Annotated in this window: 47 protein-coding genes and 1 pseudogene (1 of these 48 running past the window's edge); 18 read left to right on the top strand and 30 right to left on the bottom strand. The window is 72.1% G+C overall.

The features are described from left to right. Positions 1-109 precede the first annotated feature (109 nt). From AB0F88_RS17670 to AB0F88_RS17680, 3 genes are all read right to left on the bottom strand, one after another. Entirely contained in the window at positions 110-1087 is a 978-nt protein-coding gene (locus tag AB0F88_RS17670; protein ID WP_362684386.1) for an NAD-dependent epimerase/dehydratase family protein, read from the bottom strand. Positions 1088-1322: 235 nt separating this feature from the next. Continuing rightward, positions 1323-1793, bottom strand: a complete 471-nt coding sequence (locus AB0F88_RS17675; RefSeq protein ID WP_362684389.1) for a MarR family winged helix-turn-helix transcriptional regulator — start codon at positions 1791-1793, stop codon at positions 1323-1325. An 86-nt stretch (positions 1794-1879) separates the two neighbouring features. Next, positions 1880-2335, bottom strand: a complete 456-nt coding sequence (locus tag AB0F88_RS17680) for a hypothetical protein (protein WP_350969827.1) — start codon at positions 2333-2335, stop codon at positions 1880-1882. A gap of 376 nt (positions 2336-2711) precedes the next feature. Between AB0F88_RS17680 and AB0F88_RS17685 the strand changes: the two genes are divergently transcribed. Continuing rightward, complete coding sequence (locus AB0F88_RS17685) at positions 2712-8225, top strand: amino acid adenylation domain-containing protein (protein ID WP_362684392.1); 5514 nt, start codon at positions 2712-2714, stop codon at positions 8223-8225. A 29-nt stretch (positions 8226-8254) separates the two neighbouring features. On the opposite strand, the gene AB0F88_RS17690 is transcribed toward AB0F88_RS17685, so the two are convergent. Beyond that, positions 8255-9316, bottom strand: a complete 1062-nt coding sequence (locus tag AB0F88_RS17690) for a GAF domain-containing protein (protein WP_362684395.1) — start codon at positions 9314-9316, stop codon at positions 8255-8257. A 678-nt stretch (positions 9317-9994) separates the two neighbouring features. Here AB0F88_RS17690 and AB0F88_RS17695 point away from each other — a divergent pair. Next, complete coding sequence (locus tag AB0F88_RS17695; protein ID WP_362684398.1) at positions 9995-11005, top strand: iron-containing redox enzyme family protein; 1011 nt, start codon at positions 9995-9997, stop codon at positions 11003-11005. Positions 11006-11171: 166 nt separating this feature from the next. Here AB0F88_RS17695 and AB0F88_RS17700 read toward each other — a convergent pair whose 3' ends face one another. The 4 genes from AB0F88_RS17700 to AB0F88_RS17715 all read right to left on the bottom strand — a co-directional run bounded on the left by AB0F88_RS17700 (position 11172) and on the right by AB0F88_RS17715 (position 14447). Then, positions 11172-11762 carry a hemerythrin domain-containing protein gene (locus AB0F88_RS17700; protein ID WP_362684401.1) on the bottom strand — a complete coding sequence of 197 codons (591 nt, stop codon included), beginning with the start codon at positions 11760-11762 and terminating at the stop codon, positions 11172-11174. Between the two features lie 127 nt (positions 11763-11889). Continuing rightward, positions 11890-12324 carry a hypothetical protein gene (locus AB0F88_RS17705; RefSeq protein ID WP_362684404.1) on the bottom strand — a complete coding sequence of 145 codons (435 nt, stop codon included), beginning with the start codon at positions 12322-12324 and terminating at the stop codon, positions 11890-11892. A 23-nt stretch (positions 12325-12347) separates the two neighbouring features. Further along, positions 12348-12926, bottom strand: a complete 579-nt coding sequence (locus tag AB0F88_RS17710; protein WP_362684407.1) for a sigma-70 family RNA polymerase sigma factor — start codon at positions 12924-12926, stop codon at positions 12348-12350. A 66-nt stretch (positions 12927-12992) separates the two neighbouring features. Further along, positions 12993-14447 carry a S8/S53 family peptidase gene (locus AB0F88_RS17715; protein ID WP_362684410.1) on the bottom strand — a complete coding sequence of 485 codons (1455 nt, stop codon included), beginning with the start codon at positions 14445-14447 and terminating at the stop codon, positions 12993-12995. A gap of 183 nt (positions 14448-14630) precedes the next feature. Here AB0F88_RS17715 and AB0F88_RS17720 point away from each other — a divergent pair, with 183 nt between their 5' ends. Next, positions 14631-17294 (top strand): CHAT domain-containing protein, encoded by a 2664-nt coding sequence (locus AB0F88_RS17720; RefSeq protein WP_362684413.1) that lies wholly within the window; start codon positions 14631-14633, stop codon positions 17292-17294. Between the two features lie 158 nt (positions 17295-17452). On the opposite strand, the gene AB0F88_RS17725 is transcribed toward AB0F88_RS17720, so the two are convergent. Then, a complete protein-coding gene (locus AB0F88_RS17725) occupies positions 17453-19726 on the bottom strand; it encodes a LuxR C-terminal-related transcriptional regulator (RefSeq protein ID WP_362684416.1) in 2274 nt (757 codons plus the stop codon). Between the two features lie 88 nt (positions 19727-19814). Here AB0F88_RS17725 and AB0F88_RS17730 point away from each other — a divergent pair, with 88 nt between their 5' ends. Both AB0F88_RS17730 and AB0F88_RS17735 read left to right on the top strand, forming a co-directional pair. Next, positions 19815-20948 (top strand): M12 family metallopeptidase, encoded by a 1134-nt coding sequence (locus AB0F88_RS17730; RefSeq protein WP_362684419.1) that lies wholly within the window; start codon positions 19815-19817, stop codon positions 20946-20948. Between the two features lie 348 nt (positions 20949-21296). Further along, entirely contained in the window at positions 21297-21635 is a 339-nt protein-coding gene (locus AB0F88_RS17735) for a hypothetical protein (RefSeq protein WP_362684422.1), read from the top strand. A gap of 30 nt (positions 21636-21665) precedes the next feature. Here AB0F88_RS17735 and AB0F88_RS17740 read toward each other — a convergent pair whose 3' ends face one another. The 6 genes from AB0F88_RS17740 to AB0F88_RS17765 all read right to left on the bottom strand — a co-directional run bounded on the left by AB0F88_RS17740 (position 21666) and on the right by AB0F88_RS17765 (position 28319). Next, on the bottom strand, positions 21666-22544 hold the full coding sequence (locus AB0F88_RS17740; protein WP_362684425.1) for an SRPBCC domain-containing protein: 879 nt from the start codon (positions 22542-22544) through the stop codon (positions 21666-21668). Beyond that, positions 22537-23094, bottom strand: a complete 558-nt coding sequence (locus AB0F88_RS17745) for a helix-turn-helix domain-containing protein (protein WP_362684428.1) — start codon at positions 23092-23094, stop codon at positions 22537-22539. The genes AB0F88_RS17740 and AB0F88_RS17745 overlap by 8 nt, the downstream gene beginning before the upstream one ends. Positions 23095-23259: 165 nt before the next feature. After that, a complete protein-coding gene (locus tag AB0F88_RS17750; protein ID WP_362684431.1) occupies positions 23260-24744 on the bottom strand; it encodes a glycoside hydrolase family 130 protein in 1485 nt (494 codons plus the stop codon). Between the two features lie 177 nt (positions 24745-24921). Beyond that, positions 24922-25977, bottom strand: a complete 1056-nt coding sequence (locus AB0F88_RS17755; protein ID WP_362684434.1) for a glycosyltransferase — start codon at positions 25975-25977, stop codon at positions 24922-24924. Beyond that, positions 25974-27113 carry a glycosyltransferase gene (locus AB0F88_RS17760; RefSeq protein WP_362684437.1) on the bottom strand — a complete coding sequence of 380 codons (1140 nt, stop codon included), beginning with the start codon at positions 27111-27113 and terminating at the stop codon, positions 25974-25976. Before AB0F88_RS17760 ends, AB0F88_RS17755 begins: the two co-directional genes overlap by 4 nt. A 189-nt stretch (positions 27114-27302) precedes the next feature. Further along, positions 27303-28319, bottom strand: a complete 1017-nt coding sequence (locus AB0F88_RS17765; protein WP_362684440.1) for a glycosyltransferase family 4 protein — start codon at positions 28317-28319, stop codon at positions 27303-27305. Positions 28320-28332: 13 nt separating this feature from the next. Between AB0F88_RS17765 and AB0F88_RS17770 the strand changes: the two are divergent. Continuing rightward, positions 28333-28461, top strand: a pseudogene (locus tag AB0F88_RS17770) (pentapeptide repeat-containing protein); the annotation flags it as partial. Positions 28462-28518: 57 nt separating this feature from the next. Here AB0F88_RS17770 and AB0F88_RS17775 read toward each other — a convergent pair. Beyond that, a complete protein-coding gene (locus AB0F88_RS17775; protein ID WP_362684443.1) occupies positions 28519-28770 on the bottom strand; it encodes a hypothetical protein in 252 nt (83 codons plus the stop codon). Between the two features lie 761 nt (positions 28771-29531). Here AB0F88_RS17775 and AB0F88_RS17780 point away from each other — a divergent pair. The 7 genes from AB0F88_RS17780 to AB0F88_RS17810 all read left to right on the top strand — a co-directional run bounded on the left by AB0F88_RS17780 (position 29532) and on the right by AB0F88_RS17810 (position 36558). Continuing rightward, positions 29532-30737 (top strand): esterase-like activity of phytase family protein, encoded by a 1206-nt coding sequence (locus AB0F88_RS17780; protein ID WP_362684446.1) that lies wholly within the window; start codon positions 29532-29534, stop codon positions 30735-30737. Between the two features lie 262 nt (positions 30738-30999). Beyond that, positions 31000-31773: a GyrI-like domain-containing protein gene (locus AB0F88_RS17785; RefSeq protein WP_362684449.1), complete on the top strand. Its 774-nt coding sequence runs from the start codon at positions 31000-31002 to the stop codon at positions 31771-31773. 457 nt (positions 31774-32230) lie between these two features. Continuing rightward, complete coding sequence (locus AB0F88_RS17790) at positions 32231-32836, top strand: GPP34 family phosphoprotein (protein ID WP_362684452.1); 606 nt, start codon at positions 32231-32233, stop codon at positions 32834-32836. 31 nt (positions 32837-32867) lie between these two features. Beyond that, positions 32868-34340: an APC family permease gene (locus tag AB0F88_RS17795; protein WP_362684455.1), complete on the top strand. Its 1473-nt coding sequence runs from the start codon at positions 32868-32870 to the stop codon at positions 34338-34340. Continuing rightward, positions 34337-34930 carry a GNAT family N-acetyltransferase gene (locus AB0F88_RS17800; protein WP_362684458.1) on the top strand — a complete coding sequence of 198 codons (594 nt, stop codon included), beginning with the start codon at positions 34337-34339 and terminating at the stop codon, positions 34928-34930. Before AB0F88_RS17795 ends, AB0F88_RS17800 begins: the two co-directional genes overlap by 4 nt. 202 nt (positions 34931-35132) lie before the next feature. Continuing rightward, complete coding sequence (locus AB0F88_RS17805) at positions 35133-35504, top strand: STAS domain-containing protein (protein ID WP_362684461.1); 372 nt, start codon at positions 35133-35135, stop codon at positions 35502-35504. Between the two features lie 730 nt (positions 35505-36234). Then, entirely contained in the window at positions 36235-36558 is a 324-nt protein-coding gene (locus AB0F88_RS17810) for a MerR family transcriptional regulator (RefSeq protein ID WP_362684464.1), read from the top strand. 6 nt (positions 36559-36564) lie between these two features. Here AB0F88_RS17810 and AB0F88_RS17815 read toward each other — a convergent pair whose 3' ends face one another. Beyond that, a complete protein-coding gene (locus tag AB0F88_RS17815) occupies positions 36565-37710 on the bottom strand; it encodes a lytic transglycosylase domain-containing protein (RefSeq protein ID WP_362684467.1) in 1146 nt (381 codons plus the stop codon). A 417-nt stretch (positions 37711-38127) separates the two neighbouring features. On the opposite strand from AB0F88_RS17815, the gene AB0F88_RS17820 reads away from it, so the two are divergent. Beyond that, positions 38128-38718: a DUF305 domain-containing protein gene (locus tag AB0F88_RS17820; RefSeq protein ID WP_362684470.1), complete on the top strand. Its 591-nt coding sequence runs from the start codon at positions 38128-38130 to the stop codon at positions 38716-38718. Between the two features lie 114 nt (positions 38719-38832). Here AB0F88_RS17820 and AB0F88_RS17825 read toward each other — a convergent pair whose 3' ends face one another. The 5 genes from AB0F88_RS17825 to AB0F88_RS17845 form a co-directional block, all read right to left on the bottom strand. Further along, positions 38833-39459: a dihydrofolate reductase family protein gene (locus tag AB0F88_RS17825; protein WP_362684473.1), complete on the bottom strand. Its 627-nt coding sequence runs from the start codon at positions 39457-39459 to the stop codon at positions 38833-38835. After that, positions 39456-39932, bottom strand: coding sequence for an SRPBCC domain-containing protein (locus tag AB0F88_RS17830; protein WP_362684476.1), 477 nt, complete (start codon positions 39930-39932; stop codon positions 39456-39458). The genes AB0F88_RS17825 and AB0F88_RS17830 overlap by 4 nt, the downstream gene beginning before the upstream one ends. Further along, entirely contained in the window at positions 39922-40266 is a 345-nt protein-coding gene (locus AB0F88_RS17835) for a metalloregulator ArsR/SmtB family transcription factor (protein ID WP_362684478.1), read from the bottom strand. The genes AB0F88_RS17830 and AB0F88_RS17835 overlap by 11 nt, the downstream gene beginning before the upstream one ends. Positions 40267-40498: 232 nt before the next feature. After that, positions 40499-41341, bottom strand: a complete 843-nt coding sequence (locus AB0F88_RS17840) for a hypothetical protein (RefSeq protein WP_362684480.1) — start codon at positions 41339-41341, stop codon at positions 40499-40501. A 47-nt stretch (positions 41342-41388) separates the two neighbouring features. Continuing rightward, positions 41389-42120 carry an SDR family oxidoreductase gene (locus tag AB0F88_RS17845; RefSeq protein WP_362684483.1) on the bottom strand — a complete coding sequence of 244 codons (732 nt, stop codon included), beginning with the start codon at positions 42118-42120 and terminating at the stop codon, positions 41389-41391. A gap of 200 nt (positions 42121-42320) precedes the next feature. On the opposite strand from AB0F88_RS17845, the gene AB0F88_RS17850 reads away from it, so the two are divergent. Next, positions 42321-43184, top strand: coding sequence for a helix-turn-helix domain-containing protein (locus tag AB0F88_RS17850; protein WP_362684486.1), 864 nt, complete (start codon positions 42321-42323; stop codon positions 43182-43184). A gap of 153 nt (positions 43185-43337) precedes the next feature. On the opposite strand, the gene AB0F88_RS17855 is transcribed toward AB0F88_RS17850, so the two are convergent. From AB0F88_RS17855 to AB0F88_RS17885, 7 genes are all read right to left on the bottom strand, one after another. Next, the gene (locus tag AB0F88_RS17855) at positions 43338-45506 is read right to left on the bottom strand and encodes an alpha-galactosidase (protein WP_362684489.1); all 2169 of its coding nucleotides are present in this window, start codon (positions 45504-45506) and stop codon (positions 43338-43340) included. A 26-nt stretch (positions 45507-45532) separates the two neighbouring features. Then, positions 45533-46432, bottom strand: coding sequence for a carbohydrate ABC transporter permease (locus AB0F88_RS17860; RefSeq protein WP_362684492.1), 900 nt, complete (start codon positions 46430-46432; stop codon positions 45533-45535). Further along, a complete protein-coding gene (locus AB0F88_RS17865) occupies positions 46425-47363 on the bottom strand; it encodes a sugar ABC transporter permease (RefSeq protein WP_362684495.1) in 939 nt (312 codons plus the stop codon). Before AB0F88_RS17865 ends, AB0F88_RS17860 begins: the two co-directional genes overlap by 8 nt. A 5-nt stretch (positions 47364-47368) precedes the next feature. Further along, on the bottom strand, positions 47369-48637 hold the full coding sequence (locus AB0F88_RS17870; protein WP_362684498.1) for a sugar ABC transporter substrate-binding protein: 1269 nt from the start codon (positions 48635-48637) through the stop codon (positions 47369-47371). A 74-nt stretch (positions 48638-48711) separates the two neighbouring features. Next, positions 48712-51249, bottom strand: a complete 2538-nt coding sequence (locus AB0F88_RS17875; protein WP_362684502.1) for a glycoside hydrolase family 97 catalytic domain-containing protein — start codon at positions 51247-51249, stop codon at positions 48712-48714. Positions 51250-51534: 285 nt separating this feature from the next. Then, on the bottom strand, positions 51535-54156 hold the full coding sequence (locus AB0F88_RS17880) for a glycoside hydrolase family 97 catalytic domain-containing protein (protein WP_362684505.1): 2622 nt from the start codon (positions 54154-54156) through the stop codon (positions 51535-51537). Positions 54157-54611: 455 nt separating this feature from the next. Continuing rightward, positions 54612-55700: a hypothetical protein gene (locus tag AB0F88_RS17885; RefSeq protein WP_362684508.1), complete on the bottom strand. Its 1089-nt coding sequence runs from the start codon at positions 55698-55700 to the stop codon at positions 54612-54614. A gap of 192 nt (positions 55701-55892) precedes the next feature. On the opposite strand from AB0F88_RS17885, the gene AB0F88_RS17890 reads away from it, so the two are divergent. From AB0F88_RS17890 to AB0F88_RS17900, 3 genes are all read left to right on the top strand, one after another. Then, positions 55893-56267: a metalloregulator ArsR/SmtB family transcription factor gene (locus AB0F88_RS17890; RefSeq protein ID WP_362684511.1), complete on the top strand. Its 375-nt coding sequence runs from the start codon at positions 55893-55895 to the stop codon at positions 56265-56267. After that, a complete protein-coding gene (locus AB0F88_RS17895) occupies positions 56267-56770 on the top strand; it encodes an SRPBCC family protein (protein ID WP_362685575.1) in 504 nt (167 codons plus the stop codon). Before AB0F88_RS17890 ends, AB0F88_RS17895 begins: the two co-directional genes overlap by 1 nt. Before the next feature lie 147 nt (positions 56771-56917). Continuing rightward, positions 56918-57382, top strand: a complete 465-nt coding sequence (locus AB0F88_RS17900; RefSeq protein WP_362684514.1) for a VOC family protein — start codon at positions 56918-56920, stop codon at positions 57380-57382. Between the two features lie 59 nt (positions 57383-57441). Here AB0F88_RS17900 and prfH read toward each other — a convergent pair whose 3' ends face one another. After that, on the bottom strand, positions 57442-57671 hold the final stretch of the coding sequence (prfH, locus tag AB0F88_RS17905; protein ID WP_362684517.1) for a peptide chain release factor H. 403 nt of this gene lie beyond the right edge of the window; only the last 230 of its 633 coding nucleotides appear in the window; its start codon lies off the right edge, out of view — the gene reads right to left on this strand; it ends in the stop codon at positions 57442-57444.

Below are 57671 nucleotides of genomic sequence, written 5' to 3' on the forward strand. Positions count from 1 at the left end.
GGCTGACCCCGGGCCGTGATCGAAAGCCGCTGATTTCCGGCCGCCGGACGATGGCCATCGTCCGGCGGCCGGAAATCAGCGGCCGGTGGCCGGTGGCCGGAGTTCGGTTCTAGGCGCCGCGCGCGGACCAGCGGGACAGCAGCTCGGCCTCCCTGGCGGGAGCGATGGCGGCGTCCGTCGAGAAGGACGACTCAGCCTCGCGGATCTCGCGGATCGATCGTCCCAGGGGCCGCGGGTCGAGTCCCGCGGCGCGGGCCGCGGCGGGGTCGGCGGTGTTGACCGACATCCAGGGATCACCCTCGGACCACAGGGGCAGCGACCGGCCGGTCTCGCCCTCGGCGAGCAGGAAGTCCTGCCCGACCCAGGTCAGGGTCGTTCCCGGCGGCCCGACCTCGGCCGCGATCGCCTCCAGCATGTCGCCGAAGGAGAACGGCGGGGGAGGGCTGACCGTGTGGAAGGTGCCCGGACGCGTCCCCTCGACCATGGAGACGATCCAGGCGGCCAGGTCGCGGGCGTCGATGACCTGGATGGGGTCGCCGGGGTCGCCGGGCGCGAGGACCTCGCCGCCCCGCGCGATCCGGTTGACCCAGTAGGTGAAGCGGCCGGTGTGGTCGTGCGGGCCGATGACGTACGTGGGCCGCACGATCAGCGTCGGGAAGCCGAACGCCTCCGCCGCGGCCCGCTCGCACAGCACCTTCAGCGCCCCGTACGTCTCGCTCGTCACCGTCTCGGGGACCGGCCCGTCGATCTCCGCCAGCGGCGAGTCCTCGGTGAAGCCCCGCGTCTCGGGCGTCCGGTAGACCGCGGTGCTGGAGACGAAGGCGTACTGGCCGGTGGAGAGCGCGCCGGCGAGCGAGGTCACCTGCGACGGGAAGTACGCGCTGACGTCGATCGTCGCGTCCCACTGCCGGTCGTGCAGTACGGACAGGTCGGCGTCGCGGTCGGCCGTCAGGTGCTCGGCCTCGGGGAACAGCCCGGGACCGGACCGGCCGCGGTGCAGCAGGGAGACCTCGTGCCCGGCCGCGAGCGCGGCCCCGGTGATGTGCCGGCCGACGAACCGGGTGCCGCCGACGATCAGGATTCGCATACCCGCCATTGTCCCCAACCGGGCGGGGGCGCCCGCGTCGCGGTACGCGCTCCCGCTAGCCGGGGCTCTCCATCCGCCGCCGCCCGGACGAGGGAGGTCCCGCCCGGTGACGTCCCCTCCGGCGAGGTCCCGCTCGCCGGGCTTCCGCCAGGACCTCGCCGGGCTCCCGTCAGGACCTCGCCGGGCTCCCGTTCGGACGGAGTGCTTCGCGCACGCCGGCCGCTCCCGCGAACGTTCAGTGGCCGCCGAACCAGCCGGGGGCGTCCAGGCGGAAGACGTCCTGCGGGGTCACGGCGCGCAGGTCGGACTCCAGGGCGCGCAGACGGTCCTCGCCGAGGGTCCTCGCCCAGCCCGCGCGCAGGTCCTCGAAGATGCGCGCCGACCGGACGAGGCTGTCGACGCCCCGCTCGGTGAGCCGCACGATCTTGCGGCGGGCGTCGCCGGGGTCGGAGCCGCGCTCGACGTAGCCCAGCTGCTCCAGGGTGTCGACAGTCTTGCCCGCCGCCTGCTTGGAGACGCCCAGCCGCCGGCCGAGTTCCACGGCCGTGGTGCCCTCGGGGCCGATCGCCTGCATCACGAAGCCGTGCATCGGCCGCACGTCAGGGTGCCCCTGGCGGGCGAGCTCCGCGTGGAGCTCGTCGATGAGCACCCGGAAGCCGAGGAAGAGCCGGAGCGGCAGCTCGAAGCCCGGAGGGTCCGCCGTCACGATCGCCTCCCGGCTCGCTGTCCCGACAATGGTGTTGTCGAGCTTAGGGACCGCCGCCGTACCCTGTCATCCGCGGCGCGGAGCTCTCACCGCGCGCGGCCGTCGGGGCGGCGCTGGTCCTGGAGCCACTTGTCGGTCTGGCGGGTCGCGTTGGGCTTGCTGGGCGTGCCGGGCGAGCGGCGGGTGGCGCGGGTCTCGGTCACGGTGAAGTCGGCCACCACGTGCCGGTTGTGCAGCAGGAAGCCGACGACGCCCGCGATCGCCTGCACGCTGTCGCCCGCGCGGGCGCGGCCGGTGAGGAGGTAGACCAGCGGCGTGGACGGCTGGTCGAGGGCGAAATGGCGGCCGTGGTGGTGCGCGTCCTGGAGCGTTCTGATCGGGATCGGCCGCGAGGTGGTGAACCACGCGGCGACCTCCCAGAAGGGATTCGACGTGTCGGGGTCACCGGATTCCTCGTAGCAGGTCGTGCAACCCCGGCGAGCGTCCTGCCCGTGGGGGCACGCCCAGGCGGCGAGGTCATGCGGCATGCTGCGCTCGGACATGAACCGACCGTACCTTCCCGTACCGGGAGACCGGTGCTTCCCCCGCCCCCACGCGCCGGGTGCCGTGTTTTCCCGGGCGTTTCCCCGGCACCTCCCGGCGTTTCCCCGCCGCCTCCCGGTGTTTCTCCGGCGCCTCCCCGGTGGTTCCGCCGGTTCGCGGCGAGGAGCGCCGCGCCTTTCCTGCTGCCGGAAGTGGCCAGTGGACCTTGATGGAGTCGCGGATCTTTTTAGGATACCTTCTTTCCTATTCTGCGCACACTGGGGTGCGCATCCGATGGTTTCCGTGGATTCATCGTGAGCGCGCCGCGCCCCCCGCAGCCAGGTGCCGCGCTGTCCCGGCGTACCCGTGGAGACGTCGTCACAGGGGGATGAGGCCATGTCCGTCGCCGATCTGTCCGATGCCAGGCGGGATCTGCTCAGGCGCAGGCTCCGGGGCGGGGCCGTCGACACCGAGCGTCCCGAGATCCCGCGCAGGCCCGAGGGCACGCCTCCCCCGCTCTCCCCGGCCCAGGAGCCCCTGTGGTTCATGGAGCACTTCACCCCGGGCACCTCCACGTACACCCTTCCGGTCGCGGTGCGGCTGCGCGGCCCGCTCGACGTCGACCGGCTGCGCGACCTGCTGGCCACGCTGACGGACCGGCACGAGAGCCTGCGCCACCGCTTCCCCGCGACGGAGGACGGGCGGCCCGCGGTCCACGTCGTCCCCGCCGCGCCGGTGCCGCTGCGCCTGGCCGAGGCCGCCACGGACGCGGAGGCCGCCGAGCTGATCGGCGCGGAGAGCGCCGAGCCGCTGGACCTGGCCGAGGGGCCGCTGCTGCGCGCCACCCTGATCAGGATCGCCGACGACGAGCACGTCCTGGCGCTGTTCGTGCACCACATCGCCGCCGACGGGCGGTCGACCCAGCTGCTCTTCGCCGACCTCCTCGCGCTGTACCGGGGAGACGCCCCCGCCGCGCCCGCCGTCCGGTACGGGGACTTCGCGCTCTGGCAGGGTGAGCGGTCGTTCGAGCGCGAGCTGGCGTTCTGGCGCGGGGAACTGGCCGGGCTGCCCCGCGCCGAGCTGCCCTCGGACCGGCCGCGCCCGCCTCGGCTGACCTTCGACGGCGCCTCCCACGTCCACCGGCTCGACCCCGAGCTGGTCACCGCCCTGACCGGGCTGGGCGCGGAGCGCGGCGCGACCCGCTTCATGACCCTGCTCGCCGCCTTCCAGGTGCTGCTCGCCCGCTACAGCGGCCGGGACGACCTCGCCGTCGGCACGCCGGTCGCCGGGCGGACCAGGGACGGGCTGGACGACGTGGTCGGCATGTTCGTCAACACCCTCGTGCTCCGCGCCCGCCTCGACGGCGACCCCGGCTTCGCCGAGCTCGTCACCCGCACCCGCGACGTGGTCATCGACGCCCTCGACCACCAGGAACTGCCCTTCACGCGGCTGGTCGACGCGCTCGACGTGCCCCGCGACCCGAGCAGGCAGCCGCTGGCCGACGCGCTGTTCTCCATGCACGACTTCGCCGTCGCCGCGGGCGCCGCCGGTGACCTGGCGGCCGAGGACTTCGCGATGGCGCCGGGCTCGGCGCGCTACGACATCGAGCTCTACCTGGTTCCCGCCGCCGACGGCGGCATGACCGCCACCTTCACCTACCGGACCGCGCTGTTCGACGCCGCGACCGTCGAGCGGATGGCCGGGCACCTGGAGAACCTCCTGCGGGACGCCGTCGCCCGCCCCGGCGTCCCGGTGAGCGAGCTGGAGCTGCTCGGGGAGGCCGAGCACCGCCTCCTCACCGAGAAGTGGAACGACACGGCGGCCGACTTCCCCTCCGGCGCGACGCTGCACGGCCTCGTCGAGGCCCAGGTGGCGCGGAGCCCCGACGCCCCCGCGGTCACTTTCAGGGGTGAGTCGCTGACCTACCGGGAGCTCGACGAGCGGGCCGCCGGGGTGGCCCGCGTGCTGCGCGGCTCGGGGGCAGGGCCGGGATCGCTGGTCGCGGTCTGCGCGGAACGGTCGGCGGAGCTGGTGGCCGGGCTGCTGGGCGTGCTCAAGACGGGGGCGGCCTACGTGCCGCTCGACCCCGACTATCCCGCCGACCGGCTCGCCTTCATGCTCTCCGACGCGGGCGCCGCGGTGGTGCTGACCCAGCGGCACCTGGCGGACCGGCTGGCCGGGCACGGCGCCACCGTCCTCGCTTTGGACGATCCCGCCGTCTGGGCCGCCACCGGGGACGCCGGGGAAGCCGGGGACACCGGGGACACCTGGGGCGTCGAAGACGCCGGCACCGCTCCGGGTGGGGTGGGCGAGCCGGGCACGGGAGGCGCGGCGGGCGCGGAGGGCGCGGAGGGTCCTGGCGCGGGTGGCGCGGGTGGCGCGGTGGAACCGGGCGCGGCGGCGTACATGATCTACACCTCCGGCTCGACGGGCAGGCCGAAGGGCGTGCCGAACAGCCACCGCGGCATCGTCAACCGCCTCGACTGGATGCAGAGGCGCTACGGCCTGACGCCGGACGACGTCGTCCTGCAGAAGACGCCCGCCGGCTTCGACGTGTCGGTCTGGGAGTTCTTCTGGCCGCTCATGACGGGCGCCAGGATGGTGCTGGCCGAGCCGGGCGGGCACCGCGACCCGGCCTACCTGCGCGAGCTGGTGGCCTCGGAGGGCGTCACCACGACGCACTTCGTCCCCTCGATGCTCGGGATCTTCCTGTCGGAGGACGGTGTACGGGACCTGACCTCGCTGCGGCGCGTCATCTGCAGCGGGGAGGAACTCCCGGTCGACCTGGCCCTGCGCTGCCTCGCGACGCTGCCGGGCGCCGAGCTGCACAACCTCTACGGCCCCACCGAGGCCGCCATCGACGTCTCCTCCTGGCACTGCACCGCCGAGGCGCTCGCGGGCAGGACGAGCGTGCCGATCGGCGCGCCGATCCAGAACATCGCGCTGCACGTACTGGACCCGCACCGCCGCCCGGTGCCGGTGGGCGTGCCCGGCGAGCTGCACATCGGCGGGGTCGGCGTCGCCCTCGGCTACCACCGGCGGCCCGAGCTCACCGCCGAGCGGTTCTTCCCCCTCGGCGACGACCGCGTCTACCGGACCGGCGACGCGGCCCGGTGGCTGCCCGACGGCACGATCGAGTTCCTCGGCCGCCTGGACGACCAGGTCAAGCTGCACGGCCTGCGGATCGAGCTGGGAGAGATCGAGGCGGCGCTGCGGGAGCGCGCGGGGGTGCGCGACGCCGCGGTGATCGTGAGGGAGGACGTGCCGGGGGACCGGCGGCTCGTCGCCTACCTCGTCGCGGACGAGCCGCCGGAGACCGCCCGGGTGCGGGTCGCCCTCGGCGGCACCCTGCCCGACTACATGGTCCCCTCGATGTTCGTCACCCTGGACGCGCTGCCGCTGACGCCGAACGGCAAGCTGGACCGCAAGGCCCTGCCCGCCCCGGAGAAGCCCGGGGCCGCCGAGTACGTCGAGCCGGAGAACGACGCCGAGCGGGCGATCGCCGCCGTCTGGGAGCAGGTGCTCTCGGTGGAGCGCGTCGGCGCGGGCGACGACTTCTTCGACCTGGGCGGCAACTCCCTGCTGGCCATCCAGGTCGTGGCCAAGCTGCGCAGGGCCCTGCCCGAGGGCAGCCTGCAGGTCGGACTGGTGGACCTGTTCTCCTTCCGCACCGTGCGGGAGCTGGCCGGGTTCGTCGGCGGTCCCGGCGGCGGAGGGGTCCGCCCGCTGCTCCAGCGGCTCACTCCCCGCCGTACCGTGACGCGCAGCTACGTCTGCGTCCCGTACGGCTCGGGCAGCGCGATCGTCTACCAGCCGCTCGCCGACGCGCTCCCCGAGGACCAGGCGCTCTACGCCGTCGCGATCCCGGGCAACGACGTCGGGCTGGACGAGGAGCCCGAGGACTTCGACGAGGTCGCCAGGCGCTGCACCGAGGAGATCCTGCGGACCGTCGAGGGGCCGGTCGTGATCTACGGTCACTGCGGGGTCGGCGCGGGCCTCGCCACCGAGCTGGCCAGGCGCGTGGAGGCGGCCGGACGCGAGGTCGAGGCCGTCTACATCGGGGCGATCTTCCCCTTCGCCCGTCCCCGGGGCCTGATGCGGACCCTGTCGCGCATCGGGGAGTTCGAGAGCCTGCGCCGCAGCCAGGGCGACATCAACTGGCTCAAGGCGCGGGGCGTCGACCTGGAGGAGCTCGACCCGGGGGTGGCCGACCGGATCGTCCGCACGATGCGTCACGACGGCAAGGCGGCCGAGAAGTACTTCACCGACCTGTTCGACACCCCCGACCGCGTCCGGCTGCGCGCCCCGGTCGTCTCGGTGATCGGCGAGCGCGACCCGGCGACCGACTTCTACGAGGAGCGGTTCAGGGAGTGGCACTTCATCGCCGACACCGCGGCCTTGGTCGTCCTCGACGAGGGCGGGCACTTCTTCCTGCGCTACCGGGCCGAGGAACTGGCCGGGATCCTGCAGATCCACGACCGGCTGGACGCGCCACCGGAACGCGGGCCCGACGACACCTGGTGGGTCCACGGGGTCGCCAGGACGTCTGATCCGAAGGCCGAGAAGGACGCCGTACAGCCGAGCATGGGGCGTTTCCTCACCTTCTCCGCGGGCCAGCAGATATCCATGATCGGTTCCGCGCTCGTCGGGTGGGCGCTGCCGCTCACGGTGCTGGTCGACTCGGGCTCGGTGACGCAGTTCTCGATCCTGGCCGTGCTCAACCTCGCGGGGCTGCTGATCTCGCCGCTGGCCGGCGCGATCGTGGACCGGGGGGACCGGCGCAGGGTGATCCTGCTGGCCGACTGCGCCTCGGCCGCCATCCAGGCGGTACTCGCCGGGATCATCCTGTTCGGCGATCTCCAGCTCTGGCACATCTACCTGCTGGTCATCTCGCTGTCGGTCGCGAGCGGCTTCCAGCGGCTGGCCTACAACTCCGCCGTCCCGCAGCTCGTGCCCAAGCACTACCTCGGCCACGCGATCGGGGTCACCCAGATGACGGGTGGCGTGGCGCAGCTGGTCGTACCGCTGATCGCCGCCGGTCTGCTGGCCTGGATCGGGCTGGGCGGCATCGTCGCCATCGACGTGGCCAGCTACGTCTTCGCGATCGTCGTCGTGCTCCTCGTCCGCTTCCCCTCCACGCTGCCGTGGCGGCCCAGGGAGCCGCTGACCACCGAGATCGCCAAGGGGTTCGGCTACACCTGGAACGAGCGGGGCCTGCGCTCGATGCTCGCCTTCTTCGCGGTGCTCAACATCTTCCTGTCGCCGCTCATGCTGCTGGTGTCCCCGCTGGTGCTCTCCTTCGCGACCCTCGCCGACGTCAGCCGCGTCTCGGTGGTGAGCGGTCTCGGCGTGCTGCTCGGCGGGCTCACCATGGCGCTGTGGGGCGGGCCGCCCAAGCGGCGCTTCCGCGGTGTCCTGGCCGCCACGCTGGCCATGGCCGCGGGAAGCGTGATCGTCGGCCTCAGCCCGTCGCTGGTGACGATCGGGATCGGCGCGTTCGCGCTGACCTTCTTCCTCACCGTGATGAACTCGATCTACACCACGATCGTCCAGATCAAGGTGCCGTACCGCTACCACGGCAGGGTGTTCGCGCTGAACACCCTGGTCGCCTGGTCGACTCTGCCGATCGGCATGGGGCTGGTGGCCCCCCTGGGCACCGCCCTGCTCGACCCGCTGCTCGTCCCCGGCGGCCCGCTCGCCTCGACGGTCGGCGCGGTGATCGGGGTGGGACCCGGCCGGGGCATCGGGCTGCTCTACCTGGTCTGCGCTCTCGGGATGGTGCTGGTCGTCGCAGGGTCGCTGCGGGTCAGGAGGCTGGTGGGGCTCGACACCGAGATGCCCGACGCCCTCCCCGACGACCAGGTGGGACTGGAGGCGATCGAGGCCCGCCGCGCCAGGGTGAACGCCTGACCACTCTCCCCGGAGCGTCGCCGGGCGGGTCAGGGACGGTCGAGATAGGCGTTCAGGCCGCCGAGGTCCTTGTTGGCGATGAACACCGCGGCCACGAAGAGGGCCTCCTCCGCGTGCGCGGTGCAGGCCCACGCCGAGTCGCCCCAGCCGTCGGCGATCTTGAGCTCGGCGGGTTCGGCGCACTGCCGTCCCGAGCCGCCGAGCTGGCACAGCGTGGGGTGGCCCGTCTCGCGTTCCTCGGCGGCGACCTGGCGCAGCCGCTCGGCGAGCGCGGCGGTCACGGCGCCGCGCTCGTCGGCCTCCTCGCGGAGCAGCCGCTCGGCGCGTATGGCGTGGATGGTCTCCAGGCGCAGGTCCAGATGCCGGGCGACCAGCGCGGCGAGTCCGGTCAGCGCCGCCGTCTGCGTGGCGGTGACCTCCCTCGGGCGGCGGTCGATGACGTTCACGGTGCCCAGCCGATGTCCCTCGGCGGTGACGATCGGGGCGGCCGCGTAGAACCGCAGCCCCAGCTCCCCGCGGACCAGCGGGTGATCGCGGGTACGCGGGTCGACCGCCGCGTCCTCCACGACGTACGGGCCGTCCGCCAGCACCGCCGAGGCGCACAGGCCGGGCTCGACGCCGACCTGTTCCACCCCGTCCAGCCCGTGGGCGGCGGCGAACCACACCCCGTCGGTGTCGACGACGCCGATCGTGGCGATGGGGGCGTCGAACACGGTCGCGGCCAGCTCGGCGATCTGGTCGAGGGTTCCGTCCGAGGACGCGCCGAGGATCTCGTACCGCCGCAGCGCGGCCAGCCGCCCGGTTTCGGCGTCGTCACCGTGAGCGGGGCGTGCGGTTCCGGTGCCGTCCGTGCGGGCCGCTCGCGCGGTGCCGGTGTCGTCACCGTGGGCCGGTCGTTCGGTTCCGGTGTCACCCGCGGGAGCCGGTCGCACGGTCTCGGCCTCGTCTCCGGGGACGGGCGCGGCCGGGGGCGGTCCGCCGTTCGCGACGGTGGACGGGTCGGCGGACGCCGACGCGGATGGAGAGGCAGACACCAGGACCGCTTCCGGTAGGGGGACGGGCGGGAACCGCGGGATGTCGAGGTTCTCCATGGCATGACCGTAAACGGTCATGCCAAACATCCCGAATCGATGACGCGTCCCGCCGGGCGCGGGCCCGTCCCGAGGAGCGCGGTACCGGCTCGATCCGGACGGCGGAAGTGCGGCCCGGGCTACCGGAGTACCCGCATATTTCGTTGTTTCTGCAGTTCATCGTAAGGAAGCAGCGATCTTGGGGGCGTTTCGCGGGCTCGGGGGCGGGCATCGGACCGGTCTGGGGGTCATCGAACGGGGGGACGCATGGCGCGCGGGTTCGACGCGTCCGCTCACTACGGGCGGCGTATCGCCGACGTCCACGACGACGGCACCACGGTGAAGGATCCCCCCGGGGTCGCGAGCGGATCCCTGACGGCTCCCGGTCTTCCCGCGCCCCCGGGCCTCCCGGGCCTCCCTGCCCTCCCGGAGTCTCCGTTACGACCGCGCACGCCGGGGCGCTCCGAGACCTCCGGACCGTCGCGCCTCCCGGAGCTCTCGGAGGCCCCGATCCGGGCGCGCACGCCGAGGCTCCCGAGGCCCCCCGGCCCGTCACGTTCTCCGGCGCCCGCGAAGTTCCCGCCGTCCCCGCCGTCCCCGCCCGCCCCGCCGTCCCCGTCGCCTTCGTCGCGCTCGAAGCGGAACCTCCCGAACCCGCGGGATCCGCGGGTTCCCGGCAGGGCTCCGGCGCTGCCCGCCGTGCGGGGCCCGATCACCTCCCTGCTCTTCGAACGGCTGGTACGCCCGCCGCACCGCTTCGGTCTCCTCTCGCTCCCGCTCCTGTCGTTCCCGGCGCGTTTCGCGGGCCCGGTCCTCGCGGACGAGGACGTGCAGCTGGCCCTCTTCGTCTGCTACGAGCTGCACTACCAGGGCTTCGACGGTGTGGACGACCGGTGGGAGTGGAACCCCTCCCTGCTGGAGGTGCGGGAGATCCTGGAGGCGCGGTTCGAGGAGGGGCTGGCGCGGGCCGTCCAGTACCCGCCGGGCTCGCGGCCCGAGCAGACGCGCCAGGCCCTGGCCGAGCTGGTGGCCGCCGCCGACGACGGGCCCGACCTGGCGGGGTTCCTCCAGCGGCAGGCCGGCCTGGAGCAGTTCCGCGAGTTCGTCGCGCACCGGTCGATCCACCATCTCAAGGAGGCCGACCCGCACACCCTGGCGATTCCCCGGCTGAGCGGCCGTCCCAAGGCCGCGCTGGTGGAGATCCAGGCGGACGCGTACGGCGGCGGGAGGGCGGAGCGGATGCGCTCGGAGCTGTTCAGGACCACCATGCGCGGGCTGGGCATGGACGACTCCTACGGCGCCCACCTCGACCGGGTCCCGGCGATCACGCTGGCCGTCTCCAACGCCATGTCGCTGTTCGGCTTGCACCGGCGCCACCTCGGAGCGCTGCTGGGCCACCTGGCGGCGGTCGAGATGACCTCCTCGGCGCTCAATCACCGCTACTCCCTGGGCCTGCGCAGGCTGGGCGGCGACGAGGCGGCGCGGCGTTTCTACGACGAGCACGTGCGCGCCGACGCCGTCCACGAGCAGATCGCCGCCGACGACATGTGCGGCGGGTTCGCGACGCAGCATCCCTCGCGGGCCGGTGACGTCCTGTACGGCGCGGCCTGCGCCCTGACCCTGGACCGGCTCTTCGCCGAGCACGTCATGAGCCACTGGCGCCGCGGCACCTCCTCGCTGCGGGAGGCGGGCGCTGCGACGAGGCCGTGACCGGCCCCGCCCCCGCCTCGGCCCCCCGGGCCACCAGGCCCACCCCCGGGCCCCGTGACCGGCCACCACCGACGCGGACCCCGTGACACCGACGCGGGCCCCGTGACACCGACGCGGGCCCCGTGATCGGCCACCACCGACGAGAGCGGCGGGCGGGCGCCGTACCTCAGCCGCCGTGCCCCCGCATGGCCTGGCGGATCACGTCGCGCGTCCGGTCCACGATCGCCAGAGGCGGTCCGAACAGCAGGTTCATGACCATCGACTCCGTACCCGGGTGCGGGTGGGTCGGGGCCAGCGCCTCGGCCGCCTTCACCCCGGCCGCCATCGCCCGGCGCTCGGCCACGCTCGTCCGGTCGCGCAACCGGGCGAACTCGTAGCGCTCCTCGGCCTGGGCGTGGGCCAGCACCGCCGCCCGCAGCACCTGGAGGTGCCCGGAGAAGTCGGGATGGTCGGCGCCCAGCTTCTCCAGGTCGGCGAGCAGCTGCTTCGCCTCCCTCTCCTCCGCGAGGCGGTCGCCGACCACCTCTTCCCCATCCTCGATCTTGAGACGCGCGTAGGGGTGCACGATCTCCTCCTCGGCGGTCTCGTGCACCGCCAGCATCCGCACGAGGCGCTCGAAGGCCTCGGTCCGCCGTGCCCCCACGGGGGATTCCTCGACCTCGTCGAACAGATCCCTGATCATCGCGTGCTGGCGCACCAGCAGGTCCACGACGTCGTTCTCGCCCATCAACTCGGGCACGGTCCGGTGGTCACTCATGAGTCCCCCTGTGTCGTCTACCAGGTCGATTACCCCCACCTGGGCACCGAAACCCGGGGGCCGTCGCGGGACGCGGACGGGCGCGCGCCGCAAACCGCGCCCGCCGAGGCCGCCGCGCGGGCCGTCGTCAGACGGTGATCCACTCGGTGACGACCGTCGCGTCCCCGAGACGGCAGCGGAGGCTGAACGGGCCGGCGGGAACATCGTCGTAGATGAACCTGCCCAGGTCGTCGGACGTCAGCGTGACCGGCCGGCCTCCGAGGACCTCGACCTCCACGTGGCGCGGGGGCATCAGCTGGCCCACCACCCGCCCGCCGGTGGCGGTCACGGTGACTTCCAGGTCGACGGTGAGCCCCGCGCCCTGGAAGGTCAGCACGCGCGGCCGCCGCTCACCCCGCACCTGCGAGGATCCGCTCAGCGAGTCGAAGACCAGCTCGGCCAGCTCCGCGTCGAGCGTGCGCAGCGTGTACGCCTCGACCGCGATCTGCAGGAGATGCGAGGGCACGGGATCGAACAGCTCGACGGCGCGACGCAGCTCCGCCTCCAGCTCGTCGTCGCCCATCGGAAACCCCGCCTGCCCAGAAGTCATCGGAAACCCCGCCTGCCCAGGAGGACGCGCAGCCGGCGCAGGCAGCGCTGCCTGATCGGCCCGATGCTCCCGACGGCGATGCCGAGCGTCGCCGACACCTCCTGGTAGCTGGACGGCGGTGACGCCGTGAGCAGGCGCAGCAACCGCTGGCAGCTCTCGCCGAGCTCCTGGAAGGCCTGCCAGGTCGCCCGCGCCCGCTCCCGCTCCCTCGCGGCGTCCTCCGAGTCGATCACCGCCTGTTCCGGAGTGCGGTCGTCGGCGGCGCGGTCGAACACCTCCGGGTCGCCGCTCGGCGAGACCCGCCGGGCGGCCCTGATCACCTTGATGCACTCGTTGCGCGCAGTGCTGGCCAGCCACGCGCCGACCCTGTCCGGCTCGCGGATCCGCGTGAGGTTCTGCGCGAGCCGGAACCAGGTCGTCTGGTAGACCTCCTGCGCGTCCGCGTCTCTCAGCCCGTGAGCGCGCACGACGGACCACACGAGGGGGCTGAGACCTTCCACCAGGGATTTCCACGCCGCGGCGTCGTCGGTGTCCACCGCGGCGCGGAAGAGGATGCCGATCGAGTCTCGATCCACGGTGAGGTCCCCTTGCTTTCGGGACTGTCATCGTACGCCGGAGGACCGATCCGCCCGCAGTGGTTTTCAGCGCGTGGCCGGAACACTTCGCACGCTCGCCGATTTCCAGGTGGAAGGGATGAGAGCCGGGGTGGGGACGTTCTGCAGGATGCCGGCGGGGGTCTCGTCCAGAAGCCTTCTGGCGGCCTCCCGGGAACCGGTCCCCTTCCGCATCATGTAGTCGGCGATCATGCCCACCACCAGGGGCGTGGAGAAGGAGGTGCCGCTCCACTCCGCCAGGCCGTCGAACACGACGCGCTCGGGGGCCGCGGCCGGCGACGCCTTCGTGCTCTCGCTGAGCTCGCCACGGTGCGCGGGGAACTGGCAGGTGCAGTCGTACTGATGGCCGTACCGGCAGTGGGGGAAGGTGGAGTGCTGGTAGTCGTACACCGCGGGGGTGGAGTCCACCGCGGTGAAGGCGCTCACCAGGCGCTCACCGGGCGCGTACGCCGTCACCCACGGCCCGTGGTTGCTGAAGCAGGCGCGGTCCGCGCCGTCCTTCCTCAGCGCCCCCACCGACACGACGGCACCGGCGTAGCCGGGGCGGTCGGCGTAGGCCGCGGGCCAGAACCTCACGTCGTTGCCGTTGTTGCCCGCGGCCGCCACGAGCAGCGTCTCGGGGTGCTCCATCAGCGCGTCCATGAAGCGTTCGAGCCCCAGGAGCGTTTCCGAGCACGTGCTCGGCGTTCCCGCGGACAGGTTGATGATGTCGGGCCACCTCCCCTGGGGCAGCATCCCGCCGAGCAGCTTGTCGCCCAGGACTTTCTCGCTGATGGCGCCCGCGTTGACGAGCGTCCCGTGCACCGTGACGTCGGTGCCGGGCGCGACGGCGCTGACCAGCCCGGCGATGAAGGTGCCGTGCCCGACGTACTGCTTGAGGACGCCCTCCTTGTCGAGCTCGACCTCCTTGCCCACGCCCTCGACGCGGTGCATCCACGGGTGCGACCTGTAGTTCTCCACCAGCCCGGTGTCGACCACGAGGACGGACACCGGAACCTCCCCCCGGCCGGAGAACTCGGCCACCGCCGGGTTGGGCGGCCTGTCCCGGGGCACCGGAACCGGCTCGTCGCCGGGGCAGCAGTTCACCGCGATGGACACGATGTGGTTCCTGGACACCATGCGACGGCTGTTGTCACGCTCCAGGCCCTCGACGGCCCTCAGCGCGTCCGACACGTCCCGGTCGCTGGAGCGTTCGCTCCGGTCCGGTTCCCCGACCCGGATCCTGAGCACGCCGCCCGGGCTGTCGTCCCGCTCCACCCGCACGTTGTCGGCCTGGTCGCCGCCGCGATCCCGGACGAACGCGTCCCTGACCACCGAGGCGACCTCGTCGGCGTCGTCGGCGCGGGCGAGCACGTAGCCCTTCTCGTAGAGGAACATGCGCTCCGGACCCTCGAAACCCGCCGCGAGCACGATCTCGTCCCCCATGGCGTCCTGGATCTGGTCGAACTGTTCCTGGAATCTGTCCGGTGCCGCATTCGCCATATTCGCCGTCCTTGTTTCAGAGATGTCCTGACGTCGCCACGGGTTAAGAGCCGCCGGGTGCCTCGTTGATACACCCCCCGAGCGGATTTCCGGGCGCGAACGGGAGTCCGGAGCCGGACAGGGGCGTCCTGGGAGGGGTCCGCGGCATGGACGCCCTGAACACACCACGTCTAACATCGATCCGTGACCGGGGGAAGCTCGCGGATCCCGCCGCCCGCGGGAGACCCGCTCTCCCTGCTGCCCCTGGTGTTCGCCCGCCCGGCGGACGCGCTGGCCGGAGCGCGGGCTGTGCTGTCAGGGCTGCCGGGGCTGCCGGGGTTGCCGGGACCGCCGGGCGCCCCCTCCCCGCACGACGCCTCCGTCGCCCACCAGGTGATCGGCATCTGGCATCGCGACTTCGGCGACCTCATGGTGGCGATCGGCCACCTCCGGCAGGCCCGCGCCCTCGCCGCCAGGTCCGGTTCCCCGAACCGCGAGGCCGACGTGCTGGCGACCCTGGGTGCCGCCCTCATCCACGCGGGCCGTACCCGCCAGGGGATGGCGGCGCTGGAGACGGCCGTCGAGAGGGGCAGCGGGGTCACCGGGGCCCGCGTGCTGTTCCGCCGCGGCTACGCCTGGTGGGTCCTCGGCGGGCACCGCGAGGCGCTCGACGACCTGCGGCGGGCCATCCCCACCCTGCGCCGCGCCCAGGACACGATCTGGACCGCGCGTGCGCTCACGCTCAGGGCGACCGTCCACCTGGCCATGGGGTCCGTCGAGCGGGCCGAGGCCGACTTCGTCGCCGCCGAGCGGCTGTGGGACACCACCGACCAGGAGCACGACAAGGCCGACGCCGTGGAGAGCCGCGGGCTGGCGGCGTTCAGGTCCGGCGACCTCCCGGCGGCGCTGCGTCTCTTCGACGAGGCCGCGAGCCGCTACGAGGCCCTCGGCACGCCCATGTTCGTGCTGCACATCCGCCGCTGCGGGGTGCTCCTGGCGGCAGGGCTGGCGCGCGAGGCGCTGGAGGAGGCCGACGCCGCCACGGAACAGCTGAACCGCATGGGAGGACAGACGACCCGCAGCGCCGAACTCCTCCTGATCGCCGCGCGGGCCGCGATCGCGGCGGGCGAGCCGCACGCGGCGATCGCCCGCGCGAGCACGGCCATCCGGCTGTTCTCCAGCCAGCGCCGCGACTGGTGGCAGGCCCACGCCCGGCTGGTGCTGGTCCAGGCCAGGTTCGCGGCGGGAAAGGTCTCCGGCCGCTCGGTGCGCGACGCCGCCGAGGTCGCCGTACGGCTGGCGGAGCTGCGCTCCCCCGAGGCGGTCCAGGCCTCGCTGCTGGCCGGCCGCACCGCCCTCGCCCTCGGCTGGGAGGCCGACGCGGAACGGCACCTGGCCGCCGCGGCCAGGACCAGGGGACGCGGGCCCGCCTTCGCCCGGGTGGACGGCTGGGTGGCGCAGGCGCTCAGGGCGGCCGCGGCGGGACGCACGCGCGGCGTGCTGGACGCCTGCCGCCGGGGGCTCGACCTGCTGGACGAGTACAGGATGACCCTGGGCGCGTCGGAGCTGCGGGCGCGGGCCAGCGCGCAGGGGGCGGAGCTGGCCGTGCTCGCGCAGCGGGCGACCCTCGCCGGGGGGAGCCCGCGCCGGTTCCTCGGCTGGAGCGAGCGCTGGCGGGCCACCGTGCTCGCGGTCCCGCCGACCCGGCCCCCGGACGATCCCGAGCTGCTGCGCGACGTGACGGCCTTCCGCGAGATCAGCAGCCGGGTCGACACAGCGAGGCCGGGAGGCGTGCCGGTCCCCGCGCTGGAGCGCGAGCAGCGACGGCTGGAGAAGGAGATCCGCGCCCGCACGCTCCGCACCCGCAGCGCGGGCGGCTTCGACGGGCACCGCTTCGACGCGGGCCTCCTGCTCGACGGGCTCGGCGACGGGTGGCTGATCGAGATCGTCGCCGTCGACGGCGAGCTGCACGTCCTGCTCTGCGGCCGGGGCCGGGTGCGCAGGTTCGCCGCGGGACGGCTGGCCGACGCGGCGATCGACGCCGACCACGCCCGCGCGGGCCTCGCGCGGATCGCGTACGGGGGCTCGGAGGGCAGGTTGCCCGTCCTCGAGGCGGGCGGGCGCCGCCTCCAGGAGTCGCTGCTCGGTCCCGCCGTGCGCCACCTCGGGGACGGCCCCGTGGTCGTCGTCCCGCCGGGCAGGCTGCACGGGGTGCCCTGGGCGCTGCTGCCGGCGCTGGGCGAGCGGGTGCTGAGCGTGTCGCCGTCCGCCAGCGCCTGGCTCCGCGCCCGGCGGATCGAGCCGTCGCCGGCGAAGGAGCGGGTCGTGCTGGTCAGGGGGCCGGGGCTGGCGACGGGCGGTGCAGAGATCCCGCTGCTGGCCGCGCGGTACGGGGAGGCGACCGTGCTGGGGTCCGGCACCGCGGTCGCCCCGGCCGTGCTCGCGGCGCTCGACGGCAGCAGGCTCGCCCACATCGCCGCGCACGGCACCTTCCGCTCCGACAGCCCGATGTTCTCCTCCCTGAGGATGGACGACGGCCCGCTCACGGTGCACGACGTCGAACGGCTGCACAGCGCCCCGTACCGGATCGTCCTGTCCAGCTGCGACTCCGGCAGGCTGCAGCCGGTCGGCGCGAACGAGCTGCTCGGCCTGGCCGCGGCGCTGCTGCCGCTGGGCACGGCCGGGATCGTGGCGAGTTCGGTGCCCGTCGACGACCAGGCCGTGGTTCCGCTGATGCTCGCCCTGCACGAGGGGCTGCGGCGCGGCCTGAGCATGGCCGAGGCCCTGCGCGACGCCAGGCTGGCGATGCCCGGCGACGCCCTCAACCGGGCGACCGGCTGGTCCTTCTCCGCCATCGGCGGGGCCTGACGGCTCCGGCCGGGCGGGGCTGACATCCCTGGCCGGGGACGTCCGGTGTTTCCGGCGGAGCCTGACGTCTCTGGCCGGGGGACGTCCGGCACCCGGCCCGGCCGGTCGAACCGCCCGGCCTGCCCGGCCTGCCCGGCGTGCTCGGCAGGCCCGCCGCGTCATCCGACGGTGAAGAGCCTTCCCAGGCCGGCGCGGTCGCTGCTGCCGAGCCGCGCGTAGGCGTCGCACAGGTGGTTGGCCACCGTGCGGATCGACACGGTGAGCTGCTCGGCGATCTGCCGGTTGGTCAGGCCCGCCGCGGCCAGGCTGACGATCTGCCGCTGGCGTGCGGTCAGCCTGGGCAGCGCGAGGTTGACCAGGGCGGAGCTGCGCGCCCCCTGGCAGGCGCCCGCCAGCGCGGAGGCCCGGTTCCTGGAGACCTGCGAGGCGCGCCGGTCCTCGTGGACGAGGGCCGCGTGCGCGAACGCCTCCGCCGCGTGCAGCGTCAGGCCGAGGCCGGAGAGACCCCGCGCCACCTTGTCCAGGGCCGCACCGTCGCGCCCGGCCAGCGCCCGGGCGTGCCGTGCCAGCAGGGGGGCGAGGTCTCCCCGCACGCGGCCGGCCAGCTCCCCGAGCCGGTCGACGACCAGCTCGGGGGTCCCGAGCCGCACCACGTCGTGCAGGGCGAACAGGTCGTCTTCGAGCGGGTCGTCCCCGGCGGCACGCAGCGCGGAGCGCAGGGCCCCGTCGAGGTCTCCCTCGGCGGCGAGCGTCCAGGTCCGCGCCCTCTCGGTGGCGAGCGCCCACGACCGCGCGCCCCCCGCGGATCCCGGTGACGCCGGGGATCCCGGGGACCGGTCCCGGACGGCGGGCCGCGCCCTCGTGTCCCCGTCGAGGGCCGGACCGCGCGACAGGGCCTGCCGCGCCGTGGTCAGGTCGCCGAGATAGGCGGAGGCGTGCGCGAGTTCGGCCAGGCAGGCGCGGTGGTGGGGGGCACGGCGCAGTCCCTCGCGACTCCAGGCGACGGCCTCGCGGGTCTCCCCGCGAAGCCGGGCGACACGGGCGCGTAGCGCGCAGAACTCCGGCATCGCGGGCTCGTCCCAGCCGGTGTCGTCCTCGGCCATCCGCTCGCCGGTGCCGCGCGGTATCCCCGAGAGCCGTCCCGTGTACGCGCGTGCGGCCAGGTCCTCGCACTCGCCCGCCAGTGCCGTGGCGGGGGCCGGGGGGAGGCACGGCGCGCCGGACGGCCCGCCCGTCGCCGGGCGCTTCGCGGCGGCCCGGAGCACCGGGCCGTGCAGCGGGTGGGTGAGCCGGACCGACAGCCGGTCGTCCACGGTGACCAGCCCCTTCACCCGCAGGCGTTCGAGGACGCCGAAGGCCGTCTCGGCGTCCGTGGCGTACGGTGACGGCGGCTCATCGGACATGGCGCGTTCCAAGAACGTTCTGGACGCCGTGGGTTGCGGGAACGTACCGGCCGCGACGGGTGCGGTGGGCGCGGAGGGAGTGCCGGACACGGTGGTCCCCCGGAGCGCGGACGCGCCGGGTTCCGCTGGTTCGCCGGACATGACGAGCCTCAGCGGCCTGCCGGACGCGATGAGTTCCAGGACCTCCCGTTCTTTCCCGTCGACGTCGCGGATCGTGTCCTCGACCAGCTCCCTGACGCGCGCCGTCATCGGGGGGGTGCCCCGCCAGGTCCAGGTGCCCGACACGTTGCTCAGGTCCCCTCCGGCGTGGACGGCGACGACCAGCTCGCGCAGGAGGCGGAGGTCACCGCGGCTCGCCCGGTGCAGGCGCCGGACGGTGAGGGTGTCCACGTAGCCGCCCACCGCCCGGGACAGCAGTTCGCCGCACTCGCTCTCCGCCATGGGGGCCAGCGCCACGCGCGGCAGGAGGTTCTCCTTCCAGAGCCTGGAGACGTCCTCCGGCACGGGCACGCCCTCCCTGACCGTGACGAGCAGGCGGGTACGCCCCCTGAGCGCCAGGCGGTGGACGAGCGCGGCCGAGGAGTCGTCGAGGAGGTGGGCGTCGTCCACGACGAGCACGCGCACCCCGTCCAGCGCCTCGACCGGGTCCGGCGGGCAGAGAAGCCCCGCGGGGCGCGGGGAGGATCCCGTGAGGGACGGGGAGGCGGGGAGCCCCGCGGAGTCCCGCGAGGTGGGAAGCCCGGCGCGGCGCGGGGAGCGGGAGAGGAGATGGGCGAAGGCGGCGAGCGGGGTGTCCAGGGCGTCCGGCGTTCCCGTGACCCGCGCGTGCACCGGCCCGGTCACGGCTTCGGGCACGGCTTCGGGCACGGCCTCGGGCACGGGCACGGCCTCGGCGGCCAGGCGGCTCCTGCCGCTCCCCGCCGCGCCGGTCACGACGACGCCACGGCGACCGGCCGCCAGGTTTCGCCGTACGAGATCGAGTTCCTCAGTCCTGGCCGTGAACGGCCAGGGGGACCGTGGGTTTCTCACAGCGGTATGAGCCGGGCCGCCCGTCCGTGATACACGTGGAATTGAGTAGGCCCTACTCATGCGCGCCCGGGATTCCCTCCCCAGTCTCGTGGCATGTGGACACGGTTTCCTTGATCTCTCCACCCCGCCCGCGAGCGAGGGCCGCCACGCCGCGGGGGCGTCGATGAGGGCGGGCGACGGCGGGCGCGTCCGGCACTGCTCGCTCCCGCCGTACCCCGCCTGCGCGCCGCCGGACGGGCTCGAGGGGAGGCGGCGCGCGGCCCTCCTCTCGGGGCGGCGGGCGTGGCTGAACGGCACGGTCCTGCACTACTGCTTCCTGGGCGGGCCGCATGACGGCGAGCACGGCGACGGCGGGCAGCGCGACGCCGTGCGCCGGGGGTTCCAGGAGTGGAAGGACCTCGGCATCGGGCTGGAGTTCGCCGAGGTCGCCGACCGCACCGAGGCGGAGGTGCGCATCGGGTTCCGGCGGGACGCCGGATCGTGGTCGGCCGTGGGACGCGACGCGCTCCGCGTCGGGACCGCCTCCCGCACGGTGAACTTCGGCTGGGACCTCACCGGGGCGTCCGGCCGGGGCACCGTGCTGCACCAGATCGGCCACGTCATCGGCATGGTCCACGAGCACCAGAGCCCGTACTCGGGCATCCTCTGGGACGAGGAGGCCGTCTACGAGGACTTCGCGGGCCCGCCGAATCTCTGGCCGAGGTCGCGGACGTTCCACAACGTCATCCGCAGGCTCGACGAGAGCGAGGCGAACGGCCCCGTGTGGGATCCGCTGTCCGTCATGGGGTACCGGCTCGGCCCGGGGCTCATCCTGGAGCCCTCGTGCCACCGGGCGGGGATCGTGCCGCCGGGCACCGTCTCCGGGCCCGACGCCGCGTTCGCCCGCCGCTGGTACCCGCCCCCGGGCGCCGGGCCGCTCCCCGAGCTGCGGCCGTTCCGTTCCGCCCCGCTCGGCACCGGGGCGGGGGAACAGCGCGACTTCGTGATCACACCTCGCGCCACCCGTGACTACACCGTCGGTGTCTTCGGCGAGTGCGACACGGTGCTGGCGCTGTTCGAGGAGGTCGGCGGCGACCCGCGCTATCTGGCGGGCGACGACGACGGCGGGCGCCCGCGCAACGCGTCCCTCCGCGTCCACCTGCTCAGGGGCCGCCGCTACGTCCTGCGCGCGCGTGTCCACTCCAGCTGGGGGCCCGGCCAGGCCGCCGTCATGTGCTGGTGAGCGCCGGGCGCCGGGAAATGTCGTACGCGTCGTGCAGGATCGCCGGCGCCGGGCCGGCGAGGTGGCGACACGGAGGCGACCGTGGCGAGCGTGACGACGCTGGAGGGAAACGACGACCACTGCGGGGTGACGATGCTCGACCCCGAGGAGAATGAGTTCTGCGTCAGCTAGATCGTCGGAATTCTCGCGGCGGGCTTTTCCCGAACGAGCTTTTCCGAGCGGGAAAGGTGGAGTGGAGCCGCGCGACGCCATTCGGGTGAATGGTTTTCCCCGCCGTTCCCGGGGCAGGTGGCCGCCCATCGGAAGGGGATTTCCACTCGCCGGAGCCGAGGACTGGGAGCGATCCTGATGAGTACGCAAACGGTGTTGACCGTGGTCAGCTGGGGTCTTCTGGGGGTCGCGTGCGTAATGGCCGTACAGGGTGTTTACCTGCTGGTGACAGGCCGGTTCCCGCCCCTGTCCACCAAAGGGGAGCGGGCGTTTCCGGCGAGAACGCACGCATGGACCCTGCTGGCCTCCGCTCTCGCCTGCGTCGCGATGGCGTTGCCGCGACTGCTGGACTGGCCGGCGGAAGCGCTCATCGTCTGCCTCGGGCTCGCCATCGCCCTCCTGGCGGGGGTGGCCGTCGTGAGGAGGAAGGCGACGAAGGAGGCGGGCTCCACGGGAGCGCGTGACCGGGCGGCGTGACGACACCCCGCCCGATCCCGCCCCGCGCGCTCAGCCGCTCACCGTCGTCTCCTCCGGGGAGGCGGGCGGGGACGGGTCGAGCCAGATCGGGCGCCAGTCGCTCAGCTCGTGGAAGCGGCGCAGCTCGGCGATGCCGCTGAGCCAGCCCATCCACCCGGCGTACGGGGGGTTCTTCTCGTCGAAGCCGCTCTCCACGAAGGTGAGCCGCGTCGCGCCGCCCGAACCCTCCAGCTCCCAGCTGGAGACGCCGAGGCCCGGCCACTCCAGGGAGAGACCGCGGCCGGGCTCCAGCGCGACGACCTTCGCGGGCGTGTCGTTGACCTCGAAGCCGCCCATCGCGAACCGCCCGCCGACGTACGGCTCCATGTCGACCTTGTAGCCGAACCACCGGCTGAACTTCTCCGGGTCGACGAGCGAGTCGAACACCGCCTCCGGCGAGCCGCCGATGACGAGCTCCTCCCGCAGGACCGGGGAGGTGAAGTCCGCCTTCGGGGTGAGCTCGCGGCCCTCCAGGTGATCGACCAGGTTCGCGATCGACAGGCACCAGAACGTCTGCGTCATCCCCAGGACGCCGCTGTCGGCCATCGCGGCCTCCTGGTCGAAGTGGGTCTGCGTCAGCGACACGATGGTCGACTCCGCGCTCTCCTCCTCCAGGGTGATCTCGACGGTCGTCTCCTCGCCGCCGAGCAGCCACGCGAAGCGCAGCGTGTGGTCGTCGACGTGCAGCGGGCGCTGGCGGGGCTCCGCTCCGTCGGGAGTGTGGCGCCCCCAGAACGCGTACCGGTGCGGCAGCTCGACCTCGGCGTGCTCGGCCAGCCAGACGCGCAGCTCGCCCGGGTCGGTCAGGGCGTGGTGGACTGCCTTGAGCGGTGCGGTCACGCGCGCGCTCAGCTTCATCGGCTCACTCACGGGGTTCTCCCTTGGGGTAGCAGGCGACGGCGAGCTTGAAGGCATCCCCTTCGGCGCCGCCGTAACGGGTGAAAAGGTCTTGCAGTGCCGCCTGGAGGTCGTTCAGGAACTCCTGACGCCGCTCGGGGAGCATGCGGATCTCGCCGGACACGCCGATGGACGGCAGCTCCGGCGCGGTCCTGTCGAGCGCGCCGATGTCGGCCTGGACCTCCTCCATGAGGTCCAGCAGGTAGCCCAGGCCCAGGTCGTCCCGGGTCGTGCGCAGGCCGATCCGGCCGACGAGGCGGGGCGAGAGCCAGTAGGAACGGGCACTCGCCTGGTAGACGCCCTCGTGGATGCCGCGCACCCTGCGCTCGGTCACCTGCGTCACCAGGCCCGCCTCCACCAGGCGTTTGACGTGGTAGTAGACCCTCTGCGGGGTCTGGTCGAGCAGAGCCGCCACCTCGGTGCACGAGCGCGGCTCGGCGAGTTGCCGCAGCACCTCGATGCGCTGCGGTTTGAGCAGGGCCTCCGCCTGCTCGATCTGCTCCAGGTACAGGACGTCTCTCATCGCAAAATCAACCTTGTACGTAAAATTATTTTTTGTCAATGGGCGACGCCGGAGGACTCGTTCGGCGTCGTGCACGTGTCGGCGTCTCCTCCGCACGGCGGCCGTCGTCCGGCGACCGCCGGACGGTGACCGGTCAGGCGCCCGGCAGGGCGGGAGGTGCGGGGCTCACCTGCCTTCCGGGGACGGTCGCATCGCCCCCAGAAGGGTGTCGAGGGTCACGCGGGCGAACCCGATCCGGGCGTCGCTCGCCCCGTACGGCAGCCACAGGGCGCCCGCGTGCAGCAGGCCGCCGCAGGAGTACACGACGTTGGGCACGTACCCCTCGCGCTCGGTGTCGCCGGGGGTGAGGAGCGTGCCCGGCAGCTCGGCGACGACGCGGTGCGGCTCGTCCAGGTCGAGCAGCAGCGCGCCGATGGCGTAGCGGCGCATCGGGCCGACGCCGTGGGTCAGGACGAGCCAGCCGGACTCGGTCTCCAGGGGGGATCCGCAATTGCCGACCTGGATCAGCTCCCAGCTGCTGCGGGGGGTGTGGAGCGGTCTCGGGCGCCGCCACCTGCTGTCCTCGCCGAGGGAGGTCAGGCCGATGGTCTCGCCGTCGGAGCGGCACAGCGCCAGCCGGCGCCCGCCCACCGGACGCGGGAACAGCGCCATCCCCTTGTTCGCGGCGGCGGGCCCGCGCAGCGAGGTGGCCTCGAAGGTGCGCAGGTCGTCACTGGCGAGCATGCGCGAGCGGATGTGCCGCCCGTCGTAGGCGGTGTAGGTGGCCCGGTACGAAGGCGTGCCGTCCTCATCGACGATCCTCACGAAACGGGCGTCCTCCATCCCGTTGCTCTCGGCCGCGGTGGCGGGCCAGAGCACCCGCCGCTCGATCGGGACGTCGGCGGGGAAGGTCACGGCGTAGTCGGCCGCGGTCGCCCGGCGCAGCTCCTCCACGGTGCCGTGCGTGGTGGTGCGGGTGAGCAGGTCGGTGGGGAGCCGGGCGACCGCCTGCTCGAAGTCGTCGTCGTCGAAGAGGTCGGGCAGCGAGCCCAGCACGGTGGCGGAGACCTCGTTGTCCCAGCCCTCGTCGGTGAGCGCGGCGGCGAGCAGGTCACGCCGGTGGGGGACCCCGTGCCGGGGGCCGGTGACCAGCGGTCCCGAGCGGTCGGCGACGACGAGCTCGTCGCCGGGGCCGAGCACCGCCGTGACGAAGCCGATGGACGACAGGTGACCCTCGCCGATCTGCCGCGTGCTGATCACCACGCGCAGCCGTCCCGGGCTCAGGCCGGACTGGTCGGGATGGGCGACCATCGAGGGATTGCAGAGCGCGGCGCCCTCCACCGCGTACTCGTGGCTGAAGTAGGCGCCGACCAGGAGGCGGGCCGCAGGTCGCAGGTCGATATGGCTCGGGACCCGGTAGCGGACCAGGTCGTAGTGGTGCAGGAAGGTCGTCGCGAGGTCGCTGTGCCGGTCGCCGAACCCCCGCAGCGTCTCCTCGAGGAGCGCGGCGGTCTCGTCGTGGCCGAGAAGCGTGATGCGGTCGATCAGGGCGGCGGCCCGGCTGCGCGCCAGGGCGGCGTCCTCGCCGGGCACGAACAGCTTGATGATCACTCTTCGCGGGTCGGGGGCGAGGGTCTGGTCGAGCCGGGTGGCCAGGTCCCTGATGGTCATGGCGCCTCATTCGGGGGTCTCGGGGCCGGGGCGCGGCACCTTCCGGAGGGCGCGGCCGGGACGCGGCGTCCTCCGAGGAGCGCGGCCGGGACGCGACGCCGTGTGAAGGTCGCGCCATATCCCGTCATGACACCCATGACATCATCCCGCCGGTCCCGTGACCAGGGCACGATGCCTTCAGCCGACCTCACTCCGTTCGCTCACCAGGTGCTCGGCGTGCTGCAGGGTGGAGATGAGCGCGATGGTCGACTCCGCGCCCTGGTTCAGATTGGGCCCGTACAGGGTCAGGCCGTCGTAGCCCCCGCCGGTCGCGACGTCCCACATCGCCGTACCCCGGTCGTTGGCACCCTGGAACCACGCCGACGCCCGCCACACCCCCGCCCGCCAGGCGGGGTCGCCGGTGACGGCGCCCGCCGTGGCGCAGGCGTCGGCGAGCGCGGCGACCTCGATCGGCTGCTGGTCGTAGCGGTCCCGCGGGGCGTGCCGCCGCCAGCCCGCGACGGGCACGACCGACAGCCGCCCGTCCCTGGTCTGGATGTCGTGGAGCCAGGTCAGCATCCGCAGGCCGTCGGCGAGCATCGAGTGATCGCCGCCGAGGTGGCCCGCCGCGATGAGCACCTCGGCGAGGGCGGCGTTGGCGTACGTCAGCTGAGGCTGCGGCCACGGCCAGTCGGGATCGGCCGGGGGGACGCCGATCGCGAGGGCGGCGTCCGCGAGCAGGGCCGCGGCCGGGGCGTTGTCCGGCAGGACGCGCAGGACCTCCACCGCGCCGAGCCCGGCGAAGGCCATGGCGCGCGGGTGCGTGGACCGCCTGGTGGCGCCGAGGGCGAAGGAGATCAGGGCCTCGTCGCGGATCCACGGGGCGGGGTTGCGGGCCGCCGCGGTGCCCAGGCCCCACAGCGCCCGGCCCCACCAGTCGCCGAGACCGGGTTCGTCGGTCCAGCGCCGGTCGTGGGAGAGCCGGTTGTGGAACGCGCCGGAGCCGTCCTGCGCGTGCGTGAGGAAGGCCAGGTAGCACTCCGCGAGCCGCCGCACCTCGGGGGTCGGCGCCGGTTCGCGGCTGGTGACGACGAGCCCGCGGGCGACGTCGTCGGTGCAGTAGCCGTGCTGGCGGCGGACGACGGCGTGCCTGGCGTGTTCGAACAGGCCGGTGTCGTCGCTCAGCCGCGCCAGGTGCCGGAAGCCGGGGATGGCGGTGGCGACCGCGGGGGGCATGGGGGTTGCGGGGGTCACGGCAGGGCCACCGCCACGGCCGCCGGGCGTCCGGTGAGCAGGCCCCGGGCGAGGTCCTCGTAACGCGCCGCCACCGCCGGCCACAGCAGGGTCGGGACCAGGTCGTGGGTACGGTTCCTGAGGTCCTCGGCCAGGCCGGGCTCGGTGAGGATCCGGCGGACGGCCGCGGCGAGCGCCGCGGGGTCCTCGTGGGGGACGAGCAGGCCGGGCCCGCCGGTGAGCAGTTCCACGGCGTGCGGGAAGGACGTGGCGACCACCGGCACCCCGGCGGCCACCGCCTCGATCAGGACACCGGAGGTCACCTGCTCGTGCGAGTCGTACGGCAGCACGACCACGTCGGCCGAGCGGACCAGCCGGATCAGCGAGGCCTGGTCGCGGTAGACCGGGTCGTACCGCACGGAGGCGGACACGCCGAGCCGCGCCCCCATCCGCTGCAACCGGTCGCGGTAGGCCTCCCCGTGCTGTTCGAGCACCTTGGGATGGGTCTTGCCCGCGATCGTGTACGTGGGCGAGGGGGAGAGGTCCCCCAGCAGGGCGAGCGCCTGCAACGCCCACTCGATGCCCTTGCCGGGGCCGATCAGCCCCCAGGTGAGCAGGTGCGGCCGCAGGCGGCGCTGGGCCGGGACGCGCATGTGGTCGGCGGCTCCGTGCGGGATGACCGACACCTTGCCCGGGTCGACGTGGTAGCCGGCGAGCAGCCGGTCGCGGGCGGTGCCGGTCATGGTGACCACCGCGCCGGCGGCGTCCACGATCTGCTCGAGCAGCCTTCGCTGCCGGGGGGTCGGCCGGGTCAGCACGGTGTGCAGGACCACGATGCTCGGCACCATGAGATGCCGCAGCAGCGGCAGGACGTCCTGGCCGTCCGTGCCGGGGTAGATGCCGTACTCGTGCTGGACCACCGCCACGTCGAACCGCTCCAGGGCGGAGGTCGCCGCCTTCCAGCTCTCGTGCCCGCCGGGGGCCCAGGTGTGCACGACCCCGGGTACGGGGCGTTCGTCGTCGACGTCCGTGGTGACGCGGACGATCCCGCCGCGGGTGCCCCCCTCGGTGAGGTGGGCGGCCAGGGCGGAGTTGAAGGTCGCCAGCCCGCACTGCGTGGGCGGGTGGGTACTGAGAAATCCGTATGTACAGGCCACTGCCAAGCCTTCCGGTCATCGGCCGCTCCGGCTCACGGAAGCGGACCTCACGGGATGAAGACGTCCATCGGCCAGCGTGGTGGCGGATGGAACCGAAGCCTGGCGCCGGGGGCCGTCCTCATCGGGGCCCGGCTGCCGCGACCCCGCAGAGGACCGCGGGGGCTACGTCACTCCGACAGTATCAGGGGATTACGCTCGGTCCACTATGTCGCGGTAGATGCGTAAATAATTGGTAACCATTCTCTCCACGCCGAATCTGCGTTCGGCCTGGGCGCGGCAACCCGCCCGGTCGATCGTGCCGACACGGGAAACGGCGGAGACGGCCTCCTCGACGGTGTCCGCCAGGAAGCCCGTCACACCCGGGTCCACGACCTCGGTCATCGACCCGCGCCGGTAGGCGACCACGGGGGTGCCGCAGGCCATCGACTCGACCACCGACAGGCCGAAGGGCTCGTCGAACGCGATGGGATGCAGCAGGGCCGCGCTTCCACCGAGGATCTCGGCGCGCCGCTCGGGGCCGACCGAGCCGAGGAACCTGACCCGCTCACCGTCGACGTGCGGGGCGACCCGCTCCTCGAAGTAGCCCTGGTCCTGGACGATCCCGCAGACGGTCAGCGGCAGCCCGGCCCGCCGCGCGATCTCGATCGCCGTGTGGGTCCCCTTGTCGGGATGGATCCGGCCGAAGACGACCAGCCCCCGGCCACCGTCGGGATCGAAGGGCAGGAGCCCGAGGTCGATGCCGTGGTGGACCGTGGCGACGTAGTCGAGCTCGGGGGAGCGGTCGGCGTCGGAGATGGAGACGTAGGCCGACCGGGCACGGGCGTAGGCGGGCAGGATCCCCGCCCCGGAGAACCCGTGGACCGTGGTGAGCAGCGGAGCGCGGCAGTGGCCGGCGAAGGCCAGGGGCAGCCAGTCGAGGTGGCTGTGGACGAGGTCGAACTCGGCGGAACGCCCCAGCGCGTGCGCGACGTGCATCGCCTCCCACACCCGCCCGTCGAGGGACGGGTCCTCGGCGTACCCGGTGGGGCAGACCCCGTCGAGCGTCCCCGAGGTGATCGAGTCGAGGGTGGCGAAGAGCGTCACGTCGACGCCCCTGGCGGTCAGGCCCTCGGCGAGCAGGCTGGTGACCTGCTCCCAGGGGCCGTAGTGGCGCGGTGGCGTACGCCAGGCGACCGGTCCCAGCAGGGCCACCTTCAGCGGGGTCACCTCCGGCGTCGCCCTCGCCGGAGCCGTTCTCGACAGAGGTGTTCTCGACAGAGCCGTTCTCGCCGGAGCCGTTCTGGCCGGAGTCGTTTTCACCGAAGCCGTTTTCACCGGAGCGGCCTTCGGCGCGGCCTCCTTCGGCGAGGTCGCCCTCACCGGTGACCGGATCCGGCGTGCACCCGTCTCCGGTCCTTCCGCGACCTCACAGATTCACCCCTCTGCCGGACTGGTAAGGACAGAGCCAGGCAAAAACTACGCTGCCGAAATTCACCAGCATGGTGTGAGGCGTCCGCCCGGCCGTTTCGGTGACCTGGAGCCTGACCACCGACCCGTCGCGCATCCAGCCCGCGACCTCGTCCTCGGTGGGCTCGTGTCCGTGCAGGCGCAGCATCAGGTCGTGGGGCTGCCCGGCTATTCGCAGGTGCAGCTCGCACACGGGTTCGGTATCCGCCATGTTTCGCCGTCCAGATGTCCATGTGGAGTAGACCCGGCGGAGTTGTCGGCGTCTCATCGAGCGTACCCCTCGCGCCGGAATCCACCCCGAACGGGCGAACGACCACCATGATCGCCGCCCCGCCCCGCCCTGGCTCCTGGTCCGCCACCGCCCGGGCCCGGGCTCAGGTCGCGCCCGGGTTCAGACCGGGTACCGACCGGCAACCCGCTCGAACCGGTGCCCCTCGTGCCCGCGAACCGGGACAAGAACGCCGGCGAGACAGACCAGGTCCCGGCGCATTGCATTCGTGTACGCGTTACCGCGATCGAGAAATAAACCCCACAACGGTATTTCGCACGTCAGGGTGACTTCTCCGCGTCATGAAAGGTCGATCGCCCCTCAATCCGGTGCGATTCACGTACCGAGAAAATAGCGCGAGCCCTGTCGTGCGAATGCGCGCCGCTCAGCCGGATCCGTCCGGACGTGACGTCGTGAGTGCGGCTCGACGATCACGAGAGCCGCTGGATATCCGTGCCCGTAAGCGTTCCGGGTGCGAGCTGCCCGTACGGCGCTGTCCCCGACGTCCGTGCCCGCATGATTTGAAGCGACTTGCCCTGATCGCCGATTTAGTGATGGAAATGCATGACAAATGGCTTATTCTGTCCTGTCATTGAGCGGCCACCGGGCATTGAATTGTTGATTCTCGTGGAAATTTTCCGCAATCCGCGGTCTCATATTCCAGCCAGTTCTTTCGGGATCATTACTGGGAAGAGGAGAGTCATATGACCAATTCGCGAAGAATAACGGCACTCGCGGCCGCGCTCGCGACGGCGGTCAGCCTCGGGGCCGCCGGTGCGCAGGCGCAGGCGTCGGCGACGGCCGCGGAGTCCTCGGCGGGTTCCTCCGCGGTGGCCGCGCCTCCGGCGCCGGGGCTCCGGATCACCCGCTTCCTCGGCGAGCAGCGCCTACCGCACAGGATGCGGTTCCGGGGGACCACCGTCGGTGGCCTCTCCGGTCTCGACCGTGACCCCCGCACCGGCACCTGGTACCTCATATCCGACGACCGGTGGCGCTACAACCCGGCCCGCTTCTACACCGGCCGCTTCGACATCCACCCGGTCACCGGGGCGTTCACCGGGGTGAACCTCACCGGGGTCACCACCCTGCGGCGCCCCGGCGGGAGTTCCTACCCGGCCTACGGCCGGCCCAGGTCCGCCGATCCCGAGACGATCCGCTACGACCGGTGGAGCCGCAGGGTGCTGTGGGCCAACGAGGGCGACCGGCCCGACGCGGAGAACCCCAATATCCCGGTGTCCGACCTGTCCATCCGCTGGACCAACAGCGAGGGCCGCTACCTCGGGGAGCTGCCCGTTCCCCGCAACCTGAAGATGACCGCCACCACCAGCGGCCCCCGGCGCAACTCCGGGTTCGAGGGGCTGACCTCCACGGAGCGGACCATCGCGGCCATCACGGAGGGCCCGCGATACGAGGACGGCGCGCCGCCGACCGTCAGCCGGGGCGCCGCGGCCCGCATCACCGTGTGGGGACGCGACGGCCGGCCGCGCGGGCAGTACGCCTACCCGATCGACAAGCTCCCGGCGGCGCCGATCCCGGCGAACGGCAAGTCCGACAGCGGGGTGTCGGAGCTTCTGGCGATCGACGACAACCGCTACCTCGCCCTTGAGCGCTCCTGGATCGAGGGCGTCAACTACAAGGCCAAGCTGTACGAGATCGACCTGCGCGGTGCCACGAACGTGCTGACCCGCGACAGCCTGGCCGCCGGACGCCCGTACCGCCCGGTTTCCAAGCGTCTCATCTCCGATTTCGGTACGGTGCGGCCGCCGCTGCAGAACCTGGAGAGCCTCGCCTGGGGGCCGCGCCTGCGCAACGGCGAATGCACGCTGGTGGTCGGCTCCGACGACAACTTCGACAGCAACGAGGCCACCCAGTTCCTGGCCTTCGCCGCCCGGGGCTGTGACGGCCGTTGAGATAGCACCGGACGACCGGTGCCGCCGCTGACCACGAGGTGACGGCGGCCCGGCCGAGAAGGAACCCCGGCGTGGCCGGGACCCGCGACACGGGTCCCGGCCACGTCCGCTGTCCGGCCGTCCATCCGCCACGGGAGACGCGGAGTCCGGCACCTGACCGGTCGCCGTCGTCCGGTCCCGGTCCCGGCCGCCCACGGGCAGATCGAGAGACGGCGGCGGTCCGGCCGCACCCTCCCTCGGCGGGAGCCGTCATCCTGATGACGTGAACGAGGGACATCTGCCGATCGGGCGGTTCGCCCGGCTGTGCCGGCTCAGCGTCAAGCAACTGCGCCACTACGACGAGCTGGGCCTGCTGACCCCGGCGTATGTCGATCCGGACACCGGCTACCGCTACTACCGGCCCGGCCAGGCGCGTCCCGCGATGCTGATCGGCCTGCTGCGCTCACTCGACGTACCCCTCCCCTCGATCGGACGGGTGCTGTCCGGTGAGGCGGACGTGCTCGGCGGCGTGCGCGACCGCATGGAGGCCGACCTGGCGCGCCGCGAGCGCAACTTCGCCGCGCTCGAACGCATCCTGTCCGAGGGCCTGCCCCGGCCGGAGGTGACGATCGTCCGCGAGCCCGCCCGGCGGGTGGTCGTCGTACGGGACACCGCGCCGCAGGAGCGGATCGGCCCGGTCACCTCGGCGTGCGTGGCCCGGCTGCTCGCGGCGACGGGCGCGCCGGACGGGATGCTGGTCGGCCTGTTCCCGCTCGACATGGCGGAGGAGGTGGCCGTGGCCGTCGCGCTGGAGACGTCCGGGGACGTCCCGGGGACGTCCTCGGACGTCCTGCCGGGCGGTCTGTACGCGTCGGCGACCCATGTCGGGGCGTACGACCAGATCCCTCTCACCGTGCACGCGTTGCTCGCCTGGGTGGGCGAGCGCGGGCACACGCCTCTCGGCCCGCTGCGCGAGGTGTACGTCTCCGACCCCGCCACCACGCCACAGGACCGGCTGGTGACACACCTGATGATCAAACTGGACGACCTGGAATGAACGGGTATCCGGCCGCCGACGGTCGGGTTCGGCCCCGCCCGGGGGCGCGCGTCTCCCGCTATCACCCCCGGTGGAAACCTGGAAGCCGTTCCGGCATTACGCCGGTCCCAAAATGCCAAAAGTGCCTGCATTAAAGTCAGGTAAGGATTCATCGGGATTCGTGGATTTCCTCTTTCGGGAGCCGTCTGACCGGGGTTGTTCCGGCCCCGGGACTCCTCGGCCCGACGCTTCCCGGCACCCGCCCATGGGTGGCCAAAAATAAGTAAATTTCTTGATTCGTCGGAGTCTTCGAGGTGCCCTCGGCGTGACTTTGGGTTCTTGGCCATCTGTCCGATTCTTTGATTCTCGTCGGGTGCGTCTATGGCCAGCGCTAGAACTTTGTTCACATAATGACAAATTTAATGATTTAGCTATACGATCGCCGTTCGTGGTTGGAGTTGATCTTTCAGGAACCCGGTTGGCCGACGACCTGTTCTTTGTCATGCACGACAACGCGACCGGCCGGATGAGGCTTCACGCCCGCCTGACCGGTCTGGGGCTGGCCGCCGCCGTACTGGGAGAACTGATGCTCGCCGGGCGGGTGAGCGTGGGATCGGGGGCGGGACGGGCGCGGCTCGTCGTCCTCGACGCGGCGCCGCCCGGGGACGCGCTCACCCGGACCGCCCTGGGGCACATCGTCGCCGAACCCTCGCACCGCTTCCGTACCTGGCTGCAGTTCCTCGCCCGTACGGCACTCGCCGACGTGGCGGACCGGATGACCGCCGACGGGCTGCTGCGCCCGCCCGGCAGGCGCCCGTCGCGGAGACGGGTACCGGTCGACGTGAACATCGCGGGATGGCCCGTCGGACGCGTCAACCTGGCGATCCAGCGCCGTGAGCCGCTCAACGTCCAGGACCGCGTTTTGCTGGGGCTGCTCGTCGCGACCGGCGGCAACCAGCTCGTCCTGTGGGAGCGGAACCCGGCGTACCTCTCCGCGGCGATCGCCGCCCTCCCGGCGCCGCTCCAGGAACTGATCGCCCAGACCGAGGCCGCCGTCGGCGACGCCGTCATCACCCGGCGGTGAGCACACCCCCCTCACTCCAAGGAGTCCCCCGATGTCCGTGACAGAGCAGAAAACCGGCGCGGTCTCCGCCGCGCTGGCCCAGGACCGCCTCGGCGTGCCCTCCGTGGTCTTCTTCGTCATCTCGGCGGCGGCACCGCTGACCGTCATCGGCGGTTCGGTGACCGCCGCGTACGCCGCGACCGGCGTGACCGGCGTGCCGCTCGCCTTCATCCTGCTCGGAGGCATCCTGGGCCTGTTCGCCGTCGGCTACGTGACGATGGCCCGCCACGTCGTCAATGCCGGGGCGTTCTACGCGTACACCGCGAAAGGGCTCGGCAGGCCGGTGGGCGTGGCGACCGCGTGGGTCGCGTTGCTGGCCTACAACGCGCTCCAGGTGGGTCTCTACGGCATGATCGGCGCGGCCGCCCAGCCGCTGATCGCCGACTGGTTCGGCAGCTCTCCGCCCTGGTGGGTCATCGGGCTGGTCGCCTGGGTGCTGACCGGGGCGCTCGGCCTCATGCGGGTCGACGTGAACGGGAAGGTCCTGTCGGTGCTGCTGCTGACGGAGATAGCCGTCGTCGTCCTGTTCGACATCGCGGACCTGATCAACCCGTCGGCCTCGGGCTACAGCCTCGACGTCTTCGACCCGTCGAACCTCTTCGTCCCCGGGATCGGAGCGGTGGTCGCGATCTGCATCGCGTCCTTCGCGGGCTTCGAGTCGTCGGTGGTGTTCTCCGAGGAGACCAAGGACCCGAAGCGCACGGTGCCGATCGCGACCTATGTCGCGCTCGCCGTCATCTCCGGGCTCTACGCCCTGTCGTCCTGGGCGATGACCGTGCCGATCGGCTCGGACAGGATCGTCGAGGCCTCGCGCGAGCAGAGCTCGAACCTCCTGTTCAACCTGGCCGGGCAGCACCTGGGGGCGACCATCGCCACCATCGGCTCGCTCCTCTTCGTGACGAGCCTCTTCGCCGCGCTGATCGCCTTCCACAACACGATCTCCCGCTACGTCTTCGCCCTCGGCCGGGAAAGGGTCCTGCCCGAGATCTTCGGCCGTACCTCCCCCCGGACCGGTGCCCCGGTCAACGGCTCGGTGGCGCAGAGCGTCATCGGGCTGGCCACGATCGTCATCTACGCGATCTTCGGCCTGGACCCGGTCATCCAGCTGTTCTTCACCGTCGGGTCGTTCGGCGGCCTGGGACTGCTCATGATGCTGGCGGCCACCTCGGTCTCCGTGCTGGTCTTCTTCGCCAAGAACCCCCACGAGGAGAACGCCTGGCGGACCCGGATCGCCCCGGTCGTCTCCTCCGTCCTGCTGCTCGTCGTCATCGTGCTCGTCCTGCTCAACTTCGACACCGTGCTCGGCGTGGCCGCCGACTCCCCGCTCCGCTGGATCATGCCCGCCATCTACTTCGTCGCCGCGGGCTTCGGCGTCCTGTGGGGACTCGCCCTGCGGGCCGGCCGGCCGAAGGTGTACGCCAACATCGGCCTGGGTGCCAAGGCGGCCGTGGGAGGGAGCGAATGACCGAGATCATTCGCGTTCAGAACGCTCCCGGGGCCGCGGAGACCATCGGCGCGATCATCGCCACCTCCTTCCACGAGCAGGAGGTCTCGGCCTGGATGATCCCGCCGGACGACGACCGCCGCCGGGTGATGCCCCCCTTCTTCTCCATGCTCAGCGAAGGCGCCCTCGTCCACGGCGAGGTCCACGCGACGGCCGACATGTCCGCCGTGGCCGTGTGGTACCACAAGGGGGCCGAGCCGCTTCCCGAGATTCCCGACCGGGCCGCCAGGGTGGAGACGTTCGCCGGGCCCCACGCGGAGCGCATCGAGCAGATGGGCGAGGAGATGGACAGGCGCCACCCCCACGAGCCCCACCACTACCTGGCGTTCCTCGCCGTGCTCCCCGGGCATCAGGGACGGAAGACGGGGACCCGGCTGCTGGAGGGGTACCACCGCGGGCTCGACGAGGCGGGGATACCCGCGTACCTGGAGGCCAGCAGCACTCGCAGCCGCAGGCTCTACCTGCGGCACGGCTACCGGGATCTCGGTGACCCGCTGGTCCTGCCCGGCGGCCCGCCGATGTTCCCGATGTGGCGCCCGCCGAACCCCTGATCCCGGAGCGCCGAGCCCAGGTCACCGGCACGCCGGGCGGCCGTCACGGTGGTGCCCGGCCCGCGCCGCCGGGGACGTTCGCGGCGGCCGGACCAGGGCACGCGCCGGCGGATCCGCGTTTGGTCCGTGGAGAGGGGCATTGCCGCTCGTAATCGGGGTATCGCGGGGGTCCGCCATCGGTACGCGGTCAGGGAGGGCTGAGGTGGATCGTCACAAGCAGGCGTTGTGGGTGCGGGTGACCCATCGCGGGCACTGCAGCGTGCTGGAGGTGGGCGGGCACCTGGACTTCGTCACCGCCCCCACGCTCACCGGGCACGTCAACGAGGCCTGGGAACTGAGCCCCGGTCCCCGTCTGGTGCTGGAGCTGTCACAGCTGACCTTCTACGACTCCACCGCCCTGGGAATCCTGGCCAACACCCGGCAGCGCATCCAGGACACCGCCACCGGCCGGCTCCTGTTCGCGGGCGTTCCGGACGGCCTGCGGCTTCTGCTGCGACGCACCGGCCTGCTGCCCCGCTTCGAGCTGCGCGACAACGTCGAGCAGGCCGTCGCCGAGCTGCTCCCCTCGGAGTGAGGCACCGCTCCTATCTTCACGAGAACGGAAAATCTGTAGTGGTCGAGGTAGACATTCGCATCGAGCAGAGGTATGGTTTCTGACATCGCAAGGAACGGATCCACGAGGGCAGCGCAGGACACAGGCATCACGACGAGCTGCCCGGACGAGCGTGGACAGCAGGAGACAACACGGTAAGGCAGTGAGGAAAAGGCAGAAGGTCGGACGTGCCAGGGCCGAGCGGTTGAAGGGTCCGGCCGTGGACGCGCTGCCACAGCGGTAATGGTGAACGAAGCCGCGACGTCGGACGTGCCGGGGCCGGCACAGCAGGTCAAGGGCTCTGGCCGTGGACACACGGTTGCGGCAGGTGCCGCGTGAAGTCGAATGAGCACACATAGCGAAGGGAGTGTTGAACGCCATCAGGATCGCCCGTCGACGGCTGATTCTCCGCCGCGCGGGTGCCGCAGTCCCACGGATTGGAAGGTGGTCTACGGTCACGCATACGCGATCCTCGCACCCCCGTCCCCATCGGACGGCCGGTGCGGAAGAAACAGATCGGCCCCAGGGCCGGTAGATGGTGTTGAACCTCGTGGGCCCCGGCGCATAAAGGCGCCGGGGCCCCTGTCGGCGTTCCGGGAAGGTTGTATGAATCAAGCAGTGATGGCGTCGGCCGTCCGCGTCGAGCTCAGGCTCCGCGACACCGCCGGCAAGGCCGGAACGGCCCACCGGGTCGCCACCGCGGGGAGGGCCGATGGGCTCGGGTGACGTCTCCGGTCACCGGTTCGACGACGAGGACTACCCCGCCTACAGCATGGGCCGGGCCGCCGAGATGCTCGGCGTCACCCCGGCGTTCCTGCGCAACCTGGGCACCGCCAAGCTGATCGAGCCGCAGCGCTCCGAGGGCGGCCATCGCCGCTACTCGCGCTACCAGCTCCGCCTGGCCGCCCGCGCCCGCGAGCTGGTCGACCAGGGCACCGCCCTGGAGGCGGCCTGCCGCATCATCATCCTGGAAGACCAGCTCGCCGAGGCCCTGCGCATCAACACCGAACTCCAGCGGAGCCGCGACCGCCAGTGAGGAACCTCACCCGCCGGGTGTGAGGCCGGGGCCGGTGAGGCGGCGGTCTCCGCGGGTGGTGACCACGAACACCTGCCAGTTGTAGTACGCGTAGTAGTTCCTGATGTCCCGCTTGATCTGGCGGGCGTGCAGCTGCACCGCGTCGACGTACGCGTAGGAGTGGTTGTAGGCGTACAGCGCGCGCCGGTAGTCGCGCGGCGCCCCCGACGCGCGCAGATAGTTGGCCGCGGCCAGCAGGGAGTCGCGGGTGTCCTGGATGTCACCGCCCATCCCGTAGGCGGCCCATGTTCGAGGCATGAACTGCATGGGTCCCTTGGCGCCGGTGTGGCTCGGCGACCGCACCCGGCCGAACTTGGTCTCGACGAACATCACCGCCGCCAGCACCTCCCAGTCGACGCCGAACTTCCGCTCGGCGTACCGGAAGTGGCCGAGCAGGAAGTCGGCGGGCTTGGCCGGCTGGACGCGGAACTTCGCCGCCCCGCTGATGGGCCGGACGAGGGAGCGCAGGCCCCGGCCCGCCGTCACGTTGTCCCTCGCCTCCCCGGCCAGGGCCTTCGGCAGCCTGGCGTAGGTGCGGGAGGCGATCTTCGGGTTGAGGACCAGGTAGCGGTAGATGCGCTGCTGGTGCAGGGCCAGCAGCACCACCGGCTCAGGGGGTTGCCCCTTGGCGGGGTCGCCCTCGCGTCTCCAGTCGTCGACGGCGCGCCGGAGCCGCGCGGTGGTGGTGGTGAGGGAACGGGCCAGTCGTGAGGGGTCGGCGGGGATCGCCGCGTCCGGGGCGGGCAGAGCGGGTGCCGCCTGGCCCGCGGGGGTCTGGCCCGCGGATTCCGCCGCCGGCGGCGGTGTCGTCTTCGGGGCGGCGGCGCTCTGCGGGGTGGTGTCCCGTGCGGCACCCGTTCGCGAGGAGGCGTCCTGCGGGGCGGCGGCGCTCTGTGAGGTGGCGCTCTGTGAGGTGGCGCTCTGTGAGGTGGCGCAGCCGGAGATCGCGACGACCAGGCCGACGAGCGAGGCGACCACCGGCCTCCCGCGCGACCGGCCCGCGCGCATGCCCCGCGGCCTGCCCTGCGAGACGTCAGGCTGCGCGGGCGTCGTCCGCCCGCCCGGCCGGTGGTCGCGCTCCGGCCGTGAAACCTCCGCGTGCTGATCGTTCATCGGCCCCAACGTACCCGAGCGGTGGCCTCCCGGGCCGCTTTCCCCGGCAACGGGACCGGTACGCGGGGGAGAGAGATCCCAGCCGCCGGGCCGGGCCGGAGCGGCGTCTCGACGTCTCCGGCGAGCCGTGCCGCCCGCAGGCGCCGCTCGGCCTCGCGTAACGCGCCGATGAGGGTACGGCCGGCCATGAGGATTCTCTTCCGGCGAAGACATCCGGGAGCCTGGAAGAACATGCGGCCCTCCAGGGCTCCCACCTGGGCGGCGACGTTGATAGGCGGCTCCGGGAAGGACTTTGGTCCCGACCCGATGCACCAAACAGCCCTATTTCCACGGACCATGCCTGATACATCCTGAAATTTGGTGATAAATGTGCTTTTGTCTGAAGGGGGGGACGTGAGACCGGCGACAGTAAAGATCTTGTTCGGACTGATCCTGACGATCGTGGCGTTGGCGGGTGTAATCGTGGCGGCCGCGATCGAAGATCGGCTTTCGCCGGCCCCGCAGTCTCGCCCTCCGGCGAACTCCGACGAGCGGTCGACGGGCGGGATGAACGATATGGCCGCGATCGGTGAGTTCGACTATCTGACGCAGATGGTGCCCCACAACCAGGAGGGTGTCACCGCCGCGGAGCAGCTTCGGCGCTCCAGCACCCCGGAGGTACGCCGGCTGGGCGCGACGATCGTGGCCACGCAGAGCGCCGACGTCGCCAGGATGAAGGTGTGGCTGGCCAAGTGGTACCCAGGGCGCGCCACGGAGGTCGGCTACCAGCCGATGATGCGCGATCTGTCGCACCTGTCGGGTGACTCGCTGGACAAGACGTTCCTGAAAGACATGATCGCGCACCACAAGGTGGCGGTGATGCTGTCCCAGCATCTGCTCAGGCACGGGCTCGTGCGACACGAGGAGGTCGCCGCGTTCGCCCGCGAGGTGAGGGACACCCAGCATGCCGAGATATCCCAGATGCAGCGCTTGCTGGAAACCGGCCGGCAGAAGGGACATCCCAGCTGATCGCGCTGACCGGACGATCCGTGACCTCGGCCCGGTGGTTCTCCCGGCCGGTGACGGGCGATCAACGGGAAGGTCGGCGACGCGCTCGAAGAATGACCGGTCCTGGTCACCGCGCTAGACGAAGGCCGTGACGCCCTCGTACTCCGCCACCGGAGCGGCGCCGGCGGTCTCGTACTGGAGCAGCAGCAGGCCGGTCGACGTCACCTCGTGGTGAACGAGCCTGAGGCCGACGGGCCCGCCCGGGTGGTCGAGCAGCCGCCGTCCGGAACCGGTCACGGCCGGGGCGACGACGAGCCGGAGTGTGTCGACGAGGCCCGCCGCCAGCAGGGTGTTGCCGAGTCGCGCGCTCCCGTGGATCTGGAGTTCCCGTCCTGGCCGTGCCTTGAGTTCCCCGACGGTCTGGATCGGGTCGCCGTGGAGCACGGTCGTCGGATGCCAGCTCCCCTCGGTGAGGGTGCTGGTCACCACGTACTTCGGCAGCGAGTTCATCCGCGCGGTGTACGGGTCGTCCGGGTCGGTGATCCGCGGCCAGTCCCGGGCGAACGCCTCGTAGGTTCGCCGCCCGAGCAGCAGGCCGTCGGCGAGGTCGAGCCACTCGGAGGTACGCCGGACGAAGAGGTCGTCCAGGTGGGGCACGAGCCAGCCGCCCCGGGTGAAGCCGTCGCTGGTGTCCTCGGACGGCGAGCCGGGGCCCTGGCTGACCCCGTCGAGGGTGACGAACTCGGTGAGAGTGATCTTCATCGTGCGGCCCGGCTCTCCACGAACACGGAGAGTTGTTTTGTGACCGAGCCCCAGCCTTCAAGGAAACCGAGTTCCTCGTGGCGGGCGCGGGCGACGGGATCGCCGTGCCGGACGACGACCCGGTAGTCCGTGCCGTCCGCATGATCGCTCAGCGTGATCTCGGCGGTCATGGGCACCGGCGCGGGATCGGCGGGACGCCAGGCGCTGTCGATCGCGTTCGTGAACACGATCCGCTCGAACTCGTCGACGACGAGGAAGGTCGCGTCCATGTGCGGGACGAAGTTCACCCCGTCGTCGCTCAGCCGGGTCAGGAGCGCGCCGCCGGGCCGGACGTCGAGGCGGTCGACGCGGCACACGGTCGGTGCCGGGACCCACCATTGCCCGAAGAGGGCCGGGTCGGTCCACGCGCTCCAGACGGCGGCGCGGGGGGCGTGGATGACCCGCCGCAGGGTCAGGTCGAGATCAGGGTTCACGGTGGGTTTCCTTAGGGTCGGTGACGAGGCGTTCGAGCCGGTCGGTGCGCTCTTCCCAGACCTGGCGCTGCTCTTCGAGCCAGCCGTCGACGAGGGCGAGACGGTCGCGGTTGAGCACGCAGGTGCGCACCCGGCCGAGCTTGACCGTGCGGATCAGGCCGTTCGCCTCGAGCGTCCGCACGTGCTTCATGAAGGAGGGAAGGGTCATCGGGAACTCGCGGGCGAGATCGCCCACGCTCGTCGGGCCGCGGCCGAGGCGCCGGATGACGCCGCGCCGCGTCGGGTCGGCGAGGGCGACGAACACGCCGTCGAGCTCGGCCGAATACTGTGCCATGCGGCTAAGTATTGCCCATGGAAACACTTAGCGCAAAGGCAAAGTATTCGGGTCGTCCCAGGTGCTCGACCCCGGCGGTGGCAGGTCTCGTTCCTCGTTCCTGAGAGCGCCCGCGGAGAGCGTTCAGCCGGTCGCCCACCCGTTCGCCGGCTGCTCATCCGTTCAGCCGTCGCTCATCCGTTCGGCCGTCGCCCACCCGTTCCGCCGGTCGCTCATCCGTTCAGCCGGCTGCTCATCCGTTCCGCCGGTCGCTCATCCGTTCGGCCGTCAGCACCAGCCGCCACGTCAGCTCCCCGGAGGGCGGGACCACCGCGGCGTCTCCCGGCCCCGCCTCGGCCAGGTCGAAGACCGCGCCGAGCATCGGCTCCACGCCGATGCTGCGGTACGGCGCGTGGGCGGGGAATCCGCCGAGGTTGCGCCACAGCGCGGTGGACACCGGCACTCCCTCGGGTGCCTCCACGCGCAGGTGGAGGACGTCGGGGCCGTCCACCACCCGGACGGCGGCGCAGCGGAGCACGGCTCCGGCCGCGGTGCCGTCGTACGGGCCGAACCGGCCGAGCGGCAGGCCCAGCGGGTCGGGCCAGCGGCCCTCCAGGTAGGGGGCGCCGGAGGGCCAGGGACGGGCGAGCATCTCCGCGGCCTCGGGAAAGACCCTGGTGGGGGTCCCCGCCGGAGCGACGAGCCGGGCGTCGTCGCCGAGGTCGAGCAGGGCGTGGGCGGCCCAGACGAACGCGTACCCGGGGTCGGCCGACAGGCGGTACTCGGCGACCACCGCCCCGGCCTCCTCGGCGACCGCGCGCCGCAGCTCGAAGCCGTCGCCCCGCACGAGGCCCTCTCCCGCCGACCCGCTCCAGGGGCGGCTCCACGCGTCGCCGTGGTCGGGCAGGCCGCGCACCGTGGGAAGGCACTCCTCCAGGCCGCCCGCGTCGACGAAGTCCATGCCGGGGAGCACGCTCTCCCGGGCGGGGTCGGCGCGCGACCACAGCCACTCGCGGCCGCCGCCCGCCAGCGACGTCCATCTGCCGCCACGCTCGAGGTCGAAGAGGGGGCGCAGCGGAACCGGGACCGCCGCCATCCGGCGAACCTCTTCCCGATCGTCCTGATCCGCTCGATTCCGGCCGGTCACGCGGAGTCCTTCACCGCGCTCCAGCCGCCGTCCACGACCAGGCACGCCCCGGTGACGTACGAGCTCTCCTCGCAGGCGAGGAAGGTCACCGCGGCCGCCACCTCCTCGGGCCTGCCGAAGCGCGCGGCGGCGGTGCCGGCCACGCTGCGCAGGCGGTCCTCCTCGCCGATGCCGTCCCAGGCGGGGGTGAGGATCGGCCCGGGGAGCACGGTGTTGACCCGCACCTCGGGGCCGTACTCCACGGCCAGCTGGCGGCCGAGCGACACCAGGCCGCCCTTGGCCGCGGCGTAGGCGGGGTGCGCGGGCAGGCCCGCCAGGGCGTGCACGGAGGAGCTGAGCACGATGGTGCCCCGGTTCGCCCGCAGGAGCCCGACGCACGCGTGGACCGCCAGGTACGTCGCGGTGAGGTTGACCGCGATCTGCCGGTCCCAGTCGGCCTCGGCCAGTTCGTGGGCGGGGGCCCGCGTCACCACGCTGGCGTTGCTGTGCAGCACGTCGAGCCGCCCGAACTCGGCTCGCGCCACGTCCGCGATCCGCCGCCAGGTGCGGGCGTCGGCCACGTCGCCGGTGACCGCCAGCACTGCGGGCCGGTCGGGGCCCTGCCCGGCCAGGTCGACCGCGATCACGCGCGCGTCCTCGGCCAGGAAGCGGTCCACCACCGCGGCGCCGATGCCGGAGGCCGCGCCGGTCACCACGGCCACCTTGCCGGACAGCAATCCCCGTCCCATGATCTACATCCCCCAGATGGTGGGGAGCCCGCCCGGCTGGACGGCCTCCGCGATCGGCCGAGCACGCGAGCCGTCGTTCCTCACGGGCCGGTCACGTCGTCGTTCCCTACGGACCAGTCAACACGCGGCGACCGGCCGCGAGGAATGTCCATTACGCGGCACTACCTGGACAATCCGATGGCGTGTGCCATACTGCTCCCGTGCCGATCCAGGAGGGGTTCCTCAACCAGCGGCTCACCGTCGTGCCGCGCCGTGTCGTCGCCGAGGCACACGCCCGCCCGGTGACCAGGCGCCTCATGGTCACCGACTGCGGTTACTATCCCAAGGCGACAGACCACCTGATGACAAGGCCGAACGGCACCGAGGAGACCATCCTCATCCTGTGCACGGCCGGCACCGGATGGGCGAGCGTCGGCGGCGCCCAGCACCGCGTCGGGTCGAACGCGGCCCTGGTGATCCCGCGTGGCGCCCCGCACTCCTACGGCGCGTCCGCCGACAACCCCTGGACGATCTGGTGGTGCCATCTCCGCGGCAGCGACCTGGCCGAGCTCGTCGAGGAGATCGGCGCGAGCGTGTCCAGGCCGGTGATCCCCATCCGGCGCCTCGACCGGGCGGTCGCGCTGCTGGACGAGATCGTCACCACCCTCGAACGCGACCACTCACCGGCGAGCCGGATGGGGGCGGCCGGCGCGGCGTGGAAGCTCCTCACGCAGATCGTCGTCGACCGCGCCATGCCCGCGCCCGGCGACCCCCTGCAGCGGGCGATGGCCTACCTCGCCGAGCGGCTGGACAGCACGGTCCGGGTCGCCGACCTGGCGTCACTGGTCGGCGTCTCGCCCTCCCACCTGAGCGCGATGTTCCGCCACGCCACCGGGGGCGGGGTGCTCGCGCACCACACGGCGCTGCGGATGGCGCAGGCGCGCCAGCTGCTCGACACGACGGACGCGACCGTCGCCACCATCGCCCGCGAGGTCGGCTATCCCGACCCGTTCTACTTCTCCCGCCATTTCAAGCGGATGCACGAGGCCAGCCCCACCGAATACCGCAACCGCGCCAAGGGCTGAGCCGGGGGCTCGCGAGCCCGGGCACGCGGCCCGGGTCATGCCGCCGCCGTCCGGGCCGCGACGCGAACCCGGTCGCACCACCCGGGTCACGACGTCGCCGCCCCGGTCACGGCGCCGCCACGGGCCCGGGAGGCGAGGCGAGCGCCACCCGGGTCACGGCGTCGCCGGCCGGCTCACGACGCGGATCAGCACCGAGCGGTCGACGTCCAGCGACGGCGCCTCGACGCCGACGAGCCGCAGCACCCGTCCGGGCAGCGTCACCCCGTCGTACTGCCACGGCGGGAGCACGGCGCCGGGCGCGAGCGCGGGCGAGGTGCCCGGGTGGACGGCCTCGACGGTGTAGGTCCGCTCGTCGTCGAGCCCGGGGAGCCGGACGCGTCCCGGCGGCCAGGTCGACGGGCGCTCGACGACGCTGAACGCGTACAGCGCCTCGCTCCGGTCGGCCGCCACGACACCCTGCAGGCGCAGCGCCGCGTCGGCGAGGTCGGCGTGCACGACCTCGCCCGAGTGCAGCAGCGCCCGGTGCTCCTTGTGGAACGCGACCCATCCCGCGAGCGCGGCGCGACTCTCGTCGTCCATGGTGAGCAGGTCGACCTCGACGCCGAGGTGTCCCCACAGCGCCTTCTCCGCGCGGTAGTCGAGCGGATGCGTGCGGTGGGTCGTGTGCGTCTCCTCGGCGGCGATGTGCGTGCCCTGCATCTCCGGGGGCACCAGCAGCCCGGTCCAGCGCTGGATCTCCAGCCGCTCGTGCGGGTCGTTGCAGTCGCTCGGCCAGACCCGGTCGGTGTGCTCCAGCACGCCGAGGTCGATCCGGCCGCCGCCGCTGGCGCACGACTCGATCTCCAGCCCCGGGTGGGCGGCCTTGAGGTCCGCCATCAGCCGGTACGCCTGCCGGACCTGCTCGCGCACCCCCGGCCGGCCGTCGGGGCCGTGCCCGGCGTCGAGCAGGTACCGGTTGTGGTCCCACTTGACGTAGGCGATGCCGAGCGAGCCGATCAGGGCGCTCATCCGCTCCAGGAGATGGGCGTACGCGCCGGGGTGGCCGAGGTCGAGGACATGCTGGTGACGGGAGGGCAGCCCGGGGCCGTGCCCCGCGTCGAAGATCCATTCCGGGTGCTCGCGGGCCAGGTCGGAGTCGAGGTTCACCATCTCCGGCTCGAACCAGAGCCCGAAGTCCATGCCGGCCTCGCGCACACGGGCGACGAGCGGTTCGAGGCCGTCCGGCCAGACGGCCGGGTCGACCGTCCAGTCGCCCAGCGAGGTGGTGTCGTCCCGGCGGCCGAGGAACCAGCCGTCGTCCAGCACGAACCGCTCGGCGCCGATCTCCGCCCCGCGTTCGGCGAGCGCGGCCAGGGTCGCGAGGTCGTGCTGGAAGTAGACGGCCTCCCAGGTGTTCAGCACGACGGGCCGGGGCGAGCGGGGGTGCTCGGGGCGCGACCGCAGGTACCGGTGGAACCGCGAGGCGAGGTCGTCCAGCCCCACTCCCCACGAGCCGTACTGCCACGGGCTCTGATACGAGTCGCCCTTCCCGAGCACCACCTCGTCCGCGAGCAGCGCCTCTCCCGCCGCCAGGTGCCTGGTGCCCGCCGGTGTCCGCTCGGCGGCGAGCACCTGGTTGCCGCTCCAGGCGAGGTGGGTCGCCCACACCGTCCCGTGCCGGAACCCGAACCCCTCCTCACCGGCGACGAGCAGCATCGTGTGCTCGAGGCCCGGCTTGCCGCCCCGCGAGGCCCGGACCCACTCCCCGACGTGGAACGGGCGCCGCTGCGGCACGCGTTCGAGCGCCCAGCGGCCGGTCAGGTCGAGGACCTCCGACGCGTCCGACGGCACGGGAAGGGCCGTCTCCAGGCCGCCGACGCGGTACGGCGTCCCGGCGTCGTTGGTGATCCGGGCCCGCTGCCGTACGAGGCCGCCGGCGGCGAGCACCTGGATCTCGATGTCGGCGGTCAGCCCGTACTCCGGGTCGTGCGCCGTGCTCCGCAGCACCGGGCCGCCGCCGGCCTCGCCGTCGAGGTGGCAGGTCGCGTTCCGGAACTTCGGCGCCCAGCGGCGGCCGTCGCTGTCCCCGACCAGCCCAGGGCGTCCGAGCCAGCCCTCCGCCAGCTGGGGGAGCACCGGGACGGGCTGCGGGTAGGTGACCGCGCTGTCGCCGATGGCCGGGAGCGCGGCCCGGTGCAGGTCCGCCAGGGCGCCGTCCTCCAGCGGGCCGAGGTCCGCCCCCCAGTGCAGGACGCGCGGGAGCCGGCCGCCGTCGACGGCGACGACGAGGCTGGTGCCCCCGGCGCGCAGGTGTACCGGTACGTCGTTCGTGGTGTCGTTCATCATGTGATCTTTCCCTGTTTTTCCTGTCATCCCTTGAGCCCGCTGCTCGCGATGCCCGCGAAGAACTGCCGCTGCAGGAGCAGGAAGACGATCACGAGCGGGATGGAGCACACGAACGCCCCCGCCATGAGGGTCGGGTAGTCCGTACCGAACTGTCCCTGCAGCCCCGCCAGCCCGACCGGCAGCGGCCGGTTCTCCCCCGAGGGCGAGACGATGAGCGGCCACAGGAGGTCGTTCCACGAGTAGAGGCCGGTCAGCACGGCGAGCGCCGCGAGCATCGGCCTGGCCATCGGGAGCATGACGTACCAGAACACCTGGAAGGTGTTGGCGCCGTCGAGCCGCGCCGCCTCCTCGTAGTCCTTCGGCATGGTGAGGAAGGCCTGGCGCATCAGGAAGGTGCCGAACGCCGAGAACAGGCCGGGGATGGCGAGCGCCGGCAGGGTGTCGAGCAGCCCCACGCCGCGGATCAGCTCGTACTGGCCGATCAGGAACAGCTGGCTCGGCACCATCAGCATCGCGATGAACAGGCCGAACAGCAGGTTGCGGCCCCGGAAGGGGATGCGGGCGAAGGCGTACCCGGCGAGCGCCGCGACCGCGAGCTGGCCGGCGACCCGCAGGACCAGCGAGCCGACCGAGACCGCGAACATCGACCAGAACGGCACGGTCGTGAAGAACGTCGCGAACGCGTCCAGGCCGAAGCTCTCCGGCAGGATCGTCGGCGGGATCCTGGTCGCCTCGGAGGCCGACTTGAACAGGGTGAGGATCTGCCAGACGAACGGCACCACCATGACGACGGCCGCGACGATGAGAACGACGTGGATCGGCCAGGTGGTGCCCGCCTTCCCGCGCCGCCGGGGGCGCGGCCCGGGACTCCCGGCGGCGGTGGTTCCAGCGGCGGTGGTCTCGACGGCGGTGGTCTCAGCCATAGAACACCCACGATCTCTGGAGGCGGAACTGCAGGGCCGTGGCAATCATGATCACCATGAGCAGCACGATCGCGATCGCGGCGCCGTAACCCTGGTCGAACTGGACGAACGCCTTCTCGTAGAAGAGGTAGACGATCGTCTTGGAGTCGGCGAGGGCGGTGTTGTTCACCCCGCGCAACATGACGAAGATCAGGTCGAACATCTGCAGGGCGGCGATCACGTTGAGGATCGTGACGAAGAAGATGCTCGGGCTGAGCAGCGGCACGGTGATGTGCCGGAACTGCCGCACGCGGCCCGCGCCGTCCAGGGCGGAGGCCTCGTAGAGCTCCTTCGGGATGGCCTGCAGCCCGGCGCCCAGGATGATCAGGTTGATGCCGAGACCCATCCAGATGCCGGCCACGCCGAACGCGTAGATCGTGAACCGGGGATCGGCCACCCAGAACTGGCCGGGGACGCCGAACCACGACAGCACCGAGTTCAGCAGCCCGAAGTCGCCGTTGTAGATGAACCGCCAGACCATGCCGATCGCGACCGGCAGGGTGACCACGGGCAGGAAGAAGAGCACCCGGTAGACCGCGCGCCCCCGGCCGACCTGCTCGATCAGCGCCGCCAGCACGATGGCGAGCGGGATGCCGAGCAGGATGATCGCGGTGTAGAGGGCGGAGTTGCCGAACGCCTTCCAGAAGTCCTCGTCGCCGACGAGGTTCGCGTAGTTGTCCAGCCCCACGAAGGTCGCGGGCCCGAACGCCGGAACGTCCTGGAAGCTCTTGATCATGGTGGACAGGAACGGCCACAGGTAGAGGGCGGCCAGGCCGATCACCGCCGGGGCGATGAACGCGGCCGCCCACCAGCCGCTGGGCTGACCGACGCCCGTACGGCGGCCGGCCGGCCGCCGTACGGGCTCCGTCGCCCTCGCGGGCTTCGTCGTCACGGACGTCATTGCTTCGCGAGCACCTCGTCGACGGCGGCCTGGTACTCCTTGGCCGCGTCCTGCACGGGCTTCTTGCCGTCCCACGCGGGGGCGAGATACTCCGCGGCGAGGCCCTGCCACTCCGACGCGTTGCCGGCGACCGGGAGGGGGACGCTGTACTCGATGGCGTCGATGAACACCTTCAGCTTGAACTCGGGCATCGCGTCGAGCCACGGCTGCTGCGTCCCCTTGTACGCGGGGAGCACCGTCCCGGTGGCGGCCTGGATCTCGGCGGCCTTGGTCCCGCCCAGGAAGGCCAGGAACTTCTTCAGTTCCTCCGGGTGCTTGCTGCCCGCGTACCCGGCGTTGCCGATGCCGCTGGTGACGGTGGCGCGCTTGACGCCCTGCGGCAGCGGCGCGACGTCGACCTTGCCCTTCAGGTCGGCGTTCTTGTGGAAGCGGAAGGCCCAGTACGCGCCGGAGAAGTACATGGCGACCTTCTGGTTCTCGAACATCGAGACGGCCTCGGTGTCCGACAGCTGCTGCAGCGTCGGCGACGAGCCGGCCGCCTGCAGGTCGGTCCAGAACTTCAGGCCGGCGACGCTCTCCGGGCTCGCGAAGCCGGACGCGGTGCCCTCGGCGTTGATGATCGACCCGCCGGCCTGCAGGATCGTGTTGTAGTAGCCGCCCTGCGGGTCGATCGGCGCCGCGATGCCCCACACGCCCTTGGCCTTGTCGGTCAGCTTCTTGGCGGCGTCCTGCACGTCCTGCCAGCCCCAGGTGTCGTCCGGGTAGGCGACCTTCGCGGCGTCGAAGAGTGCCTTGTTGTACCAGATGCCGTTGGTGTCGAAGTCCTTCGGCAGCGCGAACAGCTTGCCCTCGTAGGTGTAGGAGTCGGTGACGGCCTTGGGGTAGACGCCCGTGTCGATCCCGGCGGTCTTGACCGTCTCCGACAGGTCGAGCAGCTGGCCGCCCTTCGCGTACTCGCGGAAGTGGTCGGCGAGCATCCAGAACGCGTCGGGCGCGGTGCCGCCCGCGGCGCCGACCTGGAGCGTCGACCAGTACTCGGTCCACGGCAGCGTCTGGACCTTGACGGTGATGTTCGGGTTCGCCTTCTGGAACTCCGCGGCGATCTGCTCCATCGCGGGAGTCTGGTCCTCGCTCCAGTTGGCGTAGGTGAGGGTGACCTTCTCGCCCGGCGCGGCAGCCGACCCCGACCCGGATCCGGACCCGCAGGCCGTGAGAATTGTCGTCGCCGTGACCATCGCCACGGCCGCCATCCACGTGCTTTTCATGGTGTTCCTCTGGTTGCGCTGTTGATCGTGCTGTGCGCCGGTCGTCGTGATCGGCACCGTGTCATCGGCTCGTGTCATCGGTTCGTGGGTGGGACGTGCAGGATCGTGTCGACCCAGTCGACGTGTACGCCGGCGTCGTCCGGTGTGGCCGTCTCGCTGCGCAGGCACAGGGTCCGGACGCCCGGCACCTCCAGGCTGAACTCCGTGACGGGCCTGCCCGCCTCGACGACGGCGGTGAACAGCTCGCGGTCGTCACCGAGCACGCTGACCCGGGCGCCGCCGGTCGACTCGTCGTCGACCCCGACCGCGCCGGTGAACGTCTCCACGCGCCCGCCGAGGTGGAAGCGCGCCTCCGAGTACGGCGCCGTGCCGAGTCCGCGCTCGAACCCCCGGCCCGCCACGCGCATGGGCCGGCCGTCGCCGGGGTTGCCCGCCCCGTTCGACAGGTCTCGCTCGACGGGCCCGTCGTCGTTGACGAAAGCGATCATCGGCAGGTCCGGGAGGGCGTGGTCGCCGGGCGTCAGCGGGCGCACGACGCGCGCGTGCGAGACCACGGGCACCTGGCCGTCGCCGTCGCCCGCGCCCTCGCCGTCCCGCTCGATCGTCACGACGCCGAGACGCCCGGGGCGCAGCGAGGCGTCGGGGCGGACGGTCCAGCCGGTCTCGCCGACGCGATCGGCCGACCACCCCGGGGGAAGGCGCAGCCGGACCCCGGCGTCGGTCGTGATCGACGCGGTCCCGTCCGCGCCGACCTCGGCGACGGCCGGGTACACGGCCGGTACGGCCTGACGCGGCCGGGGCGCGGCCCGGAACAGCTCGGTGCCCGCCGGCGCCACGATGGCGACGAAACCGCCGTCGCGGGCGACCTCGACGTCGATCGCGTCACCGGCGGTCGTGGCCGTCTCCACGAGCCCGGTCGCGGGCACCTCACCGGTCGTGGGCGACGCGTCGCCGACGATCCACACCTGGGCGTCCGCCCCGGCCCCGAGCGCGCCGAGCGGCACGCGGATCGTCCGGGCCTCCCCGGCGGCGATGCCGCCCACGAACCACCGGTCGCCGGCCCGGCGGGCGATGACCGCGTGGCTGTCGGGGTCGCCCGCCAGCAGCACCGTCTCCGCCCAGTACGGCGCCTGCTCCGCCAGGAACCGGGCCGCGAGCGGGCGTCCGGCGTAGGCGTCGACATGGTCGGCGAAGTGGGTGATCCCGCACTCGAACGCCACCGACAGCCCGAGCTCGTGGCCGTCGCTGGTCGTGCGGTTCGCGGCGCCGAACGCGACCGGCGTGGCGTCCATGCCGCCCACGACGTTGCGGGTGAACGGCTGGATGACGTTGTGCGCCGCGGTGAGCGCCTGGTTCTCGAAGAACACGTAGTACTCGGCGCCGCGGATCGCCTCGTACCCGATCACCTGCGGGAACGTGCGCGCCCAGCCGCGCGGGATGACCGAGCCGTGGAAGTTCACCATGAGGCCGAGCCGCGCGGTCTCGGCGAGGATCGTGTCGTACCAGCGGTAGCGGTCCTTCGACTCCGACTCCATGAAGTCGACCTTGATCCCGGCGACGCCCCAGGACCGCCACAGCGCCAGCCTGCGCAGGTCCTCCGGGCTGTTCAGGTCGCGCCAGATCGTCCACAGGTGCACCTGGACGCCCCGGCCGGCGGCGTAGGAGACGATCTCCGGTACCCAGGTCTCCTCCCACCCGCAGTCGATGAGCAGGTGTTCCCAGCCGAGGTCGGCGGCGACGTCGACGAAGTGCTTCTGCTTGTCCAGCTGCGCGCCCGAGTAGAAGTCCGACCACCACGACCAGGCCGCCCGCCCCGGCCGAACCCACGCCGCCTCCTCCAGCTCGGGGGAGGCGGCGGGCGCCAGCTCGTCGACGAGCAGCGAGGACACCAGCTCCGCCAGGGTCCCGACGAGGAAGACCCGCCAGGGCGTGACGACGCCGCGGGTGACCTCGACACTCTCGTCGGCGAGGGCGAACCGCAGCGTCCGCCCGCCGTCTTCGAGTTCCCCCGCCTCGACGTGCGCGCCCGCGAACCGGCCGTCGATCCCCGACTCGGTGATCAGTACGTGCTTCTCCGCGTCCAGCCGGGCCAGGAACGGGAACCCGTACGCGCCGCTCGCCAGTTCGGCGCCGTCGACCCCGGAGCGGGGCGTCTCGTACCAGGTCTGGTAGTCGAGCACCCAGCTCCGCGACCCGGCCGGAAGCGTGAAGGCGGTGCGGTCGCCCGTGACGCGGGCGGTCCCGTCCAGCGCGGGCAGCGCGTAGCGGATCGCGACGCCGTCGCGCGCGACGCGCAGGACGACCTGCCATTCGACACCGCCGGCCTCGCGGAAGTCGTACACGCTCTCGCGGTGCTCGTAATCGTGATCGCCGACCGACTTGCCGGAGCGGGCGCGGAACCGGTCGCGGACCGTACGCTCCGAGACGCGCACGAGCTCCGCGTCCGCCGTCCCCAGCTCCGTGCCGTCGAGCACGAACCCGAGCGGGACCCGGTCGAGGACGATCTCCTCCCGCCAGGTGACGGTCAACCGCACTCCCGTGCCGGTGTTCTCGACCCGGGCGTCGACCGGACCCGCGTTCGTCGCGGGTCTGGAGCGTACTTCGTCGGTCACCACGTTCTCCATCAGATGCCGTCCGGCTGCTCGGGCGGTGGGGAGCCACCGCCACATATCAATGACGCTATCGGCCGGGTGATTCTTCGTGAAATGGGCTTTCGCAGGTAGGGGATGGACGATCCGACGGTGTAGGCGGGGCGGCGCTGCGCCGGGCCCGCACCGCCGGGCCGGCGGCCACCGCCCCGCCCGGCCCGCATCCCGCGCGGACCGAGCCGACGATCATCGCCCCGCCCGGCCCGCATCCCCGCGCGGACCGAGCCGACGATCGCCGCCCCACCCGGCTCACAGCACCGTGCCGACCGAGTCGACGGTCACCGACGCCCCGGACGCTTTCTTGAACACGATCGTGTTCGCGCCGGGCTTCAACGGGAGCCCGACGGTCGCCGTCGCGGGGGTGTCGTCGCTCCCCGTCGCGTGCAGCGGCACGGTGATCGCGGCTCCGCCGTTCACCACCACCTTGATCGAGCTGGTGGTCGGCGACGCGTAGTCGATCCGCACCGTCTTGTCGCCCGCCGAGACGGCGTCGACGCGCACCGAGAGCGACCCGTCCTCCAGCCCGGACACCCCGGCCCCGCCCTCGCAACCCGAGCACGCGTCCACGGTGGCGCCGCCCTTCCGGGTGTTCGCCGGCGCCTCCGCCTGGACCGTACGCGCGATCGTCAACGCGTCGATGTCCGGGGCGTGAGCGCCGTCGTTCAGGAACGTGACGGTGTTCGCGCCGGCGTTGAGCGGCACGTCGAGCGACCACTTGCCCACGTGCTCCCAGCCGCCGGAGTCCTTGACGTTCTCCGTCGAGACAGTGGCGCCGTTGACCTGAACCCGCACCGAACGCGGGTCGCCCGAGGTGTAGGTGAAGGTCAGCCGGTGCGTGCCCGCGGTCGCGGCCGTCACGCCGTTGAAGCGCACCGAACCGCCTGCCCCGACGTCGCCGACCTTCTGCCCGCCGGAACACCCCTTGCAGGGGTGGATCCCGGCGGCGCCGCCGCGCGTGTTGGCCGCGCTCTCCGCCTCGTACCGCGTGTCACCGGAACCGATCTTCGGCAGGGGGGTCTTCGAGATGTGCACCGAGACCCCGCCCGTGGCGATCATCGGCAGCGAGAGCGTGGTCGCGCTCGTGACGGCCCGGGTCGACGTGGTGAGCCGTCCCGAACCGTCGTCGGAGAAGATCGTCGCGGTGTGCGTGCCCGAGCCGAGGAACGACAGCGGGACCGTGGCGGTCCTGGCCGGCGACGTCATCGCGCCGACGAACCAGTCGGCGCCCGAGCGGCGGGCGACCGTGATGTGATCTCCGGGGAACCCCTCGACGACCTTCGTCTCGTCCCACGTCGTCGGGAGCGCGCGCATCAGGTGACGGCCGTCCCACTGCTCGTAGGCCGCGGCCGAGTCCGCGTAGTTGACCATCGCCGAGGTGTACACGACGGCCTGCGCGAGCGTGTGGCCCTGCGTGAGGATCGACGCGTTCTCCGAGATCATCGTCGGCGTGTAGTCCATGCCGCCGAGCATGTTCCGGACGAACGGATAGGTGACGTCCTGGCGGGCGGTCGTGGGCGGCGGGTACAGGTAGTGCTCGGTCCCGGCCACCGCCTCCGTCGTCACCAGCCACGGCCAGGTACGGTTCTCGCCGCCCGGCTTGGTGTTGCCGTGGAAGGTGATCATCATCTCGTTGTCGCCCGCGGCCTTACCGATCGACTGGTACCAGCCCATCGCCTCCTTCGAGTCCCTGAGGAAGAAGTCGACCTTGAGGCCCTTGACGCCGTAGTCCTTGTGCTCGGCCATCAGCGCGTCCGCGACGGCCGGGTCGGCGAACGGCTCGGCGTTGACCCAGGCGAACATGTCGACCCCGCGCCGCTCGGCGTAGGACGCGATCGCCGGAAGGTCCGTCGCACGGTCGTAGCAGCAGTCCATGGTCACGTACTCGAAGCTCATCGACTCGGCGAAGTCGACGTACTCCTTCTGCTTGTCGAGGTCGGCGGCGCTGTCCCCGTCCGCGTACCACGACCAGGCGGCGCGCCCCGGGCGCACCCAGGAGGCGGCGGTCGTCGCCGGCGGGTTCAGGTGCTGCACCAGGTCCGAGTTGTAGAGCGGGTCGACGCCCTTCGCGATGATCGCCACCCGCCACGGCGTCTGGAACGGGTACGTCGCCGAGATCGGGAACGCCTGGTCCGGCGTCCGCTTCAGATTCAGCAGCCCGTCCCCGGCGCCGCTGCCCTTCAGCAGGGACGGCACGTAGGAGGCGTTCGCGTTCACCACCTCGGCCTCGGTGATCACCGTGAAGTAGGCGTTGTCGTCGATCGACGCCAGCAGCGGCATGGTGAGTTCCGTGCCGGAGTTCAGCTGGGAGGCGTTCCGGTAGGTGTAGTCCTGCTCGTAGTTCCCGTTCCAGGGGGCGGCCCACCCGCCGGTCGTCGTCGGCAGGCGCCACCCGCCGGCCTCGTCCGTGATCGACACCGCGCCGCTCCCCGGCAGCCGGTACCGGTAGGCGACGCCGTCGTCGTAGGCCCGGATCACCAGCTCCAGCGTCCGGCCCGACTTGGCGTACCGCAGCACCAGCTCGTTCGCGTGGTCGCGGTACGACGGCTTGGTCCCGGCGGGCAACGTGTAGGTCGTGTCGATCGACCTGCGGGACTCTCCCGCGAAGCCGAGCCCGGACCGCAGATCGGCCGCCGAGGTGGCGATGCCCAGGGGCGACTCCCCGAAGACCGAGGTGCTGCCGGCCGTCACCGCGAACGTCAGCGCTCCCTGCGCCTGCTCGGTGACGGTGAAGGTGATCTGCCCGTTCGGCGAGCTCACGCCACGGGTCGTCAGCGCGAACGCGGGAGGCGTCGCGAGAAGGCTGAGGAGTATCGCCGCCATGGCCAGCACGGCGATCAGGACTGGGCGGTGAGGGCCGTTTCGCTGCGGCATTTCGCCTCCGGTCAGGAAGGGGGGCTGGACTTCACCAGGGTGTATCCGCTCAGGTGAGGTAACTATGAGCCCAGCTGGGGGCCGCAGGAATGGTGGAACCGGTGGACTGGCTGGACGATCCGACTATTCGTCGGCGTACCGCGCAGAGGCTCGGGACCGCAATGGGGCCGGTTGTGGCACCGGAGCACCAGGCCGAAAAGAGCGATCACACGGCCGCCGGCCGACGACCAACGGTGTCCGGCGGTTCGAGATCCCCGGCGCCACCCGCCGACCCGGGAACACGCCTGTCGCTGTCGTACGCGGCTGGTCGCCTCAACGGGGGCCGTCAGCGTGTGAGCTCATACACGCGGTGAGGTACAGGTGAACCGGCGATTCGAGCGGTGATCGGTGGCGACCACGGTGTCGTGATCGACGACGTTGTGATCGTTCCAGGCTGAACGACCATGGTGTTGTGATCAGTCCAGGTTGAACCGGTCGTACATCGCCTCAAGCTGTTCCTGGCGTTGCCGGTCTCCGAGCATGATCCGGATTCGCGCGAGGTGTCCGTCGATGTCGTGATCGGCGGCGACGGGATAGAGTCCGTCGCCCCAACTGGTCAGGAAGCACATGGTCAGGCTGCCGTCGATCTCGATCGTGCCGGCCTCGTGCTCTGCGGCTCTGACCGTAGCCATGATCTGCCAGTGGTGGGAGTGTGGCCGGAAGTCGACCGCGATCATCCGTTCTGGAACGGCCTGCCTCCACTCCTGCAAGGCGATGGCACGGCCGGCGGCCTCGTCAACAGGCAGATCCGCCCACCCGTACACCCCGTCCTCACCCGGACTGACCAGAGGTGAGGCGTCGAAGTGAGCGGCCGCCTCCTGTACCGATCGTCCCCAGAACGCGACGTCGGCCATGCCGTCGAGCGGCTCCTCGTGCCGCCACGTTCCCAGCGCGTCGGCGTCGACGAGGCTGAGCCGGCCCGCGTCCACCCCGACATGGCCAAGGGGTCTGGTCGATACGGGATGTGTGGAGCACACGTTCAGTGAGACCGATTCCCACCGCACACCGATCCGTCCGTAGTCCCGGGAAGTCGCCGTCACCGTGATCTCCCGGTCGGCGGGTAGACCACCGATCGCCACGACCGGAACGCCGTTCATGATGAACTCCGAACCGCCGGCCCGTGCCGCGCGTTCGACACGCTCACGATGCGCTACCCGCGGTTCCTCGCGTTCCAGCCAGGCCGCGAAACCATGTGCCTGGCAGTGCTCGGCGAAGATGCCGCTCAACTGCTCGACACCGTGTCGGGGGATGTCGTAGAGCCACGTGCCCGACTGGCGGTCGAAGGATCGAGCGGCAGACTCGGCGTCGGGGCCGGCCACGGCCAGGTCGGCCGCCGCGCGAATGCTCTCACGCAACGCCGGATCGTCCACGGCGGAAAGTGCGAGCTCGTCCGCCACCGGTGGCGCGCTCCCCGACCACGACCCCAGATAGCCGGTGTCGGCGATCACCAACTGCCCGGACGGGCAGGTGATCGACCCCAGCAGTGTCGGGGCATCAGTCCTCATCGAGGCAGTATGCCGCAAACCTTCCCAGACCCTGATTAGCGGCTCGGCGCGTACGCCGCAGAAGAGACCTCCATCCGACAACCGTCGATCCGTCCGGCACGCCGCCCACGCGGCCGCCTTCGCCGAGTCCTTGACAGGTCCGAGCCCGGCGCGATAAAAACCACCTAGTTATAGAACCGAAAGGTAATAAAAGTGTCCGCCGACGTTCTCGACGCGACGTTCGCCGCGCTGGCCGACCCGACCCGGCGAGCGATCTTGACCCGGTTGATGGAGGGCGAGGCCACGGTGACCGAGCTGGCCGCGCCGTTCGCGATGAGCCAGCCGGGCATCTCCAAACACCTGCGGGTGCTGGAGCGCGCCGGACTGATCTCCCGCGGACGCGACGCGCAGCGCAGGCCCTGCCGACTGGAGGCCAGCCGGCTCAAGGACGCCGTGGACTGGCTGGCGAACTACCGCTCCTACTGGGAGGAGAGCTACCAGAGGCTGGACGCACTCCTCGGCGAGCTCGAACCCGGCGGAGCGAACGCCGCCGGACAGGAGAGCCGGGAGAGCAGGGAGAGTTCGTGATGTCACGGCAGGAGCGGGCCGAAGGTCTCACGGTGCGGGCGGTGTCCGACACCGACCTCGTGCTCACCAGGACGTTCGCCGCGCCCCGCCGGCTCGTCTTCGACGCGTTCACCCGTCCCGAGCTGCTCCGGCGATGGCACGGCGCCCGCGGCTGGCACCTCGTCGTCTGCGAGATCGACCTGCGCCCAGGCGGCGCCTGGCGTTTCGTGTCGCGCGGGCCGGGGGGTGCCGAGCTGGGCCAGAGCGGGGTGTTCCACGAGGTCGACGCGCCCGGCCGGCTGGTCCAGAGCGAGGTCCACGACGGCTGGGAGGAGGGCGAGGCCCTCGTCACCACCGTCTTCGACGAGCAGGACGGCCGGACCGCGATGACCACCACGGTGCGCTACCTCTCACGCGAGGCCCGCGACGGCATCCTCCGCACCCCCATGGAACGCGGCGCGGGCGAGGCGTACGACCGTCTCGCCGAGATGCTCGACGAGACGACCGCGAACGCCGGCCCGTGACGCCCGACCGCGAACGCCCGTCCGCGAACGTCGGCCCGTGACGCCCGACCGCGAAAGACGAGTCGCAACGACCGCCCGTGGAAGGTGAGTCGTCACCACCGACCGGTGAAGGCGAGCCGCGATGACCGACCTGAAAGGCAAGCCGCAATGACCGACGCCCAGCCCACGCAGACCGAGATCCCGGCCGACATCGCCGACATCCCGGCCGACCTCACCACCCCGCCCGTCCCTCCCGGCACGTTTCTCCTCGAACTCGTCCCGGTGCCCGTCAAGGACATCGACCGGGCCAAGGCCTTCTACGCCGATCGCCTCGGCTTCCACGTGGACGTCGACGTACGGCCCGCGGACGGGGTCCGGATCGTCCAGCTCACCCCGCCGGGCTCGGCCTGCTCGATCACCCTGACCGAGGGCGTCCCGTCCCTCGACATGCCGGCCGGCACGCTGCGCGGCCTGCACCTGGTGGTGAGCGACATCGAGGAGGCCCGCGCGGCACTCGTCGAGCGCGGCGCGGACGTGGGCCCGGTCGAGGACCTGGGCGGTGTCCACTACGCCGCCTTCGCCGACCCGGACGGCAACACCTGGACCCTCCAGCACATGCCCTGGCGCGCCTGAGGACGCTTTCGAAGCCGGCCAGGCAGGGGCAAGCATCCCGCCGCGGGACGCCACGACGTTCACGGACGTTCGGTACGGGTGGGGGTGCCGCGTACGAGCTCGTCGTGGATGCGCCATCGGGCGGTGACGGCGGCGCGCCCCGCCTCCTCGTCGCCGTGCTCGATGCGCTGTCGCAGCAGCCGCATGGCGATGCCGCGGTTGAGGCTGAACTGCCGCTCGGTGTCGACCACGACGACGATCCCCGAGGGCCGGTGGGTCGCCCGCACCGCCGTGCTGGCCTTGTTCCGAT

The organism is Streptosporangium sp. NPDC023963 (assembly GCF_040639135.1).
Lineage (GTDB): Bacteria > Actinomycetota > Actinomycetes > Streptosporangiales > Streptosporangiaceae > Streptosporangium.

What these genes read in the sequence shown, in the direction of transcription:
- AB0F88_RS17670 (WP_362684386.1), bottom strand. Translation starts at nt 1,087, where the DNA reads ATGCGAATCCTGATCGTCGGCGGCACCCGGTTCGTCGGCCGGCACATC.
- AB0F88_RS17680 (WP_350969827.1), bottom strand. Translation starts at nt 2,335, where the DNA reads ATGTCCGAGCGCAGCATGCCGCATGACCTCGCCGCCTGGGCGTGCCCC.
- AB0F88_RS17685 (WP_362684392.1), top strand. Translation starts at nt 2,712, where the DNA reads ATGTCCGTCGCCGATCTGTCCGATGCCAGGCGGGATCTGCTCAGGCGC.
- AB0F88_RS17690 (WP_362684395.1), bottom strand. Translation starts at nt 9,316, where the DNA reads ATGGAGAACCTCGACATCCCGCGGTTCCCGCCCGTCCCCCTACCGGAA.
- AB0F88_RS17700 (WP_362684401.1), bottom strand. Translation starts at nt 11,762, where the DNA reads ATGAGTGACCACCGGACCGTGCCCGAGTTGATGGGCGAGAACGACGTC.
- AB0F88_RS17705 (WP_362684404.1), bottom strand. Translation starts at nt 12,324, where the DNA reads ATGGGCGACGACGAGCTGGAGGCGGAGCTGCGTCGCGCCGTCGAGCTG.
- AB0F88_RS17715 (WP_362684410.1), bottom strand. Translation starts at nt 14,447, where the DNA reads ATGGCGAATGCGGCACCGGACAGATTCCAGGAACAGTTCGACCAGATC.
- AB0F88_RS17735 (WP_362684422.1), top strand. Translation starts at nt 21,297, where the DNA reads ATGAGTACGCAAACGGTGTTGACCGTGGTCAGCTGGGGTCTTCTGGGG.
- AB0F88_RS17745 (WP_362684428.1), bottom strand. Translation starts at nt 23,094, where the DNA reads ATGAGAGACGTCCTGTACCTGGAGCAGATCGAGCAGGCGGAGGCCCTG.
- AB0F88_RS17750 (WP_362684431.1), bottom strand. Translation starts at nt 24,744, where the DNA reads ATGACCATCAGGGACCTGGCCACCCGGCTCGACCAGACCCTCGCCCCC.
- AB0F88_RS17775 (WP_362684443.1), bottom strand. Translation starts at nt 28,770, where the DNA reads ATGGCGGATACCGAACCCGTGTGCGAGCTGCACCTGCGAATAGCCGGG.
- AB0F88_RS17780 (WP_362684446.1), top strand. Translation starts at nt 29,532, where the DNA reads ATGACCAATTCGCGAAGAATAACGGCACTCGCGGCCGCGCTCGCGACG.
- AB0F88_RS17795 (WP_362684455.1), top strand. Translation starts at nt 32,868, where the DNA reads ATGTCCGTGACAGAGCAGAAAACCGGCGCGGTCTCCGCCGCGCTGGCC.
- AB0F88_RS17800 (WP_362684458.1), top strand. Translation starts at nt 34,337, where the DNA reads ATGACCGAGATCATTCGCGTTCAGAACGCTCCCGGGGCCGCGGAGACC.
- AB0F88_RS17810 (WP_362684464.1), top strand. Translation starts at nt 36,235, where the DNA reads ATGGGCTCGGGTGACGTCTCCGGTCACCGGTTCGACGACGAGGACTAC.
- AB0F88_RS17815 (WP_362684467.1), bottom strand. Translation starts at nt 37,710, where the DNA reads ATGAACGATCAGCACGCGGAGGTTTCACGGCCGGAGCGCGACCACCGG.
- AB0F88_RS17825 (WP_362684473.1), bottom strand. Translation starts at nt 39,459, where the DNA reads ATGAAGATCACTCTCACCGAGTTCGTCACCCTCGACGGGGTCAGCCAG.
- AB0F88_RS17835 (WP_362684478.1), bottom strand. Translation starts at nt 40,266, where the DNA reads ATGGCACAGTATTCGGCCGAGCTCGACGGCGTGTTCGTCGCCCTCGCC.
- AB0F88_RS17840 (WP_362684480.1), bottom strand. Translation starts at nt 41,341, where the DNA reads ATGGCGGCGGTCCCGGTTCCGCTGCGCCCCCTCTTCGACCTCGAGCGT.
- AB0F88_RS17845 (WP_362684483.1), bottom strand. Translation starts at nt 42,120, where the DNA reads ATGGGACGGGGATTGCTGTCCGGCAAGGTGGCCGTGGTGACCGGCGCG.
- AB0F88_RS17855 (WP_362684489.1), bottom strand. Translation starts at nt 45,506, where the DNA reads ATGAACGACACCACGAACGACGTACCGGTACACCTGCGCGCCGGGGGC.
- AB0F88_RS17860 (WP_362684492.1), bottom strand. Translation starts at nt 46,432, where the DNA reads ATGGCTGAGACCACCGCCGTCGAGACCACCGCCGCTGGAACCACCGCC.
- AB0F88_RS17870 (WP_362684498.1), bottom strand. Translation starts at nt 48,637, where the DNA reads ATGAAAAGCACGTGGATGGCGGCCGTGGCGATGGTCACGGCGACGACA.
- AB0F88_RS17880 (WP_362684505.1), bottom strand. Translation starts at nt 54,156, where the DNA reads ATGCCGCAGCGAAACGGCCCTCACCGCCCAGTCCTGATCGCCGTGCTG.
- AB0F88_RS17885 (WP_362684508.1), bottom strand. Translation starts at nt 55,700, where the DNA reads ATGAGGACTGATGCCCCGACACTGCTGGGGTCGATCACCTGCCCGTCC.
- AB0F88_RS17895 (WP_362685575.1), top strand. Translation starts at nt 56,267, where the DNA reads ATGTCACGGCAGGAGCGGGCCGAAGGTCTCACGGTGCGGGCGGTGTCC.
- AB0F88_RS17900 (WP_362684514.1), top strand. Translation starts at nt 56,918, where the DNA reads ATGACCGACGCCCAGCCCACGCAGACCGAGATCCCGGCCGACATCGCC.